This is a genomic window from Luteimonas rhizosphaerae (assembly GCF_002849595.1).
Classification (GTDB): domain Bacteria; phylum Pseudomonadota; class Gammaproteobacteria; order Xanthomonadales; family Xanthomonadaceae; genus Luteimonas; species Luteimonas cellulosilyticus.
Window position 1 is genome coordinate 112,466 of sequence record NZ_NRQR01000026.1, and the last position, 57,671, is coordinate 170,136.

The following is a 57,671-nucleotide window of genomic DNA, read 5'->3' on the forward strand; positions in this document are numbered from 1 at the left end:
CGCGAGGCCGCCGCCCAGCGCGATGCGGCGTCGCTGCGCCGCGTGCGCCGCACGGTCACGCGTCGCGACGGCATGCGTTGCGAGGTGCTCGACGCCACCGGCGGCGCGCGCTGGCTGCTGAACTTCTGCGGCAACGACTACCTCGGCCTGTCGCAGCACTTCTCGGTCACCGGCGCGTTGCAGGACGCCGCGGCCGGCGTCGGCACCGGCAGCGCCGGCTCGCACCTGGTCTGCGGCCATCACGCGCTGCACGAGGCACTGGAACGCGAGGTCGCCGACTGGCTGCAGGTGCCCGCCGCGCTGCTGTTCGGCAGCGGTTTCGCGGCGAACCTCGCGGTGCTGCAGGGCCTGCTCGGCGACGGCGATGCGTGCGTGCAGGACCGTCTCAACCATGCCAGCCTGATCGATGCCGCGCGCCTCGCCGGCTGCCGCTTGCGGCGTTATCCGCATGCCGACGCGGAAGGTGCGCTGCGCCAGTTACGCACGCTGCCCGAGGGCGCGGCGATCGTCGCGACCGACGGTGTCTTCAGCATGGACGGCGATGTCGCGCCGCTGCGCGAGCTGGCGCTGGTCGCGCGCGTGCAGCACGCACTGCTGTACGTCGACGATGCGCACGGCATCGGCGTGCTGGGACCGGACGGCCGCGGCAGCGTCGCCGATGCGCGACTGGACGTCGCGACGGTGCCGCTGCAGCTGGCGACGCTCGGCAAGGCGCTCGGCGGCTACGGCGCGGTGCTCGCCGGCGATGCCGATCTGATCGGCCATCTGCGCGAAACCGCGCGTCCCTACGTCTACACGACGGCGCTGCCGCCGGCGCAGGCCGCGGCGGGTCTGGCGGCGGTGAAGCTGGCGCGGCAGGAACACTGGCGGCGCACGCGGCTGCAGGCACTGGTCCAGCGCTTCCGCGCGCGCGCCGCGCGGCACGGCCTCGACCTGATGCCGTCGGACACGCCGATCCAGCCGCTGCGCTGCGGCAGCAACGCCGAGGCGCTGGCGCTGTCGCGTGCGCTGGACACCGCCGGGTACTGGGTCGTCGCGATCCGCCCGCCGACCGTGGCCGACGGCCAGGCGCGGCTGCGCATCACCTTGAGCGCCGCGCATCAGGACGCGGACGTCGACGCGCTGGTCGACATGCTCGCGTTCGCGCGCGACGAGCTGCGGGTCGATCCCGACCGCGCGCTTCCCGCATGACCGGCGCGGACGATGCGCCGCGTCGCGCGCTGCTGGCGGTGGCGATCGCGCTGGCGTCGGCCCTGTTCTTCACGATGACCTACGTGCTCAACCGCGCCAGTGCGACCGGCGGCGGCCACTGGGCGTGGACCGCGTCGCTGCGCTACTTCATCACCCTGCCGTTGCTGCTGCCGCTGATGCCGTGGCAGGGCGGCATCGCGCCGGTGTGGCGCGCGATCGCCGCGCATCCGCTGGCGTGGCTGCGCTGCAGTGCGATCGGCTTCATGCTGTTCTACTGCATGCTCGCGTTCGCCGCGTCGAGCGGGCCGTCGTGGCTGGTCGCGGGCAGCTTCCAGTTCACCGTCATCGCCGGCATGTTGTGCGCGCCGTTCCTGTATCGCGACGCGCGCCGGCGGATTCCGCCCGCCGCGCTCGCGGTCGCCGTCGCCATCCTCGCCGGCGTGCTGCTGATGCAGTTCGGCCACGGTGGCGCCGGGCTCGGCAGGGCCGGCTGGATCGCACTGGCCTGCGTGCTGACCGCGGCGATCGCATATCCGCTCGGCAACCGCCTGCTGCTGCTGCATCTCGAGCGCACCGGCGAAGCCTTGAACGCGACCCAGCGCGTGTTCGGCCTGACCCTCGTCAGCCAGCCGCTGTGGCTGCTGGTCGCCGCGCTGGCCTGGCACGAATCCGGGGCGCCGTCGCTGCCGCAGGTGTGGCTGGCGGCGGGCGTCGCGCTGAGCGCCGGCGTCGTCGCGACGATCCTGTTCTTCCAGGCCACCGGCATGGTCCGCGACAATCCGGTCGCGCTCGGCGCCGCCGAGGCGATGCAGGCGGCCGAGCTGCTGTTCGCCTCGCTGCTCGGGGCGCTGCTGCTCGGCGAAGCCTGGCCGCAGGGCCGCGCGCTGCTCGGCGGCATCCTGGTGACGCTGGGCATCGTCGCGTTCGCGATCCTCGTCGCGCGGCCCGCCGCCGGCAGACCACGCCGGACGCGCGCGCTGCGCAGCGACAAGGGCGCCTGACCATGCAGTCCCGCACGCTCGACAATCCGCACGGCCTGCACATCGACGTGGTCGGCCACGGGCCGCCGCTGGTGCTGCTGCACGGCTGGGCGATGCACGGCGGCGTGTTCGCGCCGTTGCGCGACCGGCTGCAGGCGACGCGCACGCTGTACCTCGTCGACCTGCCCGGACACGGCGGCAGTCGCGACAGCCGACTGCCGTTGGCGATCGCGCCGGTTGTCGATGCGCTGGCCGCGCTGCTGCCGCCGGCGCCCTGGCTCGGCTGGTCGCTGGGCGGACTGTTCGCGCTGCAGGCCGCGCAGCGCCATCCCGCCGCCGTGCGCGCGCTGGTGATGCTGTGCGCGAGTCCGCGTTTCGTGAAGGGCGACGACTGGGCGTTCGGCATGTCGGCGGAGATCTTCCGCGACTTCGCCACCGGCCTGCGCACTGACTACCGCGCGACGCTGGACCGCTTCATCGCGCTCGAGGCGTTCGGCTCCGACGATGCGCGCGGCGAGCTGCGGACGCTGCGCAGCGAGGTGTTCGCACGCGGCGAGCCCGCGGCGCACGTGCTCGCCGATGGTCTGGACCTGCTGGAAACCAGCGATCTGCGCGCGGCATTGCCCGGGCTGCAAGTGCCGAGCCTGTGGCTGTCCGGCCGCCGCGACCGCCTCGTCGATCCGCGCGCGATGCGCGCCGCCGCAGTGCTGGCCCCCGACGCCGACGCGGCCACCCTCGATCACGCCGGCCATGCGCCGTTCCTCACCCACGCCGACGCGGTCGCCGCGCGGCTGCTCGACTTCATCGCTGCGCGCGACGCGGCGTCGCCGGACCCGTCATGACGATCTTCGATCCCACCCAGGTGCGCCGTGCGTTCTCGCGCGCTTCGGCCACCTATACCGGCGCCGCCGCGCTGCAGCGCGAGGTCGAAGGCCGGCTGCTGGAATCGCTCGAGTATCTCGACGACCGCGTGCCGGACGTCGTGCTCGACGTCGGCAGCGGCCCCGCGCATGCCGCGCTGGCGATGCGCGCGCGCTGGCCGAAATCCCGCATCGTCGCCGTCGACCTGGCCTTGCCGATGCTGCAGCAGGCGCCGGTGCGCAGCGGCTGGCGCGACCGCCTGGGCCTGCAACGCCCGGTCGACCGCGTCTGCGCCGACCTGCGCCAGCTGCCGTTCGCCGACAACAGCGTCGACGTGCTGTTCTCCAACCTGTGCCTGCAGTGGGTCGAAGACCTGCCCGCGGCGTTCGCCGGGTTCCGCCGCGTGCTCAAGCCCGACGGCCTACTGCTGTGCTCGACGTTCGGCCCGCAGACGCTGATCGAACTGCGCGAGTCCTTCGGCCATGCCGACGAGGCGCCGCACATCAGCCCGTTCGCGTCGATCGCCGAGTTCGGCGATGCGCTGATGCGCGCGGGCTTCCGCAATCCGGTGCTGGATCGCGACCTCGACGTGCAGCGCCATCCCGACATGACGGCGCTGATGCGCGAGCTGCGTGCGATCGGCGCGACCAACGCCCTGCAGCAGCGGCGTCGCGCGCTGACCGGCCGTGCGCGCTTCGCCGCCGCCGCCGCGCACTACGCCCAATTCCGCGACGCGGATGGTCTGCTGCCGGCGAGCTGGGAGACCATCACCGCGATGGCGTGGGCGCCGGCGCATGGCGCGCCGATCCGCGATGGCGGCGAGGAACTGGCGCGGTTCCCGGCGGACGCGATCCCGGTACGGCGCCGCGGCGCCGGCTGACACCGGCCCAGGCACGCCGTCGGCACACACGGCGCATCACCGGCCGGCCTGTATGCTGCGACGCAGCAATCCTGGTGCCCGCGTCCGTGTCCGATTCCGTTTCGCCCTCCGACCTCCTGCCCGACGACCGTGCGGCCGCTGCGGCCGTCGCCGTGGCCGCGCCCGCGGCGAAGCCACAGCGGCACACGCGGGTCGAGGACGTGCAGGGCCTGGTGCTGGCGAGCCTGGTCAGTGCGCTGGGCATGGCGATCCTCGCCAGCGGCGGCCTGCTGGTCGGCGGCATCGCGGGCGTCTCACTATTGGTGCATTACGCCAGCGGCTGGAACTTCGGCCTGCTGTTCGTGCTCATCAACCTCCCGTTCTACTGGATCGCCCTGCGCCGGATGGGCTGGGAATTCACCCTGAAGACCTTCCTCGCGGTCGGCGTGACCGGCGTCGTCGCGGACATGATTCCGCGCTGGGCCTCGGTCGACGCGGCGTCGCCGCTGTTCTCGGCGGTGTTCGGCGGCGCGCTGGTGGGCATGGGCCTGCTGTCCTTCATCCGCCACCGCGCGAGCCTGGGCGGCGTCGGCATCGTGGTTGTGTGGCTCCAGCAGAGCCGCGGCTGGCGTGCGGGCAAGTTGCAGATGGGCTTCGACGCCGTGCTGATGCTGGTCGCGTTGACGATGGTGCCGCCGTCGAAGGTGCTGTATTCCGCGCTCGGCGTGCTGGTGCTGAATCTGGTGCTGCTGTTCAACCACCGGCCCGGGCGCTACATGGGGGTCTGAGCCGGGCGGGTGCTGGCGGGATTCAGTCGGCGCTGCCTAGACTCGGCCCGACCCCCGCACTGGACGCGCCGATGCGCATGCTGCTCTCCGTTTCCCTGCTGGCGCTGGCCGCCTCGACGGCCCTCGCACCTGCCCAGGCGCAGCGCTACGAGATCGACCTGTCGCGGCTGGACCCGGCCGCGGTGCTGGCCACCGGCGGCGACGTGCTGCGCCGCGCGTCCGCGCCCGCCATCGACGAGCTGTTCCAGGCCGTGCTGCAGTCCTCGCGCGATCCCGCGGAAGCGCGCGCGCTGTGCGCGCTGTTCGAGCCCGACGCGCGTCGCGATGTCGCCGCCTTCCAGCGCACCGTCGACAGGCTCGGCGCGGCCAGCCAGGACCGCTTCGCCAACGCGTTCACCAACGTCGCGGTCAGCGGCCTGCAGGGCGCGCCGCAGCAGTACGAGCCGTCCGTGGCCCAGCAGATCCTGCGCGCCGCGGCCGTGCGGGCGACCCTGCTGCACGACGGTTTCATGCTCGGCATGACCGCGACCGGCACCGACGACGCCAGCCGGCAGGCGCGCTGCCGCTCGTTCCGGCAGATGGTCGACGTGCTCAAGGACCAGCCGCAGGCCGAGCGCGTCCTGGCGACGCGCTGGCTGCTCAACGAAGGGCTGACGCTGGTGGCCGACGGGCAGGCGGGCTGAGTCGAGCGGCGCCTGCCGCGCTCAACCGACCTGCCGCAGCCAGTCCTCGAGGTTGTAGTAGTTGCTGACCCGCGCGATGCGGCCGTCGCGGAGCGCGAAGAACGCGCCGCCGGGCAGTACGTAACGCTGGCCGTGCGCGGGCGGCAGGCCGTCGTCGTCGGCGAGGTATTCGCCGTGCACGACGTACTCGGCCGCCGCGCACGTGCCGTCGGTCGCCGCCAGCACGACGATGTCGCGCAGTTGCTCGCGATAGCTGCGGTCCATGCGCTGCATGAAGCGCACGAACGCCTCGCGTCCGGTCTCGCGCGCGCCCTGGTTGAGGTCGTGGGCGACGTCGTCGGTCAGCAGCGCGAGCATCGCGTCGCGATCGCCGGCGTTGAAGGCGGCGTAGTAGCGCTGGATCAGATCGAGCGCGGCGGCGTGGGGCGTGGCAGTCGGCATCGGGAACTCCGGATCAGGCGGGCAGGCCGAACAGATCGCGATGGAAGAAATACACCTCGCGCAGCAGGAAGTCCGACTGCGTGCGCCAGCTGCGGAAGCGCGTGCTCGGGGTCGGCGAGCCGATCGCATCGATGCCCAGCTTGCGGCTGGTGCGCAGCGCACGCGCCATGTGCAGCGGGTCGCTGACGATGAGGATGCGGTGCAGGCCGTGCTCCTGCATCAGTGCGCGCGCCTCGACCAGGTTCTCGACCGTCGTGCGCGAGCGCGATTCGATGAGGATGGCGTCGTCGGGAATCTTGTGGCGCAGCGCATACCGGCGGGCGACCTGCGATTCGGAAAATCGCGCGCTGGCACCGCCGTAGCCGCCGGTGAAGATTAGCGTCGGCGCGTGTCCCGCGCGGAACAGGTCCAGGCCGTGTTCGATGCGCGCTTCGAACACCGGTGACGGCACCGCGTCGTAGGCGGCCGCGCCGAGCACGACGATCGCGTCCGCCGTCCCGGCCTCGTCGCGGTTGCCGACGTAGACGATCCAGGCGGCCACGCCCGCCAGCCACAGCACGCACAGCAGCAGCAGCCGCACGAAGAAGCGGAACGGGCGGAAGCCGGGCTTGCGCGGATGTGGCATCGGGTCGGACTCGTCGAGCGGAAAGGCGGAGCGGCGATCAGTGCAGCCAGGGCAGCCGGTCGGGATCGACATTGCCCCCGGTCAGCAGCACGCCGACCCGCTGCCCGGCGAACCGGGCGGGATGGGCGAGCACCGCGGCCAATGCGATCGCCGACGACGGTTCGACGATCTGCTTGGCGTGCACCAGCAGGCGTCGCATCGCGGCGACGGCATTGTCGTCGTCGACTGCGATCACGTCGACAGGCGGGGCGCGGCCGTCGCCGCCGTGGCCGGCGAGAATGTCGAAGTTCGGTTGGCCGAGCAGGCCGCGCAGGCCGTCGCAGACGGTGTCGGGCACTAGGTCCTCGACCCGGGCGCCGGCGCGCAGCGACCGCAACGTGTCGTCGGCGCCCGCCGGTTCGGCCAGCACCAGTCGCGTCTGCGGCGCCACGCCGGCCAGCGCCAGTGCGCTGCCGGCCGCGAGGCCGCCGCCGCCGACGGGGACCACCAGGGCATCGAGCGAGCCCGCCGCGTGCAGCAGTTCCAGCGCGGCCGTGCCCTGGCCGGCGATGACGCGAGGATCGGTGAACGGGTGCACCAGCGTCGCACCGGTGCGTGCCTGGACATCGGCGCAGGCCGCTTCGCGCGCCGCCATCGACGGCGCGCAGCGATGCAGCACGGCGCCGTTCGCGGCGATCGCGGCGAGCTTGGTCGCGACCGCACCTTCCGGTGCGACGACGTGGCAGACGATGCCGCGCAGGCGGGCCGCCAGCGCCAGCGCCGCGCCGTGATTGCCGGACGAATGCGTGACCACACCGCACGCGGCCTCGGCGGCATCGAGCGACCACACGGCATTGGAAGCGCCGCGGAACTTGAACGCGCCGCTCCGCTGCAGATGCTCCGCCTTGAAGTGCAGGGTGCAGCCGGCCAGCGCATCGAGCGAACGCGCGCGCAGCACCGGCGTGACATGGGCATGCGGCGCGATGCGTGCGGCAGCGGCCAGCACATCGGCGAACACGGGAAGAGCGGGCGGCGTATTCATCGCGCAAGCCTAGCCGAGCGGCGCGCGGCATTCATGAAGCGGGCGGCAAAGAACGGAAAATTAAGGGCGGATTCAATGCCTTGGGCGGAAGCTGGTCGTCCTGACTCGGGGGCGAACGCCATGTTCCGCAACGCAATGATCCTCGTCGCATGCCTCGCCATGGTGGGCTGTGCGAGTTACGGCTACCGCGGCGGCAGCGGCGATTACTACTACGGCAGCCCCAGCACGGTGTACCGCAGCTACGGCGCCCCCTACGGCAGTTACCGCGCCCCTTACGGCAGCCTGGGCTACGGTCGTGGCAGCGGCTGGTACGGCGGCGCCGGCTTCGGCAATCCGTATTACGGCGGCTGGAACCGTGCGCCCTACGGCTACTGGGGCGGCGGGTATTACCGGCCGCCGGTCGTGATCCGGCCGGTGCCGGTGTATCCGGGGCGTCCCGGTGGCCATCGGCCGCCGCACGGCCATGGCCGCCCGGACCATCGTCCCGATCGCCCGCACAGCGGCCGTCCCGGTCGCCCGGGCTGGGAGGGCGGTCGTCCGGATCGTCCCGAAGGTGGCCGTCCGGGTCGCCCTGGCTGGGATGGCCGTCCGGACCGGCCCGACAGTGGGCGTCCCGATCGTCCGGGCCGACCGGGTGGCTGGAATGGGCGTCCCGACGGGCAGCGTCCCGATGGCCAGCGGCCGGGCCGCCCGACGCGTCCGGCCGGCAGCGGCCGACCGGAGGGCGTCACCCAACGGCCGCCGCCGCGCCCGCAGGTCCAGGCGCCCGCACCGGCGCCGCGGCAGAGTGCGCCGCGCACCTCGCCACGCGAAATGCGGCAGCCGGTCACACGTCGGCAAGTGGAGCGCTGATAGGACTTGCGCGGTCCAGATTCCCGGGCCACTCTTGCCCCACGTGACCGGATGCGTCGCTTTTCGCCGTAAACCGGACATGCAGTTGTCGACTCCCGGCGGGGGAACACCGGATCCCCCCTGTTCCGCCCCTGCCGGGCGTCGGCTCCTCCAGGACCTCCAGGGTCCGCGGGGAGCCAAAAAAATGGGGCCGGATGTCCCCCGACATCCGGCCCCGCGCTTCCCCGGGCTGTGCATGGCCAGCCCTGTTCCAATCTCCGGCCGCGTTCCCCCTTGCGAACGCCTGCCACCCCGGGTGCGGCATACAGCGCACGCAGAAAGTGTGCCAACTCTGGCCCGTCGCGCATCGCGCGTCCCGATCTCGCGGATAATTCGTGCATGAGCACCGACTTCCACACCTGCGATGTCATCGTCGTCGGCGGCGGCCATGCCGGCACCGAGGCCGCACTCGCGTCCGCGCGGGCCGGCGCACGCACGCTGCTGCTGACCCACAACGTCGAGACCATCGGCGTGATGAGCTGCAACCCGGCGATCGGCGGCATCGGCAAGGGCCATCTGGTGCGCGAGATCGACGCGCTGGGCGGCGTGATGGCACACGCGGCCGATGCCGCGGGCATCCAGTGGCGCCGGCTCAACGCGTCGAAGGGGCCGGCGGTGCGCGCGACGCGCTGCCAGGCCGACCGCAACCTCTACCGCGCCTACGTGCGGCGCGCGGTGGAAGCGCAGCCGAACCTGACGATCTTCCAGTCCGCGGTCGACGACCTCGTCATCGAGGGCGATGCCGTGCGGGGCGTGCTGACCCAGACCGGGCTGCGCTTCGATGCGCCCTGCGTGGTGCTCACCGCCGGCACCTTCCTCGGCGGTCGGATCCATGTCGGCGAGACCCAGTCCGCCGGTGGCCGCGCCGGCGATCCGCCGGCGACGACGCTGGCGACGAAGCTGCGCGAACGACCCTTCGTCGTCGACCGGCTCAAGACCGGCACGCCGCCGCGCATCGACGGCCGCACGCTGGATTACGCGGCGATGGTCGAGCAGCCTGGCGACGATCCGTGCCCGGTGTTCTCCTTCATGGGCAGCCGCGACGCGCATCCGCGCCAGGTGCCGTGCTGGATCACCCACACCACCGAGCGCACGCACGAGATCATCCGCGGCGCCCTGCACCGGTCGCCGATGTACTCGGGCCAGATCGAAGGCATCGGCCCGCGCTACTGTCCGTCGATCGAGGACAAGGTCGTGCGCTTTGCCGAGAAGGCCAGCCACCAGATCTTCGTCGAGCCCGAGGGCCTGGATGTCGCCGAGGACGTGCAGCTCGCGCTGGTGCGCAGCATCGTCGGCTTCGAGCGCGCGCACATCACCCGCGCCGGCTACGCGATCGAGTACGACTTCTTCGATCCGCGCGGCCTGCGGCCTTCGCTGGAGACCAAGGCCGTTGCCGGCCTGTTCTTCGCCGGCCAGATCAACGGCACGACGGGCTACGAGGAAGCGGCGGCGCAGGGCCTGATCGCCGGCCTCAATGCGGCGCGCCGGGTGCGCGGACTCGAGGCCTGGACGCCGCGCCGCGACCAGGCCTACATCGGCGTGCTGATCGACGACCTGATCACGCACGGCACAAAAGAGCCCTACCGCATGTTCACCAGCCGCGCCGAATACCGGCTGCAGTTGCGCGAGGACAACGCCGACCTGCGGCTCACCGCCACGGGGCGCGAACTCGGAATCGTCGACGACGCGCGCATGGCGCGGTTCGATGCCAAGCGCGACGCGCTCGAGCGCGAGACCGCGCGTCTCGGCAGCCTGTGGGCCTCGCCGCAGAACGCGACCGGACGCGATGCCGTCGCCACGCTCGGCATCGAGTTGCGTCGCGAGAGCAGCGGTCTCGATCTGCTGCGCCGACCGGAACTCGATTACGCGACGCTGATGACGGTCGCGGCGTTCGGCCCGCCCGTCGACGACGCCGAGGTCGCCGAGCAGGTCGAGATCGAAGCGACCTATTCCGGGTATCTCGAGCGCCAGCGCGTCGAGATCGCACGCCAGCAGCGCCACGAGGACACGGCGATTCCCGACGGATTCGACTACGCCGGCGTGCGCGGGCTGTCGATGGAAGTGCAGCAGAAGCTCCAGGCCGTGCGGCCGCAGCGCATCGGCCAGGCGCAGCGGATTCCCGGCATGACGCCGGCGGCGATCTCGCTGCTGCTGGTGCATCTGGAGCGCGATCGCCGCACGCGCGTGGCGTAGGACCGCGTGCCCGTCGGCGCGCGTGGCGAGCCTGCTGCGCAGGCGGCATTCCCGTGACTCGTCGTGTCCCGCGTTCCGTCCGCGCGTATGCAACAGCGGTGTCCGCGCTCGCCTCGTGCGCAGTCACGGCCTCGGGCGCGGCGACGTCATCGGACGTGTGATGGCAGGTCCCGCGGCGACGTGCGCAGCGCCGGCTGCTCGGGTATTGCGGCCGCCTCACGTGTCGCTCGCGGCCGCGCAAAAAAAAGGGCCGCACATGGCGGCCCCTGGATCCATCGATCGACGACGCGGCCGGTGCCGCGTCGTCGTCGTGCGTCAGCGCGCGACCGGGTAGGCGCGCGGCAGGCCGCCCTGCGCTGCCGGCGTCGCCGGGTGCAGGTAGCGATCGCGCAGTTCGGTCTGGCGCGAACGCATCGGGATCGCGCGGCCGTCGAACCAGGTCTGCACCGCGGTGTGGGCGACGTCGAGCGGATCGCCGGTCCACAGCACCAGGTCGGCGGCCTTGCCGACGGCGATGCTGCCCAGGCGCGCATCCACGCCCAGCACTTCGGCCGGCACGCGCGTCAGGCCGGCGAGACCGGCATCCCACGGCAGGCCGTTGGCGACCGCGTTGCCGGCGAGCTGGCGGAGCTTGCGCGCGTTGTGCGAGGCGTCGCTGGCCTGTGCGAACGCAACCTGCACACCGGCCGCCTGCAGGCGTGCGGCGTTCTGCAGGGTCGCGCCGAGCTGGTCGAAGTCCGACGGCAGGTTCACCAGCGGATCGACGAACACCGGCACCCGCGCGGCGGCGAGTTCGGGCGCGAGCTTCCACGCCTCGGCGCCGCCGCGGATCGCGATGCGCAGGTCGTGGCGCTTCGACCACCGCAGCAGCTGGCGGATGTCGGCGGCGCGATTGACGCCGACGACGATGACGCCGTCGCCGTCGAGATAGCGCACCAGCGCACGGCGGCCCGCGGGCGTCAGCGCGGCGACGTGCGAGTCCGCCGGCAGGCGGCCGCGGGCTTCGTCGATGAGCTGGTCGAGCAGCATCCATTGCGCCGCGCGCGATTCGCCGCTCTGCGCCGCGCCCGCCGCGCCCAGCGCGAGATGCAGCACCTTCGGCCCGGCCGGATCGACGCTGCCGTCGAGCCGCATCACCGCGCCCTGGCCGCCGATGATCGAACTCGCGCTGCCCGCCGACAGCAGGGTGAAGCCGATGCCCTCGACGGTCGCGACCGGCAGCACGATCGAGTCCGGGTTGTAGGCCTGGGTCACGTCGAACTCGGGGCGCACCGCCATGTCGCTGGCTTCGCCGAGCGTCAGGCGGTCGTCGCGCGTGCCGCTTTCGCCCGAGACTTCCTCGATGCCGATGCCGGTCACGCCGCCGAACAGCGTCGGCGTCAGCGGCCGACCCGCGGCGTCGACGCTCTGCACGCCGTCGGCCGCCAGCCCGCGCCCGATCGCGGCGATGCGGCCGCCGCGCACCAGCACGTCGGTGCCTTCTAGCGTGCCCTGCGCGGTCGCGGTGTGCACGGTCGCGTTGCGGATCAGCAGGTCCTGCGCGGACACCGCCACGCTCGCGCAGGCGGCGACGCCGGCGAGCAGCAGGCGCGCGAGGCGCGCATCCCGGCGGTTCATCGCGCACCTCCCGCGGCAGCGCCCTGGCCGAGCATGAAATCCGAGACCGGCTGACGCGCCGGATCGAAGCGGTCGTAGACGTGCGCGCCGTCGATCCAGACCTGTTCGGCCAGCGCGTAGACGGTGAACGGGTCGCCGTTCCACAGCACCACGTCGCCCATCTTGCCGGCGGTCAGGGTGCCGGTCTCGTCCTCGACGCCGAGCGATTTCGCGGCGTTCTCGGTCAGCCAGCGGATCGCGTGTTCGGGTGCGATCTCGATGCCGACGCGGCGCGCGTTCGCGATGACCTTGGCCGCTTCCTGGTTGAGCCGCTGGATGCCCTCGTCGGAATCGGAATGCACGATCGCGCAGCCACCGGGCGCGCGGTCGACGATGGCGATGTTCTCCTGGATGCCGTCGAAGGCCTCCATCTTGAAGCCCCACCAGTCGGCCCACAGCGCGCCGCAGACGCCTTCGGCCGCCAGCTGGTCGGCGATCTTGTAGGCCTCGACGCCGTGATGGAACGCGGTGACGCGGAAGTCGAACTCGCGCGCCAGATCCAGCATCTGCGCCATCTCGTCGGCGCGGTAGCAGTGGATGTGGACGAGGATGTCGCCGTCCATGACCTCGGCCAGCGACTCGAGCTTGAGGTCGCGCTTGCCGGGCGATTCGCCGGCCTGCTTGGTGCGGTATTCGGCCGCGTCGATCAGCGCCGCGCGGTAGCCGGCGACGTTGCCCATGCGCGTCGCCGGCCCGCCCTTCTGGCCGTAGACGCGTTTCGGATTCTCGCCGCAGGCCATCTTCAGGCCGTAGGGCGCGCCGGGGAATTTCATGTCCTGCACCGTCGTCGCCGCGACGTTCTTCAGGGTCACGCCGCGACCGCCGACGAGGTTGGCCGAGCCGGGCAGGATCTGCAGCGAGGTGATGCCGCCGGCGAGTGCCGCGCCGAAGCCCGGGTCCTGCGGCCACACCGAATGTTCCGCCCAGACCTGCGCGGTGATCGGCGCGGTCGCCTCGTTGCCGTCGCTGTGCGCGCGTGCGCCGGGGCTGGGGTACACGCCGAGATGCGAGTGCACGTCGATGATGCCGGGCGTGACCCACTTGCCGGTGCCGTCGACGCGCTGCGCATCGGCGGGCACGGCCAGATCGCGGCCGACCGCGACGATCCTGCCGTCCTGCAGCAGCACGTCGCCGGCCTCGAGCCGCTGGCCGTCGCCGACCAGCACCGTCGCGTTCTGGATCAGCACCGGCGGCGCCGCGATCGGCACGTAGGTGCTCGCGTACAGGGCGCGGTCGGACGTGCCGCCGGCGGTCGCCGGGCGGTCGGTTGAAGCGGTATGCGCGCACGCGGCCAGCACGGCGGCCGCCAGTGCGGCGGTCAACGGTCGGTACATCGACGACTCCCCGGGAACATGAAGAAACGCGTCGAGTGTACCTGCCGCGCCCAGGCGCGGACCGGCGCGCGGCGGCCTCCGTGACAGAATGCGTGCACCACACGAGAAGGACGCGAGCGACGATGAAGGAGAAGGAGCAGATCGTCGAGAACTGGCTGCCGCGCTACACCGGCGTGCCGCTCGACCGGTTCGGCGAACACATCCTGCTGACCAACTTCGGCGGCTATCTCGGCCACTTCAGCCGCCTGACCGGCGCCGAGGTCGTCGGCCTCGACCGGCCGATGCCGAGTGCGACGGTCGACGGCATCACGATGATCAACTTCGGCATGGGCAGCCCCAATGCCGCGACGATGATGGACCTGCTGTCGGCGATCGGCCCGAAGGCGGTGCTGTTCCTCGGCAAGTGCGGCGGGCTCAAGCGCAAGAACCAGCTCGGCGATCTGGTGCTGCCGATCGCGGCGATCCGCGGCGAGGGCACGTCGAACGACTACCTGTTGCCGGAAGTGCCCGCGCTGCCGGCGTTCGCGTTGCAGCGGGCGGTGTCAACGATGATCCGCGACCTCGGCCACGACTACTGGACCGGCACCGTCTACACGACCAACCGCCGGGTCTGGGAACACGACGAGGCCTTCAAGGACCGGCTGCGGCAGATGCGCTGCATGGGCGTGGACATGGAGACCGCGACGATCTTCGCCGCCGGCTTCGCCAACCGCATTCCAGCCGGCGCGCTGCTGCTGGTCAGCGACCAGCCGATGATTCCCGAAGGCGTCAAGACCGAGGCCTCCGACGCGCGCGTCAGCGCCGAGTTCGTCGAGCGCCACATCACCATCGGCATCGAGGCGCTGAAGCTGATCCGCCGCCACGGCAAGTCGGTGCGGCACCTGCGCTTCGACGAATAGGCGCGCGGCGCAATCAGCGGCAACCTGATCGTCTGCGACCTGTAAGAGACGCGTTCGCGCGCGACAGGATTCGCAGAGATGCCGAGCGCCTGTGCGTGTCCGACGTGCGCGTGGACGCACGGCCGGTGAGGGCCTGTCGCGCGCGAGCGCGCTCCTACAGGCGCGTGTGCCGCGAAAGAGATGCGAGGGCGGACCAACGAAGAAGCCCGGCAGGCGCCGGGCTTTTCCTGTGACACGGACCGTGCGGATCAGTTCGCCGCGGCGGGGCGCTTGACCGCGTAGATCAGCTTGTCGTCCCAGGCCTGGACCAGGTCCGTGCGGGCGATCTCGATCTGCTCGCTGTCGTCGAACTCGATGTTCGCCATGTCGCCGGCGATGTCCTGGCGGGAGACGGCCTGCTCGCCCGACGCGGCGTTCTCGGTGATGACGACGACGTTGGCCTCGTCGACCGCGGTGACGCGCATCAGGCCGTAGGCCGGCGCGAGGTCCTTGCCGCTTTCGTCGGTGAAGCCGTAATCCGAAAACTCGCTGAGCTGCGCCGCGTAGAGATCGCCGACCACCGGCGCTTCCAGCAGGGTGCGGTCCTCGGGACCGGCCTTGCAGCCGGCGACCGCCAGCGTGGCGAACAGCGCGAGGACGGGAAGCAGACGGGTCGTGCGACGCAGCATGGCGATCTCCGGGAGGCGGGCAGGAAGGCAGCGCGCGAGTATAGCGCCGGCGATCGGGCGCGATGCCGTGGCGGCGGGCGCGGTGACGCTCGCGACGTGGCGCCGGTATCCTCGCGGCATGGACACCATCACCGCACACGATGTCATCGGTTTCTGGCGCGACGCCGGCCCGCAGAAATGGTTCAACGGCGGCGACGCCTTCGATCGCGCCTGCGACGTGCGCCTGCGCGATGCGCACTTCGCCGCCGCGCGCCGGGAGCTCGATGCCTGGCGCGACACGCCGGATGGCGCGGTCGCGTTGCTGATCCTGCTGGACCAGATTCCGCGCAACATCTTCCGCGACACCGCGCATGCGTTCGCGACCGATGCGCTGGCGTTGCTGCACGCGCGCGATGTCGTCGATGCGGGACGCGATCGCGAGGTCGATGCCGACCTGCGCGCCTTCGTCTACCTGCCCTTCGAACATGCGGAATCGATGGACGACCAACACCGCGCGGTCGCGCTGTTCGAGGCGCTGGGCAATACGGAATACAGCCAGTACGCGCAGGCGCATCTCGATGTCATCGCGCGGTTCGGCCGCTTCCCCCACCGCAACCGCGCGCTGGGCCGTCGCAGCAGCGTCGAGGAGCAGGACTGGCTCGATGCGGGCGGCGGGTTCTAGGCCGTCCATCGCCGGCAGGCGCGTGCGCCACCGGGGGAGCGCATCGATGCGCCGTGTCGCCGGGCCGCCCGCTCGAAAGCGCGCCGCGCGGCATCGCCTGCCGATGGCCCAAAAAAAAAGGAGACCCGAGGGCCTCCTTCTTCATGCGCGACGGGCCGTGGCTCAGTACGTCGGCACGCCGCCGTCGACGCTGTCGCTCCACGCGGCGATGCCGCCGGTGACGTTGAACACGCGGGTGAAGCCTTCGTTGCGGAAATGCTCGGCGGCCTGCTGGCTGCGCACGCCGGTGTGGCACAGGAACGCCAGCGGCGTGTCCTTGGGCAGCGCCTGCAGGCGCTGCATGCCGTCGCCGTCGAGCACCTCGAACGGGCGCGCGACCGATGCGATGGCGCGCTCGTCCGGCGGGCGCACGTCGACCAGGGTCAGCGTGCCGGCCGCGAGCTGGTCGTCGGCATCGGCGGGGCTCATCTCCTGCACCGGCTTCGGCGCGTTGGGGTTGTCGATGACCAGGCCGCGACCGCGGATGTCGTCGGCGAAGTCGATCGTCAGGCCGTCCGCGCGGCGTGCGCCGGCGAGGTCGAACTGCACCGGCACGCCGTCGGCGTCGGCGATGACGGCGTTCGCATTGCGCGGCGCCAGTTGCAGGCGGGTGCGGAAGTTGCGGTCGATGTCGATCTGCAGCACGTAGTCGCCACCGGCATCGGCGACGGCCTTGGCGATCGTCTCGCGCGCGGCCGCGGTGATCGTGATCGACGGCGGCGTGCGGTCGGGCGCCTGCAGGCCGAATACGGTGTGCAGCTCGCCGCTGCCCGACATCTGCTCGATGATGTCGCTGCCGCCGAGCAGTTCGCCGTCGACGTACAGCTGCGGGATCGTCGGCCAGTCGCCGTAGGCCTTGATGCCTTCGCGGATCTCGCCGTCCTCGAGCACGTTGACGGTCGCGTAGTCGACGCCCAGCGCATCGAGCGCGGACACGGCCTTGGCCGAGAAGCCGCACTGCGGCGTCGCCGGCGAGCCCTTCATGAACAGCACGGCGCGGTTGCCCTGCAACAGGGTGTCGATGCGGGTGCGGAGAGCGGGATCGAGGGACATGGCAGCGGTTCCGGTGTGCGGGCAGTCCGACATGGTAACGCGGCGCCCCGGATGCAAGCCCGGGCGCGCCCGCAACGCTGCGGTGCGGGTGGCGCCGGATGGCATCATGCGCGGCATGTCGCCGCACCGTCCGCCCCGTCATCCGCAGCTGTGGCTGCCCCTGCTGCTGCTCTCCCAGGTCGCGGTCGCGCTGGTCTGGTGGCGGCTGGGCGGGGCGATCGGCCTGCCGTTGCTGCTGGCCAGCCATGCGCTGTGCCTGTGGGGCGTGCTGGCGCCGTCGGCGCGGCTCTACGGCCCGGTGCTGACGCGGCTGCCCGGCGACGCGCCCGAGGTCTGGCTGACCATCGACGACGGCCCCTCGGACGACACCCCGGCGCTGCTCGACCTGCTGGATGCGCACGAGGCCAAGGCGACGTTCTTCCTCGTCGGCGCGCGTGCGCAGGCGCGGCCCGGCCTGGTGCGCGAGATCCTGCGGCGCGGCCATGGCATCGGCAACCACAGCCAGACCCATCCGCAGGCGCTGTTCTGGGCGCTCGGTCCGCGGCGCATGCGCCGCGAGATCCTCGACTGCCAGCGCGCGCTGACCGGCATCGCCGGCGTCGCGCCGCGCTGGTTCCGCTCGGTCGTCGGCCACACCAATCCCTTCGTGCACGCGCCGCTGCGCGATGCGGGGCTCGCCCGGGTCGGCTGGAGCGCGCGTGGTTTCGACGCGGTCGAGCCTGATGTCGACAAGGTCGTCGCCCGGATCGCCGCCGACCTGGCGCCCGGTGCGATCGTGCTGCTGCACGAGGGCGCGACGCACGGACGCAATGTCGAGATGGTCGACGGCGTGCTGCAGCGGATGCGCGCGGCGGGATTGCGCGGGGTCGTTCCGGAGAGGGAACGCGGCGCGGGCTGAGGTGCCACAGGGGGCGGGGCGACGACGCGTCGCCGCGATGGTCAGTTGCGACAGAACTGCTTGTGCGGGAGCGCGCTTGCGCGCGACAGAAGGCCGATCTCGAATCCCGACACATTCGCTGTGCGACAGCACTTGCAGGGCGCCAAACGCATCGCGCGCAAGCCCGCGCCTGCAGGCGTGGGCGGATTCCGCAGGTACCCAATGCGATGCACAGGGGCGAACGGACCTCAGCCCCGCACGCCGCTCAACCCGTGCGCAACCACGCCAGCACGGCCTGCACGTCGTCGGCTTCCAGCAGCAGTTCGGCGATCGCGTGCTGGCCGGTCGCGGCGGCGGTCGCGGCCAGTGCGGCGGTGCACAGCGCCTCGTTCCAGTCCGGCGATGCCACCAGGCCGGCGAGCAGCGGCAGTCGCGACAGTGCGGTGACGTAACCCTCGACGACGGCGTCGGGCACCTCGACCGCCTGCGCCGCGCGCGCGAGCTCGATGCTGGCCGGCAGCACGAAATGGCTCAGCGCGGCGCGCTCGGGCGCGGCGGCCAGCGCGTCGACGATGTGCGGCACCGCCGCGAACGACGCGCTGTGGATCGTGCCCTCCTGGCACAGCGCCAGCCACAGCGACTGCCACGGTTCGCTCTGCCAGTGGTCTTCCGGCGGCGCGGTGTCGAGCTGGGCGAGCAGTGCGGGGATCGCGCGCGCATCGCCCTGCGCGCACTGCAGCGTGGTCCAGGCCGGGTCGTCGAGGGCGAGCAGCGGCGCGTCGGGCGCGGCGTGGAGCGTGGTCACGCGCGCGTGCCGACGATCAGCCAGTTGTTGAACGGCGTGTCCCCGTACAGCGGCCGGATCGTCGTCGCCAGGCCCGCGCCTTCGAGCTGCGCACGCAGGCCGTCGGCGGTGGGATAGCACTTCGCGCGTTCCTGCATCCAGCCGACGAGGTTCGCCAGCCGGTCGGTCACGCGCGTGGTGCGGCTGCGCGAGGAGTCGTCGGCCAGGCCGCTGCGGATCACCAGCCGCGCACCGGGCGTCAGCATCGCGATCACCGTGTCGAGCAGCGCCCGCTGCTTGTCGTGCGAGAGGTACTGCAGCACGTCGAGGATCGCGACGCTGCCCTGGTGGTCGGGCGAGCCGTTGGCGAGATCGACGACGTCGAAGCGCGTGCCGCGCAGACCGCTGCGCGCGGCGACCTCGCGCCCGCGTTTGATCTTCGCCGCGTCGATGTCGACGCCGTAATACGCCAGCCGCTGGCCGTCGGCCTGCAGCGCGTGCGCCAGCAGGCCCAGGCCGCACCCCAGGTCGAGCACCGGCGCCGAGGTCGGTCGCAGGGCGTCGAGCACGCCCGGGTACAGCGGGTCTGTGCGCAGCTTGGTCAGCGTGTAGTAGTAGTCGTAGCGGTTGCCCAGCGGATGCGTCGGCAGGAACGCGCGGGCGATGCCGCGGGCGGCGTCGCGATCGAACGGAGCGGTGGGCGGCGCGGTCGTGGTCGAATTCATGGGCGCGACAATAAGCCGCGCACGACCGGCAGCGCCAGCCGCGTCCATTGCGCATACAGCGCGGCCGACGGGTGCAGGCCGTCGTCGGCGAGCATCTCGACCTCGCCGCCGCGCGCGCGGCTGACCGGTGCGATGTCGACGAAGGCCACGCCGTGCGCGGCGCAGATCGCCGCGGCCGCCGCGTTGTAGGCGTCGAGTTCTGCCGCGATCGACGCGATGTCGCGCCCCGAGTGCGCGCCGAACGGGGTCACGCCCCAGTCGGGAATCGCGAGCACGAACACCCGCGACGCAGTGCCGCCGGCGAAGCCGATCGCGCGCTGCAGCAGCGCGGTGAACGCCGGGGCGTACGCCGCGACGTCGCGGCCGCGGTACTGGTCGTTCACGCCGATCAGCAGGCTGACGAGCGCATAGGGGCCGCGTGGCGCGGCGGCGTCGATCGCCGCGTCGAGTTCGTCGGTGGTCCAGCCGGTCGTCGCGATGATCTCGGGCCCGTCGAGCGCGAGGCCCGCATCGCGCAACGCGTCCGCCAGCCGGACCGGCCAGCGGTCCTCGGGCGCGACGCCTTCGCCGATCGTGTAGCTGTCGCCGAGCGCGAGGTACGCCGCCGTCATCGCGCCGCGCGCGCCTGGCGCGTGGCGAGCGGCACGACCTTGCCCGTCGCTTCGACGTGGCGGTCGAGCACGCGCTCGATGCGCGCGAACACGTCGCGCAGCTGCTCGGGCGGCGGCAGCAGCGTCACCCGGAACCGGTTGCGGTAGGGCACGTTGAAGCTGTTGCCGGGCACCACCAGCACGCCTTCGGATTCCATCAGCTCGAGTGCGAACGCGTGATCGTCGAAGCCGGTGGCGAATTCCGCGGCGACGCCGGGGAAGGCGTACAGCGCGCCGCCCGGCGCATCGAGTTCGAGGTAACGGCTGGCCGCGCAGGCCTCGATGACCGCGCGCCGCGCCTCGTACAGGCGACCGCCGGGCTGGCACAGCGGGGTGATCGTGTCGGCACCGGTCAGTGCGGCCTCGATCGCGAACTGACCGGGCACGTTGGCGCACAGCCGCAACGCGCCGAGCAGGTCCATCGCGTTGCGGAACTCGTGGCTGCGCGCGGGATCGCCCGACAGCACCGCCCAGCCCACGCGCCAGCCGCAGGCGCGATGCACCTTCGACAGGCCGCCGAACGACACGCAGGGCACGTCGCCGGCGAGCGGCGCGATCGGCTCGAACGCCGCGCCGTCGTAGACGATGCTGTCGTAGATCTCGTCGCACAGCAGCAGCAGATCGTGCTTGGCGGCGATCGCGACGATGCGCTCGAGCAGCGCACGCGGATACACCGCGCCGGTCGGGTTGTTCGGGTTGATCAGCACGATGGCGCGCGTGCGCGGCGACACCAGCGCCTCGAGCGCGTCGGGATCCGGCAGGAAGCCATTCTCGGCCTTGCACTGGTAGAACACCGGGCGGCCGTCGTTGAGGATCGTCGCCGCCGACCACAGCGGGTAGTCGGGCGAGGGCACCAGCACTTCGTCGCCGGGATTGAGCAGCGCGCGCAGCGAGATGTCGATCAGTTCGCTGACACCGTTGCCGACGAACACGCGTTCGGGCGTGACGTGCGGCGTGCCGCGTGCGGCGTGGTGCGCGGCGATCGCCTCGCGCGCGACCGGCAGGCCCTGCTGGTGGGTATAGGGGTCGGTGTCGTGGATGTGGTCGGCGATCGCGCGCTGCAGATGCTCCGGCGCGCGGAAGCCGAACGCGCCGGGATTGCCGATGTTGAGCTTGATCAGCGAGCGCCCCTGCGCCTCGAGTTCGCGTGCGCGCCGGGCGAGTTCGCCGCGGATCTCGTAGCGCACTTCGGTCAGGCGTTCGCGGGTCTTCAGGGTCGGGGCGGACATGGCGGGAAACAGCGGCGGAAGTGCGCCGGATGCTAGCGGAAAAGCCCGCCGCCCGTGGGTTGGGCCGACGAATGGCGGGCGGTCGATCCGTGCCGACGGGCGACGCGACGATCCGGCGCCTGGCGTCCCGATGCGGCGTGGGCGTCGCACGACCGCGCGCCGCCGCGGAACACGACCGCCGGCGCGCCGATACCGGCCCGCCGGCCCAGGGCCTAGAATCCGCGCATGACCATCGCTTCGTCCCTCGTTTCCGCCACCGCCAGCGGCGCCACTTGAGCGCCGACCTCGCCGCGCTGCGCGCCATCGGCTGGCCCTTCGACAGCCTGTCGGCGAGCGGCGACTGGGGCGACTGCATGGCCGCGCATCCGGGCACGCGCCCGGCCCGGGTCATCGAGCAGCACCGCTCCGGCTACATCGTCGCCGACGGTCCGGACGGCGGCGGCAGCGTGGAGTCGCCGCCCGAATGGCTGCGCCGCAGCGGCTACCGCAAGGGCACGATGGCGCCCGAAGACCGCGCCGCGGTCGGCGACTGGGTGCTGATCGAGGACGGCAAGCGCATCGTCGCGATGCTGCCCCGGCGCAGCGCGATCAAGCGTGCGGCCGCCGGCGAGCATTACCGCCAGCAGCTGATCGCCGCCAACATCGACACCGTGCTGGTGGTCTGCGGGCTCGACGCCGATTTCAACCCGCGCCGCATCGAACGCTACCTGCTGCTGGTGCAGGGCGGCGGCACGCCGGTCATCGTGCTGACCAAGGCCGACAAGCCCGAGGCCGACATCGCCGCCGCAGTCGCCGCGCTGACCGAGATCGCCGGCCTGGGCGTCGCCGTGGTGCCGGTCAATGCGCGCGAGCGCGACAGCGTGCAGGGCCTGCACCGCTGGCTCGGGCCGGGCATGACCGCGGTCCTCGTCGGCAGTTCCGGCGCCGGCAAGTCGACGCTGACCAACAGCCTGCTCGGCACCGAACGCATGAAGACCGCCGCGGTGCGCGAGACCGATGACCGCGGCCGCCACACGACGACCCACCGCGCGCTGATCCCGCTGCCGTCGGGCGCCTGCCTGATCGACACGCCCGGCATGCGCGAGCTCAAGCCGACCGGCGAGGAAGACCTGGCCGAGGGCGGCTTCGCCGACATCGAGGCGATCGCCGCGCAGTGCCGGTTCCGCGACTGCACGCACGGCACCGAGCCGGGCTGCGCGGTGCAGGCGGCGCTCGCGGCCGACACGCTGGCGCCGCAGCGGCTGGGCAGCTACCTGAAACTGCGCGACGAGCTCGCCGGCGCTGCCGGCCTGCTCGCCAACCGCATGGCGCACAAGGCCGAGGCCAAGGCGCCGGTCGGCAAGGGCCCGGGAACGCGGCCGGCGAACAAGTCCGGCGCGCGGCCGGCCGGCAAGCCCGCCAAGCGCGGTACCGACTGGACGCGCGAGGAATGACCGCGCCGCATCCGGCTTGACGACGCGCGGCGCGCGCCGCCCAATCGGACGATGTCCGATACCCACGACATCGCCCACCACGCCGCGCTCGATACGCGGATGGTCGCCGCCGCGCGCGGCATCAAGCTGCTGAGCCTCGCCAGCTGGCCGCCCGCCGCTCAGCACCGCTTTCTCGCCGCGCATGCGGCCGGGCGCCGCGAGATGCCGGTCGTCGTCTATCCCGCGCTCGACTTCGGCGACACGCGGCGCGCGCTCGCCGCGATCGCGGCCGAGGCCGACCCCGCGCATCCGCTCGGCGCCTATCTGGTCGAATCGACCCGTGACTGGGACATCGCCGCGCAGCTGCTCGAAGCGCTCGGCACCGGCGCGGTCACCGCGCACGCGATCGCGCTGTACGGACGGCCCGATGCGCCGCTGCCCGGCGGCACGCTGACGACCTGCGACGCGGCCCGGCATTTCATCCACATCGCCGACGAACTCGATCCCGGCCTGCGCACCGAGGCGGGGCAGGTGTCGATCGATGCGCCGACGCTGCAGGCGCAGCTGCAGGGCGACCTGGATACGTACTTCGGCGCACGCGTCATCGCGGTCGAGCTCGATGCCGACATGATCGCCAAGGCCGCCGCCGGCGCGTACCGGCTGCGGCTGCGCGCCGACGCGCGCTATTCGGTCTTCGATCGCGCCCAGCTGCTGCAGCACGAGGCCTTCGTGCATTCGCTGACCGCCCTCAACGGCCGCGAGCAGACCGTGCTGCCGAGCCTGGCGATGGCGTCGCCGCGCACGACCGGCACCCAGGAAGGCCTGGCGGTGCTGGCCGAGCAGCTGACCGGCAGCATCGACATCGCGCGCATGCAGCGCATCAGCCTGCGCATCGAGGCGATCGCGCGCGCGCTCGACGGCGCCGATTTCCTCGAGGTGTTCGACTATTTCCACAGCGCCGGGCAATCGGCGACCGAGAGTTTCGCCTCCGCGCAGCGGGTCTTCCGCGGCGCGCCACTGGGCGGCGGCCACGCCTTCACCAAGGACGCGGTGTACCTGCGCGGGCTGATCGCGGTGCACACCTTCTTCCGCCAGGCGCTGGCGCAGCAGCGGCTGCCGCAGTGCCGGCAGCTGTTCGCCGGCAAGATGACGCTCGACGACGTGGTGCGGTTCGAGCCGCTGTTCGCCGCCGGCGTGCTGGCCGCGCCGCGCTGGCTGCCGCCGTGGCTGGCGCATGCGGGCGGCCTCGCGGGGATGCTGGCGTTCTCGCTGTTCGCCAACCGGATCCGCATCGACCGGCTGTAGCGCGTCCCGGCGTCAGCGGGTGAAGCGCGGCACGTCCGGCGTCGAATGCAGGATCCGCACGCCGTCGCCCAGGGTCGCCGGATCGGCGCCGGCGAGCAGCGCCTGCAACGCGGTGCGGTCGACGGCCGGTCCCGGCGCCAGGCCGATCCACGCGTTGCGGCCGGCGGCCTTCGCCGCGTACAGGCAGCGGTCGGCGAGCGCGCTGGTCTGCTGCCAGTCGCCGAGGGTCGGCCACGTGGTCGAGAACGGCCACGGCGCGAAACCGATCGAGCACGTCAACGGCACGATCGCGCCATGCGGCAGCACGACGGCCTCGTCGGCGACCACCCGGCGCACGCGCTCGGCCACGCCCGCCGCCGCGTCGGCATCGGCCAGGCGCGTGACCAGCAGGAATTCCTCGCCGCCCCAGCGCACCAGCAGGTCGCCGTCGCGACACAGCCCGCGCAGGCGCGCGGCGAACTGCACCAGCACCGCGTCGCCGGCCTGGTGGCCGTGGCTGTCGTTGACGCGCTTGAACGAGTCGATGTCGACCATGAAGAAGCACAGCGTGTCGGTCGCCGCGCCGCTGTCGAGGCGCGCCAGCACGCGGACCGATTCGCGTCCCAGCCAGTCCTGCAGCTCGCGCCGGTTGGCGACGTGGGTCAGCGGATCCAGCCGCGTCGCCGCGTCCAGCTGCGTGTTGCTGTCGAGCAGCTGGCGGTTGGCCTGCTCGAGCTGCGCGGTACGCTCGGCGACGGTGCGGTGCAGCAGGTCGACGTGCTCGCGTTCGCGGCGCACCGCGCGCCGGGTGCGATGCACGAACAGCGCGACTAGCAGCAGCGCCAGCAGCACGTAGGCCGCGTAGGCCAGCGGGTGCCGCCACCACGGCGGCGGCATGTCGATGGTCAGCACGCGCGACCCGCCGAACTGCCCGTCGCGGCCGGCGGCCTGGACTTCCAGCTGGTAGCGGCCGGCCGGCAGATGGTTGATCGACACTTCGGTGCGCGCCTCGTGCGGATAGATCCAGCCGCTGTGCAGCCCGTCGACGCGGTAGCGCAGCTGGGCCGCGGCCGGGGCGAGGAAGTCGATCGCGGTCATGCCGATGGTGAACACGCTGTCCTCGCTGTCGAGGGTGATGCCGCGCGCGTAGACGATGTCCCGGCCGGTCGACTGCCGGGCATCGGCATCGCTCTGCCGGCTCAGCAGCTGCAGGCTGGTCAGCACCGCGTGCGCGGGTGCGCTGCGCTGCGGCAGCTGCAGCGGATCGATGACGTCGAGTCCTTCGGTGCCGCCGAAGTAGAGCCGGCCGCGCGCGTCGACGAAGCTCGCGCCGCTGTTGTATTCCTGGTTGCGCAGGCCGTCGCGGCGGCCCAGGTTCTGGAAGATGCCGCTGGCCGGATCGACGACGCTGAGGCCGTAGTTGGTGCTGAGCCACAGCCGCCCCAGCGGGTCGGGCAGGATCCGGTAGATCACGTTGTTGGTCAGGCCCTCGCGGTCGGTCAGCACGGTCGACGCACCGGTGGCGCGGTCGATCCGGAACAGGCCCGCGGAGAACGTGCCGACCCACAGCGCGTCCGCGTCGCCGTGGATCGCCCAGATCGACCGGTGCAGGCCGTCGCCGCCCGGCTGCACGCGCGCGAACGTGTCGCCGTGCAGGCGCCACAGGCCGAGCGCATTGCTGCCGACCAACAGGCTGCCGTCGCGGTCGCGCGCCAGCGTGCTGACGAACTGGCCGCGCAGCGCGGCGACCCGCGGGTCGTCGACCAGGCGCCCGCCCGCATGGCGCAGCAGGCCGCTGCGGGTCGCGATCCACAGCGTGTCGCCGTCGACCAGCAGGTCGTCGATGCGCGGGTCGGGCAGGCCGTCGATCGCGGTCACGCGGCCGTCCGCGTGCAGCCGCCACAGGCCGCCGACCGCACCGACCCACCAGCTGCCGTCGGGCGCCGCGCGGATCGCGCGGATCGAATGGCCGGCGAATGCGGGGAGTTCGCGCCAGGCGCCGCCGGGCGTCTCGCGGACCCGCAGGCCACTGTCGGTGCCGACCAGGGTGCGCCCGTCGCCCCGCCACAGGGTGCGGATGCTGTGGCTGGGCCAGTCGGCCATGTCGCCGAGGCCGGCGCCGTCGTGGCGGATCACCGACGACAGCGGGCGCACCCGGTACAGGCCCGAGGTGTAGGTGCCGATCCACCACGCGCCGCTGCCGTTCTGGTGGAAGCGCGTGACCGCGCTGCGCAGCGGCCGGTCGAAACGCAGCGCGCGCGTCCGCTGGCCGCCGCGCGGCAGCTGCACCACGCGCCCGTCGACGAACCCGACCAGCACGCGACCGTCGTCGAGCCGCAGCAGCGCACTCGGCGCGCTGTCGCCGGCGCCGAGCGCGGCCGGCGCCCAGACGCGGCGCTGGCGGCCCGCATGCGTCAGCACGTGCAGGCCGCCATCGGCCGACGCCGCCCACATGCCTTCGGGGCCGACCTCCAGCGCGACACAGTGGCGCGCATCCTGCGGACCGGGCAGCGGCACCAGCGCATCGGCATCCACGCGCCACAGCCGGCAGGCATGGTCCAGCGCCACCGGCCGGCCCAGCGCCGCCGACCACGCCAGTCCGACCACCGGGTCGCTGGCGCCGATGGTGCGCGCGGCGGTGACCTCGGCATCGACGTGGTCGACGCCCCGTTCGGTCCCGATCCACGCGCCGCCGGCGGGATCCAGCAGCAGTTGCATCACCCGCACGTGCGACAGGCCCTGCGCGGTGCCGAGGCGGCGGTGCTCCCACGTCGGCAGATGCACGACTTCCAGCCCGGCGTCGTTGGTGCCCAGCCACAGCCGGGTGCGCGCCGATTCGAACGTCACGCTGTCGATGCTGCTGCTGACCAGGCCGTTGCCACGGCCGTCGGGCGCCGGGTCGTTGCGGTAGGCCTCGAAGCGGTGGCCGTCGAAGCGGTTGAGACCGTCCTGGGTCGCGACCCACAGGAACCCCTGGTCGTCGCTGGCCATCGCCGAGACCGTCAGCTGCGACAGGCCCTCGTCGAGGTCGTACATCTCCAGGCTCAGCGGCGGCCCGGCGTCGCCGGTCTGCGCGAGGCCGGGCGGCGCCAGTGCCAGCGCCGCGACGACGCCCAGCCCGCGGAGTCCCGTCGCCAGCCGCGCACGCACGCCGGCACGCGACCGGCCTGCGGTCGCGTGCGGCATTGCTGGCGATCTGGTCACTCCCACCCCGGCGGCTTCCCCACGCGCTGTCCCCTGTCCGGCATTGTGCCCGCACGCGCCGGGGGTGGCGGCGTCGTCGATGTCGGTCCTGCAGGGGCCGTGCCAGACTTGCGTGCATGACGCTGCCCGCTCCGACGATCCTGGTCGCCGACGACCACCCGCTGTTCCGCGCCGCGGTGCTGCACGCGCTGCGCGACAGCCTCGGTGCGATCGCCGTCGTCGAGGCCGCCAGCGCGTCGGCGCTCGCGGCCGCGGTCGTCGCCCATCCGCAGATCGAGCTGGTGCTGCTGGACCTGGCGATGCCGGGTGCGCGCGGCCTGTCGTCGCTGGTGCACCTGCGCGGCGAGCGGCCCGAGGTGCCGGTCGTGGTGATCTCGTCGAACGACCATCCGCGGACCGTGCGCCGGGTGCAGCAGTTCGGCGCCGCCGGCTTCATCTCCAAGTCCGCGCCGGCCGAATCGATCGGTCAGGCGGTCGCCACCGTGCTCGACGGCGGCACCTGGTTCCCGCCGCTGACCGCCGAGCGTTCGGAGGCCGACGCCCAGCTCGCCGTGCGCCTGGCGCAGCTGACCCCGCAGCAGTTCCGGGTGCTGCTGTGCCTCGCCGACGGCCTGCTCAACAAGCAGATCGCGCATGCGCTGGGCCTGGCCGAGAACACGGTCAAGGTCCACGTCACCGCGATCCTGAAGAAGCTCGACTGCCACAGCCGCACCCAGGCCGCGGTGCTGGTCAAGGCGCTGGAGCCCGACGGCGAGGTCTGACGCGCGGCGCCGCCTCAGCCGCGTGCGGCGGCCTCGGCGATGTAGGCGTCCACTTCGCGTTCCAGCAGCGGCAGCGGCACCACGCCGGTCAGCAGCACGCGGTTGTGGAACTGCTTCGGGTCGAAGCGGTCGCCCAGCGCGTCGCGCGCCTTGTCGCGCAGGCGCATGATCTCGAGCTGGCCGATCTTGTACGACGTCGCCTGCCCGGGCATGACCACGTAGCGGTCCACCTCCGACTGCGGAATGCCGTAGTCGATGGCCTGCTGGCGGGTCCAGCGCATCGCGTGCAGGCCGGTGTCGACGACCAGACGACGCGCGCGGAACAGTTCGGCGTCGAGCTGGCCGAGCCGGCCCTCGGCATCGCCTGCGTACCAGCCGTCCTCGACCGCCAGCTGCTCGGCGTACAGCGCCCAGCCTTCGCTGAAGGCGGAGATGCCGCCGAACGCACGGGTCTGGCGGAACTTGGGCAGCGCGGTGTTCTCCACCGACAGCGCGATCTGGAAATGATGGCCCGGCACGGTCTCGTGGTAGGTCAGCGTGCGCAGGCCGAAATTGGTGAGCCGGTCCGGCCGCAGCGGCATCTGGAACACGCCCTGCCGCGAGCCGTCGAGCGGCGGCGCGGTGTAGCTCGCCGCGGCATTCGCCCAGCGGTATTCGGGATAGGGCCGCGCGATCACCGCACTCGTCGGCACCACGTCGAACAGCGCCTGCGAGCGCTGCTCGGCGTCGCGGATCATCGTGTCGATGTCGGCCATCAGCCGCGCGCGCCCGTCGGCGTCGTCGGGATAGGCGAGGTCCCGGCGCAGCTGGGCGATGCGCGTTTCCACGCTGCCGTCGTTGCGGCCGAGCGAGCGCAGGATGCGGTCCATCTCGCCTTCGATGCGCGCGACCTCGTCGCGGCCGGTCTGGTGGATCTGTTCCGGCGACAGGTCGGTCGAGGTGAAGCGCCGCAGCTGGTGGCGGTAGTAGGCATCGCCGCCGGGCAGGCGCCACAGGCCGGCATCGTCGGTGGCCTGCGCGCGCTGCGCATCGAGCACCGCGATCGCGCGCTGCCATGCCGGATAGACCTTGGCTTCGACGATGCGCGTCGCGTCGGCGACGTAACGCGCGCGCTGGGCGGCGTCGACGGATTCGACCGTGGCGAGCTTCTCGTCGAGCGTCGCGACCAGCGGGTTCTGCGCCGGCGGCGTCGACACGAAATGGCGCATCTGCGCGATCGTCTGATCGAGGATGAAACGCGGCGGCAGGATGCCGTCGGCGGCCATCGCCTGCGCGCGCTGCGCGGCTTCGTCCATGCGCGCCTCGAACTGGCCGAGCCGGGCGAGGTAATGGTCGGCGTCCTGCGCGCTGCCCAGCGGATGGATCACCGTCATCAGGTTGGGCAGGCCGACGTTCGCGCCGCTCATCTGCTGCAGCGGATACGCGTAGTCGCGGAATTCGGCGCCGTCGACGATGCCGGTCAGCAGCCAGTCCATCAGCTCGGCCGACACGCGCTCGGTGTCGGTCATCGCCGCGCGGTCGAAGCCCGCGAGCTGCGCCAGGCCCTCGCGCGCGAGGGCGGCGGTCTCCGCGTCGAACGCGGCCGTCTCCGGCGTCAGCATCGCGTCGAGCTCGGCCTGACGCGCGCCGTCGAAGAAGCGGCTGCCGGTGGAGGCCGACGGCTGGCGCTGCATCCACGTGTCGGTGAATTCGGCGAAGAACGGGCCGATCGCGCCGCGCTGGTCCGCGGCGGTCGCGGCCGGCGCCGTCCCGTCCCGCGTCGCGGTGCCGGCGCCGCTGCAGCCGGCGAGCAACACGGCGGCAATGCCGAGGGCGAGGGGAAGGGCACGGAAACCGAACACAGGACGTGCGGGCATGACAGCTCCTTGGCGAAACGCGGTCGTCGATTCTAGGTCCTGCCGGTCGGCGGGCACTCACGCGGCGCTGCAGGCGGGCGGCGGCGAAGGCGCGCGCGCCCGGATCGCGTCCGGCGCGGCGTCAGCTGCTGAAGTTCAAGAAGGGCGCCCGCAGGTCTTCCCAGCGGCCGGGCCGGGCGAGCGGGAAGCCGGCCGCGTCGGCGCGCGCGAACCAGTCTTCGATCCGGGCCCGCGCGATGCCGTCCACGTCGCCCTGCATCGCCAGCAGGCCGCTGAAGTACCAGCCGATGGCGGCGCCCGCATCGCCCGCGCGCTGGAAGTTCGCCAGCGCGGCCTGCTGATCGCGGGGCATGCCGATGCCGAAATGCTGGAGCAGGCCGAGATCGATCCACGCCTCGGCATCCCCGCGCGCCGCCTGGTCGCGGATCGACGCGACGATGCCGTCGAGCCGTGCCTGCGACGCGGGGGTGACCGGTGCTTTCAGGTCGGGCCGACCGCCCAGCTGCGTCGTCCTGAGGGCGCCGCGTTCGAAGACATCCTGCGTGGTCATCGCAAATCGCATGCGCCAGCGCGCTTCGCCCGGCGCATCGCCGTCGCGGCGCGCCATATCCCACAGGTCGCGCATCGCCGCCGTCGAGCCGTGCGCGGCCGCGCGCAGCAGCCAGGGGCGGCCCTGGGCCGGTCGGGGGCGCCGGAGACTGCCGTCTGCGTCGCGTTCTCCGTAGGGCGCCAGACTGCCGGACGACAGCGCCCGGCCCAGCCGCGCCTCGGCCGCCACGACCGCGTCGTCGACCGGGCGGACCTTTGCGGCCTGTCGGTACAGACGCAGCGCCTTCCAGTCCTGCTGCCGGGCGTGTTGCTGGCCGGCCTGCAGCCAGGCCTGCGCGCCGGCATCGGCGTCGGGCCGCACCGGGCCCATGGCGCAGCCGGCGAGGGCGAGGACCCAGAGGGACAGCGCCGCGACGGCGAGACGAAACAGAGGGCGGGGTGACATGGACATGGCGTGGGCGGAATTCCAGATGGCGACGTGATGGTGACTGCGGGCCGCGGGCAGCAGGGTGCAGTGGCTCGGGTGGAAACGGCGGGTGCGCACGTGGACGCAGCCGTCAGCCGCGCCGCAGCAGCCGCTGGCTCAGCAGCGCACGCAGTGTCGGCGGCCGCACCGGCAGCGGCAGCACGCTCCAGTCGTGCGCGTCCGCCAGTGCACGCAACGCGGCATCACCGTGTTCGACCAGCAGGATCACCAGCGGCGTCGTCGTCCAGCCGGCCTGCAGGGTGCGCCAGCGTGTGCCGACATCGGGGCGGTGGCCTCGCGCGGCGAGCAGCAGCACCTCGGGCGCGTCGCTCGACGATGCCGGCGGGCCGCCACCGTCGATCACGTCGCACTGCCACTGCCGCAACCGGGCGCGCAACGCCTCCGCGGCGTCCGCATCGTCGTCGACGACCTGGATGCGGCAGCCGCGCAGCGGCGATTCGGCGTCGGCGTCGCGCACCGGCACGACCGCTTCGGTTTCGGCGTGGCCGGGCGGCGCCAGCGGCACGGTCACCGCGAACACGCTGCCGACGCCGGGCCGCGAGCGCAGCGTGATGCGATGGCCGAGCAGGCGCGCGGTACGGTCCACGATCGCCAGGCCCAGGCCCGCGCCGCGCTCGCTGGCGATGCCGTCGTCGAGCCGGCGGAATTCCTCGAAGATTTCGCGCTGCCGGTTCGGCGGAATGCCCGGTCCGGTGTCGTGGACCTCGATGCGCAGCGCGTCGCCGACGCGGCGGCAGCCGAGCACGATGCGGCCCTGCGCGGTGTAGCGGACCGCGTTCGACAGCAGGTTCTGCAGCAGCCGGCGCAGCAGGGTCGCGTCGCTGGTGATCCACGCGCGCGTCGGCACGTGGTCGAGGCGCAGGCCGCGCGCTTGCGCCAGCACGCCGGCATCGCGCGCCAGCGCGTCGAGCAGCGGCCCCAGCGCGAGGTCGCGCACGTCGGTCTGCAAGGTGCCCGATTCCAGCCGGGCGATGTCGAGCAGGCTCGCGAGGATGCCGTCCTGCGCGGCGAGCGCGCCGTCGATGTTGTCGGCGAGTGCGCGCGTCGGCAGGTCCGGCAGCCGCGTGCGCAGGCCCGACAGGAACATCCGCGCCGCGTTCAGCGGCTGCAGCAGGTCGTGCACCGCGGCGGCAGCGAAGCGGCTCTTGTAGCGGGCGGCGGCTTCGGCGTCGTGGCGCGCCTGTTCCAGATCGGCGGTGCGCTCGGCGATGCGCTGCTCCAGCGCGTCGGCCAGCGAACGCAGGTCGCGCGCGGTGTTCTTGTACGAGGTGATGTCGGCGTAGCTGGTCACGAAGCCGCCCTCGGGCAGCGGATTGCCGCGGATCTCCAGCACGGTACCGTCGTCCTTCTCGCTCTCGCGCAGGTGCGGGCGGCCGCTGCGCAGATGGCCCAGCCGGCGCTGGATCGCGTCTTCCACCGGCCCCGGGCCGAGCAGCCCGCGGCGCGCGTTGTAGCGGAACACCGCTTCGATCGACGTGCCGACCTGGACCAGATCCGGCGGGAACCGGAACAGCTCGATGTAGCGCGCGTTCCACGCGACGATGCGCAGGTCCGCGTCGACGATCACCACGCCCTGCGGCAGATGCGCCAGGCGCCGGCTCAGGCCGGTGTCGGCCTCCTGCGCCGCGGCGACCAGGCCGTCCTGCGCGGTGCGCAGTTCCTCGGCGTGATGGCGCACCAGGGTCTCGAGCTCCGCGCGGCTGCGCCGGCGCAGCGCGCCCATGCGCAGCCGCTGCTGCACGAACAGCAGCACGAAGGCGAGGGCCAGCCACGACGCACCGGCGATGCCGGCCCACTGCCAGCCGGCCGCGGCGACCGGCGTCGCGTCGTGCAGCAGGTGCAGCGTCCAGTCGGTGCCGGCGATCGGCTGGCGCTGCCACAGCCACTGGCCGGGGCGCGCGGGCAGGGCGATGCGCACCAGCGCGCCGCCATCGGGCAGGCTGCGCAGCGTGCGGCTGGCGACCGGCTGCAGCGTGCGGCCTTCGTACTGGCGCGTCGCCGCGAGTTCGGCGCGCGCGCGGGCGTCCAGTGGTCGCAGCGTGCGGTAGCGCCAGTCGGCGCGGCTGGCGAGGAACACCACGCCGCGCGCATCGCTGACCAGCACGGTGTCGAGATCCGACGGCCAGGCCTGTTCGATCGCCGCGAGTTCGATCTTGATGACGACGACGCCGATCGCGCGGCCGGCGGCGTCGCGCAGCGCCTCCGACAGGAAATAGCCCGGCACGCCGGTGGTCACGCCGATGCCGTAGAACCGCCCCGAGCCTTCGCGCAGCGCCTGTTGCACGTAGGGGCGGAAGCCGTATTGCGCGCCGACATTGCTGCCCGGCTCGCGCCAGTTGCTGGCCGCGACCGCCGTGCCGTCGGCGTCGATCAGGGTCAGCGTCGACGCGCGGCTGGTGCGGTTGGCGTCTTCCAGCCGCAGGTTCAGGCGCTGGCGCGTCGCCGCGTCGACCGGCCCGGCGACGCTGCGGCGCAGGTCCGGATCCAGCGCCAGCAACTGCGGCAGGGTGCGGTAGCGTTCGATCTGCTGGCTCAGCGCCTGGCGGTGCAGCGCGGCCTGCTGGTCGGCGAGCCGGGCCTGGATGGCGAGTTCGTGGCGCTCGCCGGCGCGCCAGGCCAGGCCCGCGGCCAGCACCAGGCCGCCGAGCACCAGCAGCGCGGACAACAGGCGCTGGCGACGGGCGGACGTGGGGCGCATGGCCGCCAGTCTAGCGGCGCGATCCGCGCCGCGACGGGGTGCAGCGCCGGTCTAGTCCCAATGCGCTATCGGCGCGGCGCGGCGCGCGGGGTACAACGTCGCCCTTCCCGGCCCGTTGCGTCCCTCGCCCATGCAGCCCATTCCCGCGCCCGATCCCGCCGTGCAGCAGCGCCTGCCGCTGTATCGCCAGCTGTACGTGCAGGTGATCGTCGCGATCGTGCTCGGCGCGCTGCTCGGCCACTACTCGCCGCTGCTGGCCGAACAGATGAAGCCGCTCGGCGATGGCTTCATCAAGCTGGTCAAGATGATCATCGCGCCGGTGATCTTCCTGACCATCGTCACCGGCATCGCCGGCATGACCCAGTTGCGCACGGTCGGCCGCGTGTTCGCCAAGGCGATGGCGTACTTCCTGTTCTTCTCGACCCTGGCGCTGGTCATCGGCCTGGTCGTCGCGCACGTGGTGCGGCCCGGCGCGGGCATGAACATCGATCCGGCCTCGCTCGACGCGACCGCGGTCGAGGGCTTCGTGCAGGCCTCGCACGAGATGACGCTGACCGGCTTTCTGCTCGACGTGATCCCGTCGACCCTGGTCGGCGCCTTCGTCGACGGCAACATCCTGCAGGTGCTCTTCATCGCGGTGCTGTTCGGCATCGCGCTGGCGATGGTCGGCGACAAGGGCCGCCCGGTGCAGCTGTTCCTCGAAGCGCTGATCGCACCGGTGTTCAAGCTGGTGCACATCCTGATGAAGGCCGCGCCGATCGGCGCCTTCGGCGCGATCGCCTTCACCATCGGCCGCTACGGCGTGGAATCGCTGGCCAACCTGGCGTGGCTGGTCGGCACGTTCTACGTCAGCGCGCTGCTGTTCGTGCTGGTGATCCTGGGCGCGGTGTGCCGGCTGTGCGGCTTCTCGATCCTCAAGCTGATCCGCTATCTGAAGGCCGAGCTGCTGCTGGTGCTGGGCACCTCGTCGTCGGAATCCGCGCTGCCGTCGCTGATGGAGAAGATGGAAAAGGCCGGCTGCCAGAAGTCGGTCGTCGGCCTGGTCGTGCCGACCGGCTATTCGTTCAACCTCGACGGCACCAACCTGTACATGACGCTGGCCGCGCTGTTCATCGCCCAGGCCACCAATACCGAACTCACGCTGTGGCAGCAGATCACCCTGCTGCTGGTGGCGATGCTGAGCTCCAAGGGCGCGGCCGGCGTGACCGGCGCGGGCTTCATCACCCTCGCCGCGACGCTGTCGGTCGTGCCCACGGTGCCGGTCGCGGGCATGGCGCTGATACTCGGCGTCGACCGCTTCATGAGCGAGTGCCGCTCGATCACCAACTTCATCGGCAACGCGGTCGCGACCGTCGTGGTCTCGCGCTGGGAGAACGCGCTCGACCGCGACCAGCTGCAGCGCGTGCTCGACGGCGGCCCGGCGTTGGTCGACGCCGCCGCGCCCGTCGCGCCCTTGCCCGACACCACGCACACCGGCGCCGCCGCGACGCCCGCGGCCCGCTGATTCCGCACACACCAGGAGGGGACCCATGACACTTTCGATCCGATGGGCCGGCGCGGTCGCCGGCCTGTTGCTGGCCTGCACCGGGCTGGCGCACGCGCAGGCCGCGCCCGAGACCGTGACGCTGTGGCCGGCCGGCCATCTGCCGCAGAACGTGACCGGCCCCGAGCAGGTCGGCACCGAAGGCAGCGCGCTCGGCGCGGTGACGCGCGTCGTCGAGCCGCGCATGGAGATCTACCGGCCCGCGCAGCCCAACGGCACCGCGGTGCTGATCCTCGGCGGCGGCGGCTTCTTCCGCATCCAGGTCGGCACGGCCGCGGCGCCGATGGCGCAGTGGCTGTCGTCGATCGGCGTCACCGCGGCAGTGCTGTACTACCGTCTGCCGGCCGACGGCTGGCCCGCCGCGGCGCCGTTCCAGGACGGCCAGCGCGCGATGCGCCTGCTGCGCAGCCAGGCCGATGCGCTCGGCATCGATCCGCAGCAGATCGGCGTCATGGGCTCGTCCGCGGGCGCGACCCTCGGCGGCATCCTCGGCACGCGCTACGACCACGCCTTCTACCCGGCGCTCGACGCCGTCGACCAGGTCCCCTCGCGCCCGGACTTCCTGGCGATGCTGTACCCGGTGGTCTCGCTGCAGGCGCCGCTCGACACCACGCGCACCCGCCGCGAACTCGGCACGCAGTCCGACGCGGTCGCTGCGTATTCGGTGGAATCGCACGTGCGCGCCGGCATGCCGCCGGTGTTCCTGGTCCACGCCGCCGACGATGCGATCGCCGACGTCGGCCACAGCCTGGCGATGTTCAACGCCGCGCGCGCCCAGAACGTGCCGGCCGAGATGCACATCTTCGAGCGCGGCGGCCACAGCTGGGGGCTGGGCAAGCCGGGCGCGCTGGTCGGGCAGTGGCCGCGCCTGTTCGCGACCTGGGCGCGCAGCCACGGCTTCATGCAGGCCGCGCCGGTCAGCCTGCAGCCGCTGATCGGCGATCGCGCGCCGCCGCCGGTGGCCGAGCCCGAAGACGACGACACCGCATTCGAAGAGGACGGCGACTGATGCGCACGACACCGGTCACCGCACACGCACACACGGGAGAGCACCACATGACACGACGCCGCACCGCCGCGCTGACCGCGGCCATCGGCCTGGCCCTCGGCGCCGCCTCGCTGTCGGCCGCCGCGCAGGACGGCGACGCCGCCCTGCGCAGCCTAGTCGAACAGCAGGCCGAACAGCTGCGCCTGCAGTCCGCCCAGCTCGAGCAGCTCAACGCGCGCCTCGCCGCGCTGGAAGGCAACGCCCCGCGCGTCGCCACCGCGCCGGCGACGTCGCCGGCGACGACCGGCGTGCTTGCGTCGGACACCCAGGCACAGGTCGAGGCCGCCGTCGCCGACACCCGCCAGGACGATCTCGCGATCCTGCAGGCCCAGGTCGCCCAGCTCGCCGCGACCGGTACCGGCAGTGGCGGCGGCAACGTCAGCTGGCGTCGCGGCGGCCCGGAGTTCCGCAGCGCCGACCGCTTCTTCACCTTCAACCCGCGCGGCCGGGTGCTGGTGGACGTCTCGTCGACGCGCGGCTCCAGCTTCGACGACCGCAACATCACCGGCACCAACCTGCGCCAGGCGCGCATCGGCGCGCAGGGCAACCTGGGGTCGCTGGGCTACAAGATCGACGCCGAGCTGTCGGACAACGTCGTCAGCCTGTCGGATGCCTATGTGCGCTGGAACACGTCGATCGGCAGCCTGCCGACCGAGGTCTACATCGGTAACAAGCTGAAAGACCGCGCGCTGGATTCCAGCTCCACGCTGACCCGCACGCCCTTCATGGAGCGCAATGCGGTCGCCAGCGTCGGCATGCCGGCCAGCGGCTACTTCGGCCTCGGCGTGCAGGTGAAGACCATCGGCCAGAACTGGCACACCACGTTCGGCATCTCCGGCGACGACGTCGGCAACGCCGGCGCGGAAACCGACTCGCTGACCTATTCCTTCCGCGGCCACGTCAATCCGGTCAAGCGCCCGGCCGGCTTCCTGCACGTCGGTGGCTGGTACGTGCACGAGGACTACGGCGTCGACACCAACCGCATCAACCGCACGCCGCGCATCGCCTCGCGCTTCAACGACAACGTCCGCGTGTCGGCCAGCGCGATCAACGACGTCACCGGCGAGCAGGTCTGGGGCGCGGAGCTCGGCGGCACGTTCCGCAACTTCTGGGCCTTCGCCGAGACCAGCGCGACCACGCTGCAATCGGACTCGGTCGGCGATGTCGAGCAGAAGGCGCATTCGGCCTATGCCGGCTGGCTGATCACCGGCGAGAAGCCCGGCTTCAGCGCCCGCTCCGGCGTCTGGGGCACGACCCGCGTCGCGCGTCCGGTCACCGACGGCGGCATCGGCGCGTGGGAACTCGCGACGCGCTACGACAAGTACGACTTCACCGACGCCGCGCGCGGCGGCGAGGGCGATTCGTGGACGCTCGGCGTCAACTGGTACCTCAACAACTGGTCGCGCGTGATGTTCAACTACGTGCGCTGGAACACCGAGAACCAGGTCGGCGCCTACGCCGGCGAGGATGCGGGCAACAGCTTCAACATCCGCACCCAGGTCGTGTTCTGACCCGGCGCACCGCCGCCCCGGCGCCGCGCATGCGGCGCTGCAACACACCGCTCCGTCCGGGAGCCACTGCGGGGCAGGGTTAGAATCCTGTCCCGCGTTCTTTTTCCAGAGCAGAACCCCGCCGATGTCCAACGACGATTTCCGCCAGGCCGCCCTCGATTACCACCGCCTGTCGCCGCCCGGCAAGATCACCGTCAACGCCACCAAGCCGATGCTGACCCAGCGCGACCTGGCGCTGGCGTACTCGCCCGGCGTCGCGTTCGCCTGCGAGGAGATCGTCCGCGACCCGAACATGGCCAGCGAGCTCACCGCGCGCGGCAACCTGGTCGCGGTGATCTCCAACGGCACCGCGGTGCTCGGCCTCGGCGACATCGGCCCGCTGGCCGGCAAGCCGGTCATGGAAGGCAAGGGCGTGCTGTTCAAGAAGTTCGCCGGCATCGACGTGTTCGACATCGAGGTCGACGAGCGCGATCCCGACAAGCTGGTCGACATCATCGCCAGCCTCGAGCCGACCTTCGGCGGCATCAACCTCGAGGACATCAAGGCGCCGGAGTGCTTCATCGTCGAGCGCAAGCTGCGCGAGCGGCTGAAGATCCCGGTGTTCCACGACGACCAGCACGGCACCGCGATCATCGTCGGCGCCGCGATCGTCAACGCGCTCGAAGTCGCCGGCAAGAAGCTCGAGGACGTGAAGTTCGCGACCACCTCGACATGCTGGTCGCGCTGGGCCTCAAGCCCGAGAACATCCTCGCCTTCGACCGCGACGGCGTGATCCACACCGGCCGTCCGGGCCTCGACCCCGACAAGGCGCGCTACGCCCGCGACACCGAGGCACGCACGCTGGCCGAGATCGTCGACGGCGCCGACGTGTTCCTCGGCCTGTCGGCCGGCGGCATCCTCACCGCGGAGATGGTCGCGACGATGGCGCCGCGCCCGGTGATCCTCGCGCTCGCCAATCCCTACCCGGAAATCATGCCGGAGGACGCCAAGCGCGTGCGCCCGGACGCGATCATCGCCACCGGCCGCTCGGACTACCCGAACCAGGTCAACAACGCGGTGTGTTTCCCGTACATCTTCCGCGGCGCGCTCGACGTCGGCGCGACCGGCATCAACGAGGCGATGAAGCTCGCCTGCGTGCATGCGATTGCGCAGCTCGCGAAAGAGGAAGCCAGCGACCTCGGCAGCGCCTACGGCGAGGAGATCCCGAGCTTCGGCGAGGACTACATCATCCCGCGCCCCTTCGATCCGCGCCTGCTGACGATCGTCGCGCCGGCCGTCGCCGAAGCCGCGATGGCGTCGGGCATCGCCCTGCGCCCGATCGACGACATGCGCGCCTACCGCGAGAAGCTGGGCCAGTTCATCCACCGCACCGGCCTGGTGATGAAGCCGGTCTACGACCGCGCGCGCGCCGACCGCCAGCGCGTGGTCTACGCCGAGGGCGAGGAAGAGACCGTGCTGCGCGCGGTGCAGACCGTCGTCGACGAAGGCCTCGCGTTCCCGATCCTGATCGGCCGCCCGGACGTCATCGAGACGCGCATCAAGCGCCTGGCGCTGCGCCTGGTCGCGGGCCGCGATTTCGAACTGACCAACATCAACGACGATCCGCGCTTCAACGAGTACTGGCAGCACTACCACGCCATGACCGCGCGCCGCGGCGTCACGCCGGATTCGGCCAAGACCCTGCTGCGCTCGCGCCCGACCCTGATCGCCGCGATCATGGTCGACCGCGGCGAAGCCGACGCGATGATCACCGGCATCGTCGGCCGCTTCCACAAGAAGCTCGGCTACGTGCGCAGCGTGTTCCCGCTCGACCCGGGCCTGCAGAGCACCTCGGCGATGACCGGCGTGGTCAACGACCAGGGCCTGTGGTTCTTCCTCGACACCCACGTGCAGCCCGACCCCTGCGCCGAGCAGATCGCCGAGAGCACCATCCAGGGCGCCTACCGCCTGAAGCTGTTCGGCATCGAGCCGAAGATCGCGCTGCTGTCGCATTCCAACTTCGGCAGCCACGACGATCCGAGCGCGAAGAAGATGGCGCAGGTCCGCCAGATCCTGCTCAAGCGCGCGCCCAAGCTCGAGGTCGACGGCGAGATGATGGCCGACACTGCGTGGGACGAAGCGCTGCGCAAGCGCATGCTGCCGGGCACCACGCTCAGCGGCCGCGCCAACCTGTTCGTGTTCCCGAACATCGACGCGGCCAACATCACCTACAACATGATCCGGGTCATGACCGGCGGCGTCGCCCTCGGCCCGATCCTGATGGGCGTCAGCAAGCCGGCGCACGTGCTCACCCCGTCGGCCACCCCGCGCCGGGTCATCAACATGACCGCCATCGCCTCGGTCGACGCCCAGATCCGCAAGGCCCAGCAGCTCGACGCCGCCTCGCAGGACGGCTGAGCGCACGGTGTGCGATGCCCGCCGCCACGCGGCGGGCAATCGCGCGCCAGCGCGCTCCTGCACAACCGTCGCGCGGTGCCCCTGCAGGAGCGCGCTCGCGCGCGATGCCGGCCGCGGCATGCCGGCGTCAGGCGACGTCTCACGCCGGCGCGCCGGACGCCAAGGGCCGCGACGCGCTACACCACCGGCGGCGCCGTCACCGCGTCGCGCGGCTGCCGCCGCATGATCCAGTTGAACAGCGGCGTCGCCATCAGCGTGGTCACGATCGCCATCAGCACCAGGATCGAGAACAGGCCCGGCTGGATCACGCCGGCCTGCAGCGCGATGTTGATCAGGATCAGCTCCATCAACCCGCGTGCGTTCATCAGCGCGCCGATCGCCAGCGCGTCCTGGTTGTCCTCGCCCGACAGCCGCGCCGCGCCCCAGCAGGCGATGAACTTGCCGGCGAACGAGGCCAGCAGGATCGCCGCCGCGGCCAGCGCGAGTTCGGGCTGCAGCACCAGCGCCAGATCGGTCTTCAGACCCGAGAACGTGAAGAACATCGGCAGGAAGAACACGACGACGAAGGGTTCGAGCTGGCGCCGCAGCGCCTCGGTCAGCGCGCCCTTGGGCATGCACGCGCCGAGCAGGAAGCCGCCGAACACCGCATGGATGCCGATCGCGTCCATCGTGAACGCACTGAGGCAGAACAGCCCCAGCATCGCCGCGAGCAGCGTCGCGCCGAGCGGCTGGTCGGGCTTGACCGTATCGGCCAGGCGCCGCAGCAGGTGCCGGCCGACGAAGACCATGAAGAGCGCATAGGCGATGCCGCCGCCGATGGCGAGGTAGGCGCTGTTCCAGCTGCCGCCGAAGCTCGCCAGCACCACAGCGAGGATGCACCAGGCCGCCGCGTCGTCGACCGCGCCCGCGGTCAGGGCCAGCGTGCCCAGCGACGAGCCCGACAGCCCGCGCTCGTGGATGATGCGCGCCAGCATCGGGAACGCGGTAATCGCGATCGCCGCGCCGAGGAACAGCGCCGCATCGCCGATGCGGATGCCGTCGGCGAACAGGCCCGGCACCGTCGTCAGCCACGGCGCCAGCAGGAACGCGAGCGCGAACGGCACGCCGATGCCCGCGACCGACACCAGCATCGCGCTGCGGTAGCGCGCGCGGAAATGGTCGCCACGGAACTGCGTGCCGACGAGGAACATGTAGAGCCCGACGCCGAACTGCGCGAACACGTACAGCGTGTCGAGCGTCTGCGCGGGGAACAGCGCCGCCTGCGCGGAGGGGAAGGCCCAGCCCAGCAGCGACGGGCCGAGGGTGACGCCGGCGATCATTTCGCCGACGACCTGCGGCTGGCCGAGCTTCTGCGCCAGCCGGCCGACGAGGCGGCAGACCAGCAGGATGACCGCGACCTGGAGGAAGAAATAGACGGACAGCTGGGCAGTCGGCATGCGGGGTCGGCGCTCGGTCGGGCTCGTGTGAAGCGCGCATGGTGCCAGCAAAGCCGGGCGCCGGCGCGGGCCGGTGCACCGGTGCGCGGCCGGGCATCACGCACCCGTGCACCAGCGCGTTCATGCGGGCATGCAACGCGATCCGGCGCGGGCCGCGCAATCGGTCCCTCTCGTGTAGGAGCGCGCTTGCGCGCGACGGCGTCAGGCGATGCAACGAACGCACGTCGGCACATGCGACTCGCAGACCCGCCTTGTCTCGGGGTCCTCTACGACGGAGGCAGCACCTGCTTCAGCCCCGCGTCTTCCCAGCGCGGCAACGACCGCATCGGTCCGCCGGCGATGCACGACCGGAACGGCGCGTCAGAATCCAACCGGCGTCCACAAATAAGCAGCGACGCCGGTCGCCACGCCCTCAAGCCAGCAGACGCCTCACCAGCGGCGGCAGCTCGGCGTCGAGGTCGTCCTTCAGCACCAGTCCCTCGGCGACCGGAAGGGCGTCGTCCAGGGTGTCCAGCGTGCCGGTCAGGAACACCAGCGGCACGGCCGGCAGCACGGCGCGGGTCAGGGCCAGCGCCTCGGCGCCGGAATAGCCCGGCAGGTTGATGTCGGACAGCACGATCTCGGGCACGAAGTCGCGCAGCGCGGCCGTGAGGCCGGCCTCGCCGTGCACGCGCTGGCACTCGATGTGCAGGCCGGCGTCGCGCAGGGCCAGTTCGGTCAGCTCGGCGTCGTCGCGCGAATCGTCGACGATCAGCACCCGCCGCCGCGGCGGCAGCGCGCCGCCCGCGTCCACGTCGCCCAAGGCTTACTCGACGTCCGGCACTTCGTTGAGCACGGCCCAGAACTTGCCAAGCGTGCGCACCGCTTCGAAGAACTGGTCCACGTCGACCGGCTTGACCACGTAGGCGTTCACGCCGAGGTCCCAGCTGCGCGCCAGATCGCTTTCCTCGCGCGACGACGACAGGATCACCACCGGCATGCGCTTGAGGGTCTCGTGCTCGCGCAGCTGCTTCAGCACTTCCAGGCCGTCCAGGCGCGGCATCTTGATGTCGAGCAGCAGCACGGCCGGATCGCCTTCCGCGCGGTCGGCGTACTTGCCGCGGCGGAACAGGAAATCCAGGCATTCCACGCCGTCTTCGACATGCACGATGGGATTGGCGAGGTGGGCGTCGCGCAGCGCATCGATGGCCATCTCGGCGTCGTGCGGGCTGTCCTCGGCGAGGAGGATCGTGCGGATGTCGCTCATGGGTCTGTGTCCGGTCAGGAGGAGGATCCCGCGTCCTGTGCGGACGCGGGCAGGGTGAAGAAGAAGGTGGCGCCTTCGCCGGGCGCGGAGTCGGCCCAGATGCGGCCGCCGTGGCGGCCGAGCACGCGGCGCACGCTGGCCAGGCCGACGCCGGTGCCGGGGAATTCGGTCGCCGAATGCAGGCGCTGGAACACGCCGAACAGCTTGCCGGCGTACTGCATGTCGAAGCCGGCGCCGTTGTCGCGCACCGAGAACTGGTAACCGCCCTCGTCGAGCTTCCTGCAGTCGATCTCGATCGTCGCCGGCTCGCTGCCCACGCTGTACTTGACCGCGTTGCCCAGCAGGTTGAGCCACACCTGGCGCAGCATGTTCTCGTCGCCGACGACGATCGGCAGCGGCGTGATCGTCCACTCGATGCGATGGCCGGCATGTTCGGCGGCGGCGTTCGAATCCAGCATCGCGCGGGTGTCGGCGACCAGCGACTGCAGGTCCACGCTCTGCAGGCGCAGCGCGCTGCGGCCCAGGCGCGAGTACACCAGCAGGTCGTCGATCAGCGCCGACATGCGCTTGGCCGACGAGGCGATGACGTTGAGGTAATGCGTGGTCTTCTCGTCGACGTCGTCGCCGAGATGGCGGCCCAGCTTGTCGGCGAAGCCGGCGATGTGGCGCAGCGGCGCGCGCAGGTCGTGGGAGACCGAATAGCTAAAGGCTTCCAGTTCCCGGTTGACGTCCGACACCTGCGCCACCTTGCCCTCGAGCTGCTGGTTGAGCTCGCGGATCTGGCGCTCGCTGATGCTCTGCGCGGTGACATCGGACGCGGTGATCAGGGCCACGTCGGCGTTGCGGTCGGGCAGCTGCATGCGCCGCGCGTTGAGCAGCATCGTGCGTTCCAGGCCGTCGACGGTGTGCTGGACCTGCTTGAAGTCCCACAGCTCGCGGCCGCGGGCCAGCACGTCCTGCAGGCGGCGCAGGGTTTCCGGATTGCTCCAGGCGCCGTTGCCCAGCTCGTCCAGGCGCAGGCCGCGCGCGTCGTCTTCCACACCGTAGAGCTCGGCGAATGCGGCGTTGTACATCACCACGCGCTGCTGCATGTCGGTCAGCACGATCGGCTCGCGCACGGTCTCCAGCACCGCCGCGGCGCGCGCGCTGGCGCGCTGGGCGAAGCCTTCGGCCTCCTGGCGCCCGGACAGCTGGCGCAGCGCGAAGAAGCTGGCGCCGCCCAGCAGCGCGATCTGCACCAGCATCGCCGTCCAGCTCGCGATCTCCGCGTCGCGCGTCGTGCGCTGCGAGACCTCCAGGCGCTCGACCAGCAGCGCCTGTTCGGCCTCCACGATCTCGTCGATCAGCGCCTGGATCGGATACAGCCGGATCATGCTGTCGATCGTGTCGTCGGCCGCGGACTCGGCCGCCACCGTCACCTCGTCGATGCGCGCCAGCCGCTGTTCCAGGTACCGCTGCAGCGCGCCCACCCGGGCCTGCTGCTCGGGGTTGTCGCGGGTCAGCGCCTTGATGTCCTCGAGGTTCGGCAGGATGCGCGCGCGGGCGTCGCTGATGCGGGCCTGCAGCGCCGGCGAATCGATACCGCGCACCCGGGTCAGCGCCGCGGCCTCCAGGCTGCGCGCATCGGCCGCCACGGTCTGGGTCAGGCTGGCGACCTCGTAGGTGTGCTTGACCTTGACCGCCGCGTTCTCGGACGCGTCCATCGCCGTGCGCGTGATCAGGAACGGCCCGACCACGATGACCACGATCGCCAGCGCGAACGCGGGCAGGCGCCAGCGGCTCAGCAGGAACGGGGGCGGGGCGGCGGAGTGGGGCATCGGGCAGCGGGATCCTGGCGCACGGGCAGGCGCGCATGATGCCGCATTCCCCTGAATGGCCGAATCATCGCCGACCGCGCTGCCACAGGCAATCGGCACCGTTCGCCCCCGTCCGGACCCCGGTGTCACCCCTGATAGAATCGGCAGTCTTCTCGACCCCACATGCCGCGGCCGTGCGCGCCGCGCTGGAGCACGCAATGAACTGGCTGAACGACGTCCTGCAGAACGACCCCGATCCGACCGAAACCCGCGAATGGATCGAGTCGCTGAAGGCCGTCATCGATGCCGATGGCCCCGAGCGCGCGCATGGCCTGCTGGAGAACATGGTCGAGCTGACGCGCCGCGCCGGCGCGCACCTGCCGTTCGACCCGACCACCGAATACGTCAACACCATTCCCACCCACGTCGAGCCCAAGATGCCGGGCAACGCGGAGCTGGAATGGCGTATCCGCTCGATCATCCGCTGGAACGCGATGGCGATGGTCGTGCGCGCCAACCGCAAGCCGGGCGACCTCGGCGGCCACATCGCCAGCTTCGCCTCGTCGGCCACGCTGTACGACGTGGGCTTCAACCACTTCTTCCGCGCGCCGTCGGCCGACCACCCGGGCGACCTGCTCTACACCCAGGGCCACAGCTCGCCGGGCATCTACGCGCGCTCGTTCCTCGAAGGCCGCCTGACCGAGACCCAGCTCGACCACTTCCGCATGGAAGTCGACGGCCAGGGCATCTCGTCCTACCCGCACCCGTGGCTGATGCCCGACTACTGGCAGACCCCGACCGTCTCGATGGGCCTCGGCCCGATCGCCGCCATCTACCAGGCGCGCAACTGGAAGTACCTCGAAGCGCGCGGCCTGATGCCCAAGTCCGACCGCAAGGTGTGGTGCTTCATGGGCGACGGCGAGACCGACGAGCCCGAAAGCCTCGGCGCGATCTCGGTCGCCGGCCGCGAAGGCCTCGACAACCTGGTCTTCGTCATCAACTGCAACCTGCAGCGGCTCGACGGCCCGGTGCGCGGCAACGGCAAGATCATCCAGGAGCTGGAAGGCCAGTTCCGCGGCGCCGGCTGGAACGTCGTCAAGGCGATCTGGGGCAGCTACTGGGATCCGCTGCTCGCCAAGGACAAGGACGGCATCCTCAAGAAGCTGATGATGGAAACCGTCGACGGCGAATACCAGAACTGCAAGGCCTTCGGCGGCGCGTACACGCGCGAGAACTTCTTCGGCAAGTACCCCGAAACCGCCGAGATGGTGGCCAGCCTGTCCGACGACGACATCTGGCGCCTCAACCGCGGCGGCCACGATCCGCATAAGGTCTTCGCCGCCTACCAGAACGCCATGGACACCAAGGGCCAGCCCACGGTGGTGCTCGCCAAGACCGTCAAGGGCTACGGCATGGGCAGCGCCGGCGAGGCGCTCAACCCCACCCACAACACCAAGAAGCTCGACGACGATTCGGTGCGCACCTTCCGCGACCGCTTCAAGATCCCGGTCACCGACGCGATGCTCAAGGACGGCAACGTGCCGTTCTACCACCCGGGCCCGGACTCCGAGGAAGTGCAGTACATCCAGGAGCGCCGCAAGGCCCTCGGCGGCTACCTGCCGCAGCGCCGCGCGAAATCCACCGAAAGCCTCAAGGCGCCGAAGCTGGAAGTGTTCGAGCGCCTGATGAAGGACACCGGCGAGCGCAGCATCAGCACCACGATGGCCTTCGTGCAGTCGCTGTCCATCATCCTGCGCGACAAGCAGGTGGGCCCGCGCGTGGTGCCGATCGTCGCCGACGAGGCCCGCACCTTCGGCATGGAAGGCCTGTTCCGCCAGCTGGGCATCTACGCCCCGCAGGGCCAGAAGTACAAGCCGGTCGACCGCGACCAGCTGTCGTACTACCGCGAGGACGCGGCCGGCCAGGTGCTGGAAGAAGGCATCACCGAGGCCGGCGCGTTCTCCAGCTGGATGGCCGCCGCGACCAGCTACAGCACCAACGACGTGCCCATGCTGCCGTTCTACATCTACTACTCGATGTTCGGTTTCCAGCGCATCGGCGACTCCGCCTGGCAGGCTGCCGACATGCGCGCCCGCGGCTTCCTGCTCGGCGCGACCGCCGGCCGCACCACGCTCAACGGCGAAGGCCTGCAGCACGAGGACGGCCACAGCCACCTGCTGGCCGGCGCCATCCCCAACTGCCGCGCCTACGACCCCACCTTCGCCGGCGAAGTGGCGGTGATCCTGCAGCACGGCATGCAGCGCATGCTCGACGAGCAGCAGGACGAGTACTTCTATCTCACCCTGATGAACGAGAACTACCCGCACCCCGAGCTCCCCGCGGGCGCGGCCGAGGGCGTCATCAAGGGCATGTACCTGCTCAAGGACGCCGGCAAGCCCAAGAAGGGCGAGCTGCGCGTGCAGCTGCTGGGTAGCGGCACCATCCTGCGCGAGGCCATCGCCGCCGCCGAGCTGCTGGACAAGGACTTCGGCGTCACCGCCGACATCTGGTCCTGCCCCAGCTTCACCGAGCTGCGCCGAGACGGCTGGGATGCCGAGCGCTGGAACCGCTTCAACCCGGAAGCCAAGACCAGGAAGAAGGCCTACGTCACCGAATTGCTGGAAGGCCGCCAGGGCCCGGTCATCGCCGCGACGGACTACGTGCGCGCGTTCGCCGACCAGATCCGCGCCTTCGTGCCGGCCACGTACACCGTGCTCGGCACCGACGGCTTCGGCCGCTCGGATACGCGTGCCAACCTGCGCCGTCACTTCGAAGTGGATCGTTACTACATCGCGCAGGCGGCGATCGATGCACTGGCGAAGGACGGCAAGATGACCGGCAAGGACGTGGCCCGGGCGATCAAGCTGTACAAGATCGATCCGGAGAAGGCGAATCCGGTCGGGGTTTGATCGACTTTGAGGAGTAAGGCGGCTTAGGCCGCCTTACTACTTTTTGAAAAAGGGGCTGATGTGAATATCAAGAGTGCGCTGGTCGATATATTTTCGTCGAAGCCGGCTGGTCCATTCTTGTTCGTAGGTTCAGGGTTTTCTCGACGCTACCTCGGCTTGGAAGATTGGCGGGGACTTCTGTCGAAGTTCTGCGTGACGGGGCGGCCATTTGAGTATTACTTGTCTACTGCTGATGGAAGTTACCCTGCGGCAGCCCAGGCGCTTGCAAAGGATTTCAATGCGCACTGGTGGGGCGCTCCCGAATTCAAAGGCAGTGTCGAAAGGTACAAAGACAAGATTCACACTGAATCATCTGCTCTTCGTATTGAGATTTGCTCCTACATATCCACTCTTGATCAAACAATTGCATTGTCAGGAGCGTATGCGGACGAGGTTAAGTTGCTATCAAGCCTGAATGTAGACGGCGTCATCACAACAAATTGGGATCTGTTTTTGGAGCAGATATTTCCCGATTACAAAGTCTACGTGGGCCAAGAGGAGCTTCTCTTTTCGAATCCGCAAGAGATCGGAGAGATTTACAAAATCCACGGAAGCTGCGGTCGTCCTGATACGTTAATTCTTACTGACACCGATTACAATCAGTTCAATGATCGTAACGCGTACTTGGCGGCGAAGCTGATCACTCTTTTTGTTGAGCATCCGGTTATATTTCTAGGTTACTCGATATCTGACGATAATATTCAGGCGCTTCTCAAGTCCGTATCCCTTTGCATTGGCAAAGGCAATGTCGAAAAGCTAAGAAAGAACCTAATTTTTGTTCAGAGATTAGGCGGGAATGAGGTTGAATCAGTTTCCGACACTTATTTGACTGTCGATGGCGTCCAAATTCCTCTTGTGCTAGTTAAAACGAATGACTTCAAGGGAATTTATGAAGCAATCGATCTGACAAAGAGAAAAATTCCAGCAAGAGTTCTCCGTTTTTGCAAAGAACAGCTTTACGAGTTGGTACAGTCAGCAGAGCCGGAAAAGAAACTTTGCGTTGTCGGAATCGATGAGATAGAAAATAAAGACGACGTTGAGTTCCTCGTCGGCGTCGGAGTTGCAAGCGCTGCACCTGCCGCGACAAATCTCGGTGACATCGGCTATGCGGGGATAAGCGGGCTGGACCTCATTCATGATCTTCTTCATGAGGATGGAGGATACGACCCTCGGCAGATTCTCGAGCACACTATTAAGTCGGCAGGGCGTAATTCTAAGAATATACCCGTTCTTAAGTACATGCAGGCGGCTGGTATAAAATCCAAGAAGGAATACGAAGCCAGCGGTCTCAACCTTGACAAGTGGGTCAATCGCGATGTCAGGGAGTTTAGAATGAAGCAGTACGCGGCTCCCTTCAGGCGGCATCATCGGAGTAAGAATGCGGCTGATATAATTGCCACTTGCACCCCAGAGAATGCTGCGGCTTACATCCCGTTTCTGAGTGCGGAAAAGATCGACTTGGATGTTCTCAGGTCATTTCTAGTCGATAACGAGTCAAAGATGGACTACGAAAAGTCTAGTTATGCAAGTAGCTATCGAAAATTGGCCAGTTTGTTTGACAAATTGAAATGGGGCTGGTGATAGAGCAGCTGCAAGCCTGTGCGCTTTGTTTTTGTATGCCGCGCTGAATCTGCCGCCAGGATTTCTCTGATATTTAGGATTTAAGAGGCGGGGCGGGGCGCCCTGATGATTAGGGCTGCGGCGGTTCCTCTTGCGCATCGCGAACTTTTTCAGATCTGGATCTCTGCTCTCTTAATTGAATTTAAGGTCGACGCATGGAGAAGCAAGCAAAGGCCAGGCCTTTTCGATCGCCTCGCAGCATGGAGTTAGAGAGGTCGGCACGGAACTCTATCAAGCCGTTCCTAGAATCATGTGGTTTGACAGACGTTGTGGAGCAACGGCAAGTCACGGGCACTGCGACGACACAGCGGATAACAGCGTTGTTGTCATCGGGGATATCGATCACTGCAAAGGTGAAGCTCTGCTGGCACCGAAACGACCGTAATCCGAGAGAGATGTGCTACTCCGCTACACAGCTAAAGGCGCGGCGACTTGAGGCGGGCTGGGACGCGACCTTGGCCAGCTTGGTGAAGTCAAACCAGAAGCAGGGAATTACCCATTTTCTAGTTGCGCAGCCGGGGGTGATTGGCATTTCGTTTGCAGCACTGATTCCGATGACGGCGGTGCGTGATATCTGGTGGCGTCAGCATGACTTAAGTCAGGAACTGATACAGAAAGGGCGGCTCGGTCGTCAGACGAAGAATCATGCTGCCAACGGACACAGTCCTACTCTGTGGCTGCAAGACGACCGGACACCAGCCGGACACCTTGTTGCGGACGAGTTATGGGGCTTTCCAGGTGTCATCGAACTGGTGCCCGGGCTAGCTTCTGAGACTAACGATACTTACGACGACTACCCTGGACTTCCTTCCAACATAGGTCACGACGGCGCCGGGCGGGTGTTCGTTAAGCAATCCAAGGTTCGCCGCTCTCGACGAGTGCGTGAGCGTGTGCGTCAGCGCGCTAACGGCATCTGTGAGCGATGCAAGGACAGTCGGCCTTACGGAAATTTTCTTGATGTGCACCACATCATGGGTGTGGAAAAAAGCGATCGCGTATGGACATGTGTTGCAATCTGTCCGAACTGTCACCGAGAGGCGCATGTATCTCCCGATGCAGAGGCGATTAACGCGGAACTGATGAGATTTGCTGCGAAGTTCGAAGTGGGGCTTGGAACCAAATAACCGGGGCAGGTTCTAAGGTTTCCCCACGTTTTCATGGGGATGACGGTGCCAGGTTCACTTCCTTGGCCGTCGACGAGGTCAAGCGAGATCTGTTGGTCACCCATGGCCTGGACGCGATGGAAATCAATCTCTCGGGATCGACCCGCAGCTAACGGTGCCAGGTTAACTAACCGTGCCAGGTTTACTTAAGACGCATCGTCGACTGCATGGCGCTGGTCCGAGTCGGCGTTGATGCGTCTAATCCATGATTCGCCAACCCGTTCGGCGATCTTCAGGGCTTCGCCATGCCAAAGGCTGAGAAACGCTGCGGCGATCATGACGGTGGCGAGGATTGCGTACGCCCGCTGGCTGAAGCCAGTCGCGTGCGTTGCGAGATACGCAGCGAGCGCGCCCACGCCTGCGAACAGGAAGTAGCGGAGCGTGGGCCAGTGGCGGAGGAGCGCGCGAATCCGTGCGCTGCGATGTGGCGTGTACTTCCAGGCCACGGCTCGGGCCGCCGGGTCGTAATCGAAGAAGTCCCACAGCTCCGATAGGTCCAGCAGGGCTTGGCTCGTATGCGGGTGTGCGAGCGCGTTGCGAATGACGTGCGCCGGCAGGTGTGTGCCGTAGAGATGGCGGACTAACGGGGTCAGGTTCACTTACTTTGCGGGCTGATGCCTCGGGCCGTCTCTTCACTGTGCGTTGAGCCAATCCTCCAGCATCGATTCGGACATGGGGCGCGCAAACAGGTAGCCCTGGAAATGATCGCAGCCCATCCCGATCAGCAGATCGCGTTGGGCAACGGATTCGACACCCTCGGCCAGCGCGCTCATGTGCATCACTTGGGAGATCTCGATGATCTTGCCTAACAGGCGTTGTGCGCTGTCCTGACCGGCGGCTTCCTGCACGAACTGGCGGTCGATCTTCAGCTTGCGCACCGGCAGTTGGCGCAGCGTGGCCAGGGACGAATAGCCGGTGCCGAAGTCGTCCAGCGCCCAGGTGATGCCCAGCGCTTCGATCGCCCGCATCTTGTCGACGATCGCCGAGGTGTTGGTGGACAGCGCGGACTCGGTGAGTTCGAGTTCCAGCAGCGCCGGGTCGATGTCCGCCTGGCGGATGACGGCGGTGAGGGACGGCGTGAAGTCCTCGTCCATCAGCTGCATCGGGCTGACGTTGACCGCGATGCGGAGATGCCGGGTGTTCGCCACTTCGGACCACGCCTTGAGCTTCTCGCAGGCTTGGCGCAGGACTTCCAGGCCGATGTCGCTGATCAGCGTGCTTTCTTCGGCCAACGGGATGAACACATCGGGTGACAGCAACGTTCCGGACGGGTGCCGCCATCGCGCCAGCGCTTCCACGCCGGTGACCGTGCCATCGCCCCGCACCTGCGGCTGGTACATCACCTCGATTTCGCCGTTCCGCACGGCACGTCCCAGTTCGCGCTCGAGCTGCAGCCGCTTGCCGACGTCCGCCCGGTAGATCTTGAAGATGATGGCCAGCAGCGCGATGGCGAAGATGATGTTCGAGCGCGCGCCCCACTCGCGCACCTCGACGGGAGGCGAAATCCCCGGCGCCAGTGGATCCAGCGCGCCGGCCGCGAACGCCGCGAATGCGGCCAGGCAGAGCATCGGGAAGACCAGGGAGCCGTAGCGCTCGCGTGCTTCGAAGATGAAGGCCGCGGCGGCCGCGAGCGGAAGCAGAAACATGTGCGCCGATCGTGGCACCCATGCAATGGGCGCATCGATCAGCGCGATGCCGCACACCGCGACCAGGATGCCGTGTGCGACCAGCAGGACCGACTTGCCGTCGCCTCGCCGTCTGCGGGCCAGTGCGAGCACGCCGACCACTGCAACTGCGAAGAACAGCCCCGCCAGTTCCACGCGATCGAAGTACCAGTAGCACACCGTCCACGCCAGCCCGAGCGTGATGGATGCCACGCCCGTCAACGTCAGGATGGCGGAGATCTTCTCGCGCCGCGCCGCGCTCTGGAATTTCAGCATTCCATGCCGATCGTGAGCGGCGATGTGTTTCATTCTGTGCATGGGTCTTCGAGCGCAAGCGCGAGGTGCACGTCCGTCTTCCGGGGAGGACTGGCCGGGCAGGGTGTCTTCGGGAGGCGCTTTGGCGCGCCGTATGCACAGGGACGTCGTGCGGTCTGCGTGCTTCGCCTCGTCGGCAACTCGGTGGGAGGCGCGCTCGGATCGATGCGTTCGATCCGTGACGCGTCCGCAGCGGCGGGCATTCTAGGGTTCGCCGGGGCGAGCGCGGAGAAGCGCTGCAGGAACTGTGATCAGTGCCACGCTCGATTGCCAGGATTGGGCTTACGCCTGGCAGCGTCGGGCGTGTCACGGACGCGGCGGGTATCCAGGGCGTGGATGCACGGACTGGCATCGAGCTGGCCGCTCAAGGAACCGGGGCAGGTTGTGATCCCGAACGCGCGAGGCTCGACCTCGATCGGTGTGCATGCGGTGTTCGCAGGCTGACCCGACGCGCGCCGCCTGGTCAGCGCGCCGCTGATCAGAGGATCACGCGGGAGGTGGTGGTCCCGGCTTCACGTCCGATCACGGCGTGCTCGTCGTGCGCTACATTCCCGTCTCCCCGGTGATGGATCACGACATGGCACGCAGGCGGATGGGCAACGGAATGCGGTGGATGATACTTGCCGGTGTGATGGCCGTGGCCGGATGCACGGAGCTGGCAGTGACCGAGGTCGAGACGAGCGCCAGCGGCGCGGATCCCGGCGTAGACGCCGCGCCTGCCGCGCCCGCTGCGACAGCGCATGTCGACAGCGCGCCGGCCGTGGAGTCCATGACATCCGTCCCGCTCGGCGCGACCAAGCCGTTCGCGTTCGAGCCGGGCAGCGCAGGCGAGTCCTCTGCAGTCGAGTGCCGACTCGATGGCTTCGCAATGCCGCACGATGCGCGCGTGTTTGCAGCGGGCGGCTATGCAGGCGCACCCGCTGGCTTCCAGATCGATCAGAGCGGTCATTCGGCGACCACGATGCAGGTGGCCGTGCATCAGGCCGATGTGCCGGTGGCCTTGCTGCTGGGCGCGTACGAGCCCACGGTGTGGACGGTGGGCTGGACGGCGGGCACACGGATCGCGGCCGTGGTGGTGACCGGCTACCACCGCCAGCACGTGACCGGCCTGCCGACCGATGTCCCGGTGTTGGTGAGCACCTACGACAATCGCGGCGCCTGCGGGTATGCCTACGTGGGCGGCGAGGGGTCGGCGAAGCTCAACCCGATCGCGCGGCAGGTGTTCGGACGCCCGGTCGACGTCGCCTACGAGGCCCGCGACGGACGTGTCACGGTGGGCACGCTGCCTGCCGGCGCTGCGCTGGTGACCGATGCTGCGGCCGCCCCGGCGGAACAGTTCCAGTTGAAGGACGCGCCCCTTGCCGGGCAGGCGGGCATCGATGCGGCATTGCGCGCCGGCATCCTGCGGCCGGCGACGCTCGCCGACGTGCAGGCCTGGGAACGCGCGCAGCAGCAGGCGGGCACACGCGACGTGCCGCCGGTCGTGGGTGGCAGCGCCTCGCGCGCGCAGGGCGTGCCGTATCGAAGCTACACGGTGCTCGAGGCCTTCCAGATTCCCGCCGGCCTGTACGGGGCGCATTCGGCCACGTTCTTCGTCGCCCGCGGCGCGCCGCCGCCGAGCGGTGATCCCGGGCATTCGGCAATCCAGTTTCTGGATACCGGGCATTGCGAAGGTCGGATCTGCGGGATGCGGTGAATAACGGTGTCAGGTTCACTTCTTCGCAAGCGCTCAGATCATTGAACAGGCGAACCATCCGCGGTGGTGTCATTTGATCTGCCACTCCGGATTGGCAGCCGAATGGCAGTGGGTCTAGATGCCCTTCGCGTCGCGCGACCGGGTGGCGAGTTGCGTGACCAGACCATGTGGAATCGGTCGATTTGCCGGGAACGTCACGCCGGTCTTCGTCGCCTTGAGCTTGGCGTCCGATATCTCTAGGGCGCAGGCGGCAATTGCGGCCGGATCGACGTAGAGGCCGCACTGTCGACTGAAGGCCGCATAGCCGGCCACTACGGTGCCGTCGACTTCGAAGCCGGGCATGTCGTACTTGACCACTTCCTGCGCATCGGGAAGTGCAAGGGCCAGTTGCGCACGCAGGCGTCTGAGGACGTCGCGGAACTGCTCGGGCGCAGCATCAATGTAAGTGTCGTGGTCGGTCTTCTTATTCACTGGTTTGTGCTCCTTCTGCGCGGTGCCAGCCAACGGTGCGAGGTTCACTTAAATCGCGCCATCGACTGCCTGGTGCTGTGCCGATTCGGCATTGATGCGCTTGATCCATGACTCGCCTACTGTGGCGGCTACCCGCAAGGCTTCGCCATGCCAAAGGCTGAGAAACGCAGCGGCAATCATGACCATGGCCAGGATTGCGAACGCCCATTGGTTGAAGCCCCCCACGCGTGTTGCCAGATACGCTGCAAACGCGCCGACGCCTGCGAGCAAGAAGTATCGAAGTGTGGGCCAGTGACGTAATAGGCTGCGTGTCTTCGCGTTGTGGTGCCGCCTGTGCTTCCAGGCGACGGCTCTGGTCTGAGGGTCGTAGTCGAAGAAGTCCCACAGCTCCGACAGGTCCAGCAGGGCTTGGCTCGTATGCGGGTGCGCGAGCGCACTGCGGATGATGTGCGCCGGCAGGTGCGTGCCGTAGAGATGACGAATCGTGACTTCGAGCCACAAGTCGTCGTCGACACGCTTGGTGTCCCAGTGTTCCAGAAACTCGCGCCGATGCTGGCTGCGCCGGCCATGTAGTCCGAACAGGCCGCGAACGGCGTACAGGAGCAGGGCGAACAGCACGACGGGAATGAGGAAGCCGGCGCCGCCGGCGGCAATGACGTCCTTGATCAATTCGACACCCTCCGTGAGTGAGTGGATTGCGTATGAGCGCGCTAAGAGCGTCGCACGAAAGCTGCCGCGCTACGTGCGAGGGACGCCGGGAGGGCACCAGTGGTGTGCCGTTGACGCGCATGCGTTAGACGCGTGACGGGTCGGCAACGTGCGGCACGCGTCCCCGCCCGCGCAGAGGGGTGCGACAACGTGTCGCGGAAGAACCGAAGCTAATGGTGTCAGGTTCACTTGCTGCGGTGCGGGCTCTGAAGCCCGAGGGCCGGTGTGCTGCGCTATGTGCGTTGTCCTGCCGAGGAGCGGCGAATGGACGCCAGCTCCGCATTCCATGGAGAACCCGCATGACGCGCATCAATCGAGTCACCGCTGCCTTGTCAGTCTCTTGCGCACTACTGGCCGCAGGCTGCGCGAGCAGCGGTGGAAGCAGCGCCGCATCCGCGTTCCAGCCAGGCAAGTACCAGAACGGAGAGAACGTCGCCATCTTCAACGCTGATGGCACGTTCGTCGGCACGACGACCACGGGCGAGGACTGGGTGCGAGGCACCTACGCGCTCAGCGGGAACGAGGTCGTCATGCAGGACACCTGGGAAAGCGAGATGCTGCGCCAGCAGATGGGCAAGGACTGCATCGGCATCGTGGGTCGCTACCGCTGGACGCTGGCGAGCGACGTGCTCACGGCGACGGTGATCGACGATCCCTGCGAGGGACGCCGGCAGGGCACCAGTGGTGTGCCGTGGACGCGCATGCGTTAGACGCGTGCCCGGTCAGCAACGTGCGGCAGGGCGTTCCCGCCCGCGCACAGGGGTGCGACAACGTGTCGCGGGGGGCCAGCCGGCGACCGGTCTAAGATGCCGCTCGACGATGGCACGCAAGAAAGAAACTGCTGCCACAGCGATGTGCGGCGGTTCGCGCGCATCACCCCATGCGGCGCCGAGTGACGGCCTGGAACTGAGCAGACATGTACGACTGGGTGCCGATCGTCCTGATGGTGTTCAAGGTGCTCGTGCTCGGCGTGGGCATGTTCTTCTCGATCAAGTGGCACCACGACCAGGCGAAGAAGGACGCGCAGGACAAGAAGGACGAGGAAGCGCGGAAGCGACAGCACGAGGCGAGCGGGCCGTAACCACCCCTGGCCACCGCGCCGGCTTCAGTTGGTCAGACGAACCGCAGGTCGCTCGGGGCGGGCCGTTCAACCGATCCCGGATCGGCGCTCAATGCGGCCCCGTCAAGATTGGGGTGCTCACCCTTCCCCCTCGTACCGCAGCGCATCGATCAGCGCCCGCAATGCAGGCGGCGTCTGTCGCCGGCTCGGGTGGTAGAGATGGCAGCCGGCGAACGGTTCGCACCAGGCATCGAGCACTTGCACGAGGCGCCCGGCGGCGATGTCCTCGGCCACGTCCTGTTCCATCTGGTAGCCGAGCACGGCGCCGGCGCGCACGGCGGCCAGGGCGACCTCCACATCGTCGACGACCAGCGGGCCGTGGGCGCGGACGCGGATCTCGCGGCCTTCGTGCGTGAACTCCCACGGCAGCAGGCCGCCCGACGTGCGCAGGCGGTAGCCGATGCAGGCGTGGTCCTTCAGGTCGTCCGGGGTGTGCGGCGCGGGGTGGCGGGCGAAGTAGTCGGGTGTGCCGACGACGATCGTGCGCAGGTCCGGCCCGATGCGCACGGCGATCATGTCCTGCTCGACGGTATCGCCGAAGCGGATGCCGGCATCGAAGCCGTCCGCGACGATGTCGGTCAGGCCGTTGTCCACCACCACTTCCACCTGGATACCGGGATGGGCGAGCAGGAACGCCGGCAGCCGGGGCGCCAGCACGCGTTGCGCGGCATAGGTGAAGGTGGTGATGCGCAAGGCGCCCAGCGGCTGGTCGCGCCAGGCGTCGAGTGCGGCCAGGCCGTCTTCGATGCCGGCCAGCGCCGGGGCCAGCGACTGCAGCAGGCGTTGGCCGGCCTCGGTCGGCGCCACGCTGCGGGTGGTGCGGGCGAGCAGGCGCACGCCCAGCCGCGCTTCCAAGCCGCGCATGGCATGGCTCAGGGCCGAGGGCGAGAGGCCCAGCGCGGCGGCGGCGCGGGTGAAGCTGCGCTCGCGGGCCACGGCGGCGAAGGCGAATAGATCGTTGAGCGGGTTGCGCTGCATTGCTGCAGTGTGCTCACAAGCCCATGCGCCGGGCAATGGCTAATCAAACGCGATGCCGGCCACTAGGCTGGATGTCCGGCCCGCACTGCGGGCAACCCCACAGGACACCCCCATGGACCTCACGCATTACCGCACCCTTGGCCGCTCCGGCCTGCTGGTGAGCCCGCTGGCGCTCGGCACGATGACCTTCGGCGCGCAGCGCTGGGGCACCGACGCCGCGGCGTCGCGCGCGGTGTTCGACGCCTACATCGATGCGGGCGGCAACTTCGTCGATACCGCCGATCTCTACAGCGACGGCCGCAGCGAGGCGATGCTCGGCGACTTCATCGCCGACGCGGGCGCCCGCGAGCGCTTGGTGGTGGCGACCAAGTCCGGCTTCCCGCGCATGCAGGGCAATGCCCACGGCGGCGGCAACGGCGCCAAGAACATCCGCGCCGCGCTCGACGGCTCGCTGGCCCGGCTGCGCACCGACTACATCGATCTGTACTGGATGCACGTCTGGGACCGCATCACCCCGCCCGAGGAAGTGCTGCAGACGCTCACCGACGCAGTGCGTGCCGGGCGCATCCTGCATTACGGCTTCTCCAACACGCCGGCCTGGTACGTGGCGCGGGTGGCGACGCTGGCCCAGGCGCACGGGCTGCCGGCGCCG

At 70.0% G+C, this 57,671-nt stretch carries 48 protein-coding genes and 1 pseudogene (2 of these 49 running past the window's edge); 25 read left to right on the forward strand and 24 right to left on the reverse strand.

All coding sequences use genetic code 11. From position 1 onward, the window contains the following. The 6 genes from bioF to CJ022_RS13940 form a co-directional block, all read left to right on the forward strand. Nucleotides 1–1,191 carry the 3' portion of an 8-amino-7-oxononanoate synthase gene (gene bioF / locus CJ022_RS13915; RefSeq protein ID WP_101927232.1) on the forward strand. 36 nt of this gene lie to the left of the window's left edge, so 1,191 of the gene's 1,227 nt are visible here — the last part of the coding sequence; the start codon falls outside the window, past its left edge; it ends in the stop codon at nt 1,189–1,191. After that, a complete protein-coding gene (locus CJ022_RS13920) occupies nt 1,188–2,192 on the forward strand; it encodes a multidrug resistance efflux transporter family protein (RefSeq protein WP_101927233.1) in 1,005 nt (334 codons plus the stop codon). The genes bioF and CJ022_RS13920 overlap by 4 nt, the downstream gene beginning before the upstream one ends. Nucleotides 2,193–2,227: 35 nt before the next feature. Then, nucleotides 2,228–3,013, forward strand: a complete 786-nt coding sequence (gene bioH, locus CJ022_RS13925; protein ID WP_101927554.1) for a pimeloyl-ACP methyl ester esterase BioH — start codon at nt 2,228–2,230, stop codon at nt 3,011–3,013. Then, complete coding sequence (bioC, locus tag CJ022_RS13930) at nt 3,010–3,912, forward strand: malonyl-ACP O-methyltransferase BioC (RefSeq protein WP_101927234.1); 903 nt, start codon at nt 3,010–3,012, stop codon at nt 3,910–3,912. The genes bioH and bioC overlap by 4 nt, the downstream gene beginning before the upstream one ends. Before the next feature lie 116 nt (nt 3,913–4,028). Next, nucleotides 4,029–4,679, forward strand: coding sequence for a YitT family protein (locus CJ022_RS13935; RefSeq protein WP_425490783.1), 651 nt, complete (start codon nt 4,029–4,031; stop codon nt 4,677–4,679). 71 nt (nt 4,680–4,750) lie between these two features. Then, nucleotides 4,751–5,362: a hypothetical protein gene (locus CJ022_RS13940; RefSeq protein WP_143703994.1), complete on the forward strand. Its 612-nt coding sequence runs from the start codon at nt 4,751–4,753 to the stop codon at nt 5,360–5,362. A 21-nt stretch (nt 5,363–5,383) separates the two neighbouring features. Here the strand turns inward: CJ022_RS13940 and CJ022_RS13945 are convergent, their stop codons facing one another. From CJ022_RS13945 to CJ022_RS13955, 3 genes are read right to left on the reverse strand one after another with little or no spacing between them, the layout of a single operon-like run. Further along, nucleotides 5,384–5,803: a ketosteroid isomerase-related protein gene (locus CJ022_RS13945; RefSeq protein WP_101927236.1), complete on the reverse strand. Its 420-nt coding sequence runs from the start codon at nt 5,801–5,803 to the stop codon at nt 5,384–5,386. A 13-nt stretch (nt 5,804–5,816) separates the two neighbouring features. After that, nucleotides 5,817–6,428: a YdcF family protein gene (locus CJ022_RS13950; protein WP_101927237.1), complete on the reverse strand. Its 612-nt coding sequence runs from the start codon at nt 6,426–6,428 to the stop codon at nt 5,817–5,819. A 37-nt stretch (nt 6,429–6,465) separates the two neighbouring features. Continuing rightward, nucleotides 6,466–7,449 (reverse strand): threonine ammonia-lyase, encoded by a 984-nt coding sequence (locus CJ022_RS13955; RefSeq protein WP_101927238.1) that lies wholly within the window; start codon nt 7,447–7,449, stop codon nt 6,466–6,468. A 120-nt stretch (nt 7,450–7,569) separates the two neighbouring features. On the opposite strand from CJ022_RS13955, the gene CJ022_RS13960 reads away from it, so the two are divergent. Further along, entirely contained in the window at nt 7,570–8,301 is a 732-nt protein-coding gene (locus tag CJ022_RS13960; protein ID WP_101927239.1) for a chromosomal replication initiator protein DnaA, read from the forward strand. 378 nt (nt 8,302–8,679) lie between these two features. Next, on the forward strand, nt 8,680–10,533 hold the full coding sequence (mnmG, locus tag CJ022_RS13965) for a tRNA uridine-5-carboxymethylaminomethyl(34) synthesis enzyme MnmG (RefSeq protein ID WP_101927240.1): 1,854 nt from the start codon (nt 8,680–8,682) through the stop codon (nt 10,531–10,533). 315 nt (nt 10,534–10,848) lie between these two features. On the opposite strand, the gene CJ022_RS13970 is transcribed toward mnmG, so the two are convergent. Together CJ022_RS13970 and CJ022_RS13975 are read right to left on the reverse strand one after the other, a co-directional pair. Further along, a complete protein-coding gene (locus CJ022_RS13970; protein WP_101927241.1) occupies nt 10,849–12,150 on the reverse strand; it encodes an amidohydrolase family protein in 1,302 nt (433 codons plus the stop codon). Beyond that, the gene (locus tag CJ022_RS13975; RefSeq protein WP_101927242.1) at nt 12,147–13,523 is read right to left on the reverse strand and encodes an amidohydrolase; all 1,377 of its coding nucleotides are present in this window, start codon (nt 13,521–13,523) and stop codon (nt 12,147–12,149) included. The genes CJ022_RS13970 and CJ022_RS13975 overlap by 4 nt, the downstream gene beginning before the upstream one ends. A gap of 122 nt (nt 13,524–13,645) precedes the next feature. On the opposite strand from CJ022_RS13975, the gene CJ022_RS13980 reads away from it, so the two are divergent. Next, the gene (locus tag CJ022_RS13980; protein WP_101927243.1) at nt 13,646–14,422 is read left to right on the forward strand and encodes an AMP nucleosidase; all 777 of its coding nucleotides are present in this window, start codon (nt 13,646–13,648) and stop codon (nt 14,420–14,422) included. 248 nt (nt 14,423–14,670) lie between these two features. On the opposite strand, the gene CJ022_RS13985 is transcribed toward CJ022_RS13980, so the two are convergent. After that, a complete protein-coding gene (locus CJ022_RS13985; RefSeq protein ID WP_101927244.1) occupies nt 14,671–15,090 on the reverse strand; it encodes a hypothetical protein in 420 nt (139 codons plus the stop codon). Nucleotides 15,091–15,208: 118 nt separating this feature from the next. Between CJ022_RS13985 and CJ022_RS13990 the strand changes: the two genes are divergently transcribed. Then, on the forward strand, nt 15,209–15,751 hold the full coding sequence (locus CJ022_RS13990; protein WP_101927245.1) for a DUF924 family protein: 543 nt from the start codon (nt 15,209–15,211) through the stop codon (nt 15,749–15,751). Nucleotides 15,752–15,913: 162 nt separating this feature from the next. Here the strand turns inward: CJ022_RS13990 and grxD are convergent, their stop codons facing one another. Then, nucleotides 15,914–16,843, reverse strand: coding sequence for a Grx4 family monothiol glutaredoxin (gene grxD, locus CJ022_RS13995; protein ID WP_101927556.1), 930 nt, complete (start codon nt 16,841–16,843; stop codon nt 15,914–15,916). Nucleotides 16,844–16,931: 88 nt separating this feature from the next. Here grxD and CJ022_RS14000 point away from each other — a divergent pair, with 88 nt between their 5' ends. Continuing rightward, nucleotides 16,932–17,741 (forward strand): polysaccharide deacetylase family protein, encoded by an 810-nt coding sequence (locus CJ022_RS14000; protein ID WP_425490769.1) that lies wholly within the window; start codon nt 16,932–16,934, stop codon nt 17,739–17,741. A 244-nt stretch (nt 17,742–17,985) separates the two neighbouring features. Here CJ022_RS14000 and CJ022_RS14005 read toward each other — a convergent pair whose 3' ends face one another. The 4 genes from CJ022_RS14005 to CJ022_RS14020 are packed head-to-tail and all read right to left on the reverse strand — an operon-like array spanning nt 17,986 to nt 21,108. Continuing rightward, nucleotides 17,986–18,525, reverse strand: coding sequence for a hypothetical protein (locus tag CJ022_RS14005; protein WP_101927246.1), 540 nt, complete (start codon nt 18,523–18,525; stop codon nt 17,986–17,988). Further along, nucleotides 18,522–19,229 carry a class I SAM-dependent methyltransferase gene (locus CJ022_RS14010; protein ID WP_101927247.1) on the reverse strand — a complete coding sequence of 236 codons (708 nt, stop codon included), beginning with the start codon at nt 19,227–19,229 and terminating at the stop codon, nt 18,522–18,524. Before CJ022_RS14010 ends, CJ022_RS14005 begins: the two co-directional genes overlap by 4 nt. After that, nucleotides 19,226–19,840, reverse strand: a complete 615-nt coding sequence (locus CJ022_RS14015) for an SGNH/GDSL hydrolase family protein (RefSeq protein WP_101927248.1) — start codon at nt 19,838–19,840, stop codon at nt 19,226–19,228. The genes CJ022_RS14010 and CJ022_RS14015 overlap by 4 nt, the downstream gene beginning before the upstream one ends. Further along, nucleotides 19,837–21,108, reverse strand: coding sequence for an aminotransferase class I/II-fold pyridoxal phosphate-dependent enzyme (locus CJ022_RS14020; protein WP_101927249.1), 1,272 nt, complete (start codon nt 21,106–21,108; stop codon nt 19,837–19,839). Before CJ022_RS14020 ends, CJ022_RS14015 begins: the two co-directional genes overlap by 4 nt. A gap of 272 nt (nt 21,109–21,380) precedes the next feature. Between CJ022_RS14020 and rsgA the strand changes: the two genes are divergently transcribed. Then, nucleotides 21,381–22,541, forward strand: coding sequence for a ribosome small subunit-dependent GTPase A (gene rsgA / locus CJ022_RS14025; RefSeq protein WP_425490770.1), 1,161 nt, complete (start codon nt 21,381–21,383; stop codon nt 22,539–22,541). A gap of 51 nt (nt 22,542–22,592) precedes the next feature. Further along, a complete protein-coding gene (locus tag CJ022_RS14030; protein WP_101927250.1) occupies nt 22,593–23,825 on the forward strand; it encodes a flavohemoglobin expression-modulating QEGLA motif protein in 1,233 nt (410 codons plus the stop codon). A 12-nt stretch (nt 23,826–23,837) separates the two neighbouring features. Here the strand turns inward: CJ022_RS14030 and CJ022_RS14035 are convergent, their stop codons facing one another. After that, entirely contained in the window at nt 23,838–26,990 is a 3,153-nt protein-coding gene (locus CJ022_RS14035; RefSeq protein WP_101927251.1) for a ligand-binding sensor domain-containing diguanylate cyclase, read from the reverse strand. A 134-nt stretch (nt 26,991–27,124) separates the two neighbouring features. Between CJ022_RS14035 and CJ022_RS14040 the strand changes: the two genes are divergently transcribed. Continuing rightward, entirely contained in the window at nt 27,125–27,769 is a 645-nt protein-coding gene (locus CJ022_RS14040; RefSeq protein WP_425490771.1) for a response regulator, read from the forward strand. 14 nt (nt 27,770–27,783) lie between these two features. On the opposite strand, the gene CJ022_RS14045 is transcribed toward CJ022_RS14040, so the two are convergent. From CJ022_RS14045 to CJ022_RS14055, 3 genes are all read right to left on the reverse strand, one after another. After that, a complete protein-coding gene (locus tag CJ022_RS14045) occupies nt 27,784–29,625 on the reverse strand; it encodes a DUF885 domain-containing protein (protein ID WP_101927252.1) in 1,842 nt (613 codons plus the stop codon). A gap of 121 nt (nt 29,626–29,746) precedes the next feature. Beyond that, nucleotides 29,747–30,619, reverse strand: a complete 873-nt coding sequence (locus tag CJ022_RS14050) for an SEL1-like repeat protein (RefSeq protein WP_143703995.1) — start codon at nt 30,617–30,619, stop codon at nt 29,747–29,749. A 112-nt stretch (nt 30,620–30,731) separates the two neighbouring features. Beyond that, a complete protein-coding gene (locus CJ022_RS14055) occupies nt 30,732–33,359 on the reverse strand; it encodes a PAS-domain containing protein (RefSeq protein ID WP_101927254.1) in 2,628 nt (875 codons plus the stop codon). 130 nt (nt 33,360–33,489) lie between these two features. Between CJ022_RS14055 and CJ022_RS14060 the strand changes: the two genes are divergently transcribed. From CJ022_RS14060 to CJ022_RS14075, 4 genes and pseudogenes are all read left to right on the forward strand, one after another. Next, on the forward strand, nt 33,490–34,863 hold the full coding sequence (locus CJ022_RS14060; protein WP_101927255.1) for a dicarboxylate/amino acid:cation symporter: 1,374 nt from the start codon (nt 33,490–33,492) through the stop codon (nt 34,861–34,863). A gap of 25 nt (nt 34,864–34,888) precedes the next feature. Then, the gene (locus CJ022_RS14065; RefSeq protein ID WP_101927256.1) at nt 34,889–35,911 is read left to right on the forward strand and encodes an alpha/beta hydrolase; all 1,023 of its coding nucleotides are present in this window, start codon (nt 34,889–34,891) and stop codon (nt 35,909–35,911) included. A gap of 47 nt (nt 35,912–35,958) precedes the next feature. Then, nucleotides 35,959–37,461 (forward strand): OprO/OprP family phosphate-selective porin, encoded by a 1,503-nt coding sequence (locus CJ022_RS14070; protein WP_101927257.1) that lies wholly within the window; start codon nt 35,959–35,961, stop codon nt 37,459–37,461. 124 nt (nt 37,462–37,585) lie between these two features. Next, nucleotides 37,586–39,858, forward strand: a pseudogene (locus tag CJ022_RS14075) (NADP-dependent malic enzyme). Between the two features lie 176 nt (nt 39,859–40,034). Here the strand turns inward: CJ022_RS14075 and CJ022_RS14080 are convergent. The 4 genes from CJ022_RS14080 to CJ022_RS14095 form a co-directional block, all read right to left on the reverse strand. After that, nucleotides 40,035–41,294 (reverse strand): cation:proton antiporter, encoded by a 1,260-nt coding sequence (locus CJ022_RS14080; RefSeq protein ID WP_101927258.1) that lies wholly within the window; start codon nt 41,292–41,294, stop codon nt 40,035–40,037. Between the two features lie 412 nt (nt 41,295–41,706). Then, entirely contained in the window at nt 41,707–42,087 is a 381-nt protein-coding gene (locus tag CJ022_RS14085; RefSeq protein WP_233198833.1) for a response regulator, read from the reverse strand. 12 nt (nt 42,088–42,099) lie between these two features. Then, nucleotides 42,100–42,540: a response regulator gene (locus CJ022_RS14090; protein WP_101927260.1), complete on the reverse strand. Its 441-nt coding sequence runs from the start codon at nt 42,538–42,540 to the stop codon at nt 42,100–42,102. A gap of 14 nt (nt 42,541–42,554) precedes the next feature. After that, nucleotides 42,555–44,357 carry a sensor histidine kinase gene (locus tag CJ022_RS14095; protein WP_101927261.1) on the reverse strand — a complete coding sequence of 601 codons (1,803 nt, stop codon included), beginning with the start codon at nt 44,355–44,357 and terminating at the stop codon, nt 42,555–42,557. A 197-nt stretch (nt 44,358–44,554) separates the two neighbouring features. On the opposite strand from CJ022_RS14095, the gene aceE reads away from it, so the two are divergent. From aceE to CJ022_RS14110, 3 genes are all read left to right on the forward strand, one after another. Further along, nucleotides 44,555–47,245: a pyruvate dehydrogenase (acetyl-transferring), homodimeric type gene (gene aceE / locus CJ022_RS14100; protein ID WP_101927262.1), complete on the forward strand. Its 2,691-nt coding sequence runs from the start codon at nt 44,555–44,557 to the stop codon at nt 47,243–47,245. Between the two features lie 219 nt (nt 47,246–47,464). Then, nucleotides 47,465–48,865, forward strand: coding sequence for an SIR2 family protein (locus CJ022_RS14105; protein WP_199171556.1), 1,401 nt, complete (start codon nt 47,465–47,467; stop codon nt 48,863–48,865). Between the two features lie 494 nt (nt 48,866–49,359). Continuing rightward, a complete protein-coding gene (locus tag CJ022_RS14110) occupies nt 49,360–50,028 on the forward strand; it encodes an HNH endonuclease signature motif containing protein (RefSeq protein WP_199171557.1) in 669 nt (222 codons plus the stop codon). Nucleotides 50,029–50,213: 185 nt separating this feature from the next. Here CJ022_RS14110 and CJ022_RS14115 read toward each other — a convergent pair whose 3' ends face one another. Continuing rightward, nucleotides 50,214–50,666, reverse strand: a complete 453-nt coding sequence (locus tag CJ022_RS14115) for a hypothetical protein (RefSeq protein WP_101927265.1) — start codon at nt 50,664–50,666, stop codon at nt 50,214–50,216. Between the two features lie 33 nt (nt 50,667–50,699). Continuing rightward, a complete protein-coding gene (locus CJ022_RS14120) occupies nt 50,700–52,040 on the reverse strand; it encodes a putative bifunctional diguanylate cyclase/phosphodiesterase (protein ID WP_199171558.1) in 1,341 nt (446 codons plus the stop codon). 535 nt (nt 52,041–52,575) lie between these two features. Here CJ022_RS14120 and CJ022_RS14125 point away from each other — a divergent pair. Next, entirely contained in the window at nt 52,576–53,742 is a 1,167-nt protein-coding gene (locus tag CJ022_RS14125) for a hypothetical protein (RefSeq protein WP_233198808.1), read from the forward strand. 114 nt (nt 53,743–53,856) lie between these two features. Here CJ022_RS14125 and CJ022_RS14130 read toward each other — a convergent pair whose 3' ends face one another. Together CJ022_RS14130 and CJ022_RS14135 are read right to left on the reverse strand one after the other, a co-directional pair. Beyond that, entirely contained in the window at nt 53,857–54,213 is a 357-nt protein-coding gene (locus CJ022_RS14130; RefSeq protein WP_101927561.1) for an iron chaperone, read from the reverse strand. A 48-nt stretch (nt 54,214–54,261) separates the two neighbouring features. Next, the gene (locus CJ022_RS14135) at nt 54,262–54,882 is read right to left on the reverse strand and encodes a hypothetical protein (RefSeq protein ID WP_101927267.1); all 621 of its coding nucleotides are present in this window, start codon (nt 54,880–54,882) and stop codon (nt 54,262–54,264) included. A gap of 338 nt (nt 54,883–55,220) precedes the next feature. Here CJ022_RS14135 and CJ022_RS14140 point away from each other — a divergent pair, with 338 nt between their 5' ends. Together CJ022_RS14140 and CJ022_RS17300 are read left to right on the forward strand one after the other, a co-directional pair. Further along, a complete protein-coding gene (locus CJ022_RS14140) occupies nt 55,221–55,631 on the forward strand; it encodes a hypothetical protein (RefSeq protein ID WP_101927268.1) in 411 nt (136 codons plus the stop codon). 206 nt (nt 55,632–55,837) lie between these two features. Beyond that, nucleotides 55,838–56,002 (forward strand): hypothetical protein, encoded by a 165-nt coding sequence (locus CJ022_RS17300; RefSeq protein WP_199171559.1) that lies wholly within the window; start codon nt 55,838–55,840, stop codon nt 56,000–56,002. A 117-nt stretch (nt 56,003–56,119) separates the two neighbouring features. On the opposite strand, the gene CJ022_RS14145 is transcribed toward CJ022_RS17300, so the two are convergent. After that, a complete protein-coding gene (locus CJ022_RS14145; RefSeq protein ID WP_101927269.1) occupies nt 56,120–57,019 on the reverse strand; it encodes a LysR family transcriptional regulator in 900 nt (299 codons plus the stop codon). A 112-nt stretch (nt 57,020–57,131) separates the two neighbouring features. Here CJ022_RS14145 and CJ022_RS14150 point away from each other — a divergent pair, with 112 nt between their 5' ends. Then, a protein-coding gene (locus tag CJ022_RS14150) for an aldo/keto reductase (RefSeq protein WP_101927270.1) crosses the window boundary here: on the forward strand, nt 57,132–57,671 show its 5' end (the start). Its footprint extends 570 nt past the window's final position; 540 of the gene's 1,110 nt are visible here — the first part of the coding sequence; it begins with the start codon at nt 57,132–57,134; its stop codon lies off the right edge, out of view.

Coding starts and splice junctions, on each gene's coding strand:
- CJ022_RS14020 (WP_101927249.1), bottom strand. CDS start 21,108: ATGTCCGCCCCGACCCTGAAGACCCGCGAACGCCTGACCGAAGTGCGC.
- grxD (WP_101927556.1), bottom strand. CDS start 16,843: ATGTCCCTCGATCCCGCTCTCCGCACCCGCATCGACACCCTGTTGCAG.
- CJ022_RS13950 (WP_101927237.1), bottom strand. CDS start 6,428: ATGCCACATCCGCGCAAGCCCGGCTTCCGCCCGTTCCGCTTCTTCGTG.
- CJ022_RS14010 (WP_101927247.1), bottom strand. CDS start 19,229: ATGAATTCGACCACGACCGCGCCGCCCACCGCTCCGTTCGATCGCGAC.
- CJ022_RS14090 (WP_101927260.1), bottom strand. CDS start 42,540: ATGAGCGACATCCGCACGATCCTCCTCGCCGAGGACAGCCCGCACGAC.
- CJ022_RS14060 (WP_101927255.1), top strand. CDS start 33,490: ATGCAGCCCATTCCCGCGCCCGATCCCGCCGTGCAGCAGCGCCTGCCG.
- CJ022_RS14080 (WP_101927258.1), bottom strand. CDS start 41,294: ATGCCGACTGCCCAGCTGTCCGTCTATTTCTTCCTCCAGGTCGCGGTC.
- CJ022_RS13955 (WP_101927238.1), bottom strand. CDS start 7,449: ATGAATACGCCGCCCGCTCTTCCCGTGTTCGCCGATGTGCTGGCCGCT.
- CJ022_RS14070 (WP_101927257.1), top strand. CDS start 35,959: ATGACACGACGCCGCACCGCCGCGCTGACCGCGGCCATCGGCCTGGCC.
- CJ022_RS14095 (WP_101927261.1), bottom strand. CDS start 44,357: ATGCCCCACTCCGCCGCCCCGCCCCCGTTCCTGCTGAGCCGCTGGCGC.
- CJ022_RS14145 (WP_101927269.1), bottom strand. CDS start 57,019: ATGCAGCGCAACCCGCTCAACGATCTATTCGCCTTCGCCGCCGTGGCC.
- CJ022_RS14120 (WP_199171558.1), bottom strand. CDS start 52,040: ATGAAACACATCGCCGCTCACGATCGGCATGGAATGCTGAAATTCCAG.
- CJ022_RS14045 (WP_101927252.1), bottom strand. CDS start 29,625: ATGCCCGCACGTCCTGTGTTCGGTTTCCGTGCCCTTCCCCTCGCCCTC.
- CJ022_RS13940 (WP_143703994.1), top strand. CDS start 4,751: ATGCGCATGCTGCTCTCCGTTTCCCTGCTGGCGCTGGCCGCCTCGACG.
- CJ022_RS14030 (WP_101927250.1), top strand. CDS start 22,593: ATGTCCGATACCCACGACATCGCCCACCACGCCGCGCTCGATACGCGG.
- CJ022_RS14040 (WP_425490771.1), top strand. CDS start 27,125: ATGACGCTGCCCGCTCCGACGATCCTGGTCGCCGACGACCACCCGCTG.
- CJ022_RS14050 (WP_143703995.1), bottom strand. CDS start 30,619: ATGTCACCCCGCCCTCTGTTTCGTCTCGCCGTCGCGGCGCTGTCCCTC.
- CJ022_RS17300 (WP_199171559.1), top strand. CDS start 55,838: ATGTACGACTGGGTGCCGATCGTCCTGATGGTGTTCAAGGTGCTCGTG.
- CJ022_RS14015 (WP_101927248.1), bottom strand. CDS start 19,840: ATGACGGCGGCGTACCTCGCGCTCGGCGACAGCTACACGATCGGCGAA.
- CJ022_RS13975 (WP_101927242.1), bottom strand. CDS start 13,523: ATGTACCGACCGTTGACCGCCGCACTGGCGGCCGCCGTGCTGGCCGCG.
- CJ022_RS13990 (WP_101927245.1), top strand. CDS start 15,209: ATGGACACCATCACCGCACACGATGTCATCGGTTTCTGGCGCGACGCC.
- CJ022_RS13960 (WP_101927239.1), top strand. CDS start 7,570: ATGTTCCGCAACGCAATGATCCTCGTCGCATGCCTCGCCATGGTGGGC.
- CJ022_RS13945 (WP_101927236.1), bottom strand. CDS start 5,803: ATGCCGACTGCCACGCCCCACGCCGCCGCGCTCGATCTGATCCAGCGC.
- CJ022_RS13985 (WP_101927244.1), bottom strand. CDS start 15,090: ATGCTGCGTCGCACGACCCGTCTGCTTCCCGTCCTCGCGCTGTTCGCC.
- CJ022_RS13970 (WP_101927241.1), bottom strand. CDS start 12,150: ATGAACCGCCGGGATGCGCGCCTCGCGCGCCTGCTGCTCGCCGGCGTC.
- CJ022_RS13980 (WP_101927243.1), top strand. CDS start 13,646: ATGAAGGAGAAGGAGCAGATCGTCGAGAACTGGCTGCCGCGCTACACC.
- CJ022_RS14065 (WP_101927256.1), top strand. CDS start 34,889: ATGACACTTTCGATCCGATGGGCCGGCGCGGTCGCCGGCCTGTTGCTG.
- bioC (WP_101927234.1), top strand. CDS start 3,010: ATGACGATCTTCGATCCCACCCAGGTGCGCCGTGCGTTCTCGCGCGCT.
- CJ022_RS13920 (WP_101927233.1), top strand. CDS start 1,188: ATGACCGGCGCGGACGATGCGCCGCGTCGCGCGCTGCTGGCGGTGGCG.
- CJ022_RS14035 (WP_101927251.1), bottom strand. CDS start 26,990: ATGCCGCACGCGACCGCAGGCCGGTCGCGTGCCGGCGTGCGTGCGCGG.
- CJ022_RS14055 (WP_101927254.1), bottom strand. CDS start 33,359: ATGCGCCCCACGTCCGCCCGTCGCCAGCGCCTGTTGTCCGCGCTGCTG.
- CJ022_RS14140 (WP_101927268.1), top strand. CDS start 55,221: ATGACGCGCATCAATCGAGTCACCGCTGCCTTGTCAGTCTCTTGCGCA.
- mnmG (WP_101927240.1), top strand. CDS start 8,680: ATGAGCACCGACTTCCACACCTGCGATGTCATCGTCGTCGGCGGCGGC.
- aceE (WP_101927262.1), top strand. CDS start 44,555: ATGAACTGGCTGAACGACGTCCTGCAGAACGACCCCGATCCGACCGAA.